Annotated in this window: 53 protein-coding genes and 2 pseudogenes (1 of these 55 cut by a window edge); 32 read left to right on the forward strand and 23 right to left on the reverse strand. The window is 68.3% G+C overall.

The genetic code is table 11. The annotated features are described in order from the left end of the window. Positions 1-63 precede the first annotated feature (63 nt). The gene (locus KQ304_RS05245; RefSeq protein WP_259736063.1) at positions 64-405 is read left to right on the forward strand and encodes a c-type cytochrome; all 342 of its coding nucleotides are present in this window, start codon (positions 64-66) and stop codon (positions 403-405) included. An 81-nt stretch (positions 406-486) separates the two neighbouring features. On the opposite strand, the gene KQ304_RS05250 is transcribed toward KQ304_RS05245, so the two are convergent. Next, a complete protein-coding gene (locus tag KQ304_RS05250) occupies positions 487-693 on the reverse strand; it encodes a hypothetical protein (RefSeq protein WP_255143209.1) in 207 nt (68 codons plus the stop codon). 36 nt (positions 694-729) lie between these two features. Here KQ304_RS05250 and KQ304_RS05255 point away from each other — a divergent pair, with 36 nt between their 5' ends. Next, complete coding sequence (locus KQ304_RS05255) at positions 730-1,074, forward strand: hypothetical protein (protein WP_259736064.1); 345 nt, start codon at positions 730-732, stop codon at positions 1,072-1,074. Positions 1,075-1,081: 7 nt separating this feature from the next. On the opposite strand, the gene KQ304_RS05260 is transcribed toward KQ304_RS05255, so the two are convergent. Continuing rightward, positions 1,082-1,555 carry a hypothetical protein gene (locus KQ304_RS05260; protein WP_259736065.1) on the reverse strand — a complete coding sequence of 158 codons (474 nt, stop codon included), beginning with the start codon at positions 1,553-1,555 and terminating at the stop codon, positions 1,082-1,084. 146 nt (positions 1,556-1,701) lie between these two features. On the opposite strand from KQ304_RS05260, the gene clpB reads away from it, so the two are divergent. Both clpB and KQ304_RS05270 read left to right on the forward strand, forming a co-directional pair. Continuing rightward, on the forward strand, positions 1,702-4,329 hold the full coding sequence (clpB, locus tag KQ304_RS05265; protein ID WP_259736066.1) for an ATP-dependent chaperone ClpB: 2,628 nt from the start codon (positions 1,702-1,704) through the stop codon (positions 4,327-4,329). Between the two features lie 11 nt (positions 4,330-4,340). Continuing rightward, positions 4,341-4,637, forward strand: coding sequence for a hypothetical protein (locus KQ304_RS05270; protein ID WP_259736067.1), 297 nt, complete (start codon positions 4,341-4,343; stop codon positions 4,635-4,637). Positions 4,638-4,645: 8 nt separating this feature from the next. Here KQ304_RS05270 and KQ304_RS05275 read toward each other — a convergent pair whose 3' ends face one another. From KQ304_RS05275 to KQ304_RS05285, 3 genes are all read right to left on the reverse strand, one after another. Next, positions 4,646-5,473 carry a hypothetical protein gene (locus KQ304_RS05275; protein WP_259736068.1) on the reverse strand — a complete coding sequence of 276 codons (828 nt, stop codon included), beginning with the start codon at positions 5,471-5,473 and terminating at the stop codon, positions 4,646-4,648. A 105-nt stretch (positions 5,474-5,578) separates the two neighbouring features. Next, entirely contained in the window at positions 5,579-6,409 is an 831-nt protein-coding gene (locus tag KQ304_RS05280; protein ID WP_259736069.1) for a hypothetical protein, read from the reverse strand. A gap of 12 nt (positions 6,410-6,421) precedes the next feature. After that, entirely contained in the window at positions 6,422-7,525 is a 1,104-nt protein-coding gene (locus tag KQ304_RS05285; protein WP_259736070.1) for a sulfotransferase, read from the reverse strand. Between the two features lie 58 nt (positions 7,526-7,583). Here KQ304_RS05285 and KQ304_RS05290 point away from each other — a divergent pair, with 58 nt between their 5' ends. Continuing rightward, complete coding sequence (locus tag KQ304_RS05290; protein WP_259736071.1) at positions 7,584-8,504, forward strand: hypothetical protein; 921 nt, start codon at positions 7,584-7,586, stop codon at positions 8,502-8,504. Here KQ304_RS05290 and KQ304_RS05295 read toward each other — a convergent pair. Beyond that, positions 8,497-9,603 (reverse strand): glycosyltransferase family 1 protein, encoded by a 1,107-nt coding sequence (locus KQ304_RS05295; RefSeq protein ID WP_259736072.1) that lies wholly within the window; start codon positions 9,601-9,603, stop codon positions 8,497-8,499. The genes KQ304_RS05290 and KQ304_RS05295 overlap by 8 nt on opposite strands. Before the next feature lie 18 nt (positions 9,604-9,621). Between KQ304_RS05295 and KQ304_RS05300 the strand changes: the two genes are divergently transcribed. The 6 genes from KQ304_RS05300 to KQ304_RS05325 all read left to right on the forward strand — a co-directional run bounded on the left by KQ304_RS05300 (position 9,622) and on the right by KQ304_RS05325 (position 16,850). Beyond that, on the forward strand, positions 9,622-10,464 hold the full coding sequence (locus KQ304_RS05300; protein ID WP_259736073.1) for a hypothetical protein: 843 nt from the start codon (positions 9,622-9,624) through the stop codon (positions 10,462-10,464). Continuing rightward, a complete protein-coding gene (locus KQ304_RS05305) occupies positions 10,464-11,327 on the forward strand; it encodes a glycosyltransferase family 2 protein (protein WP_259736074.1) in 864 nt (287 codons plus the stop codon). Before KQ304_RS05300 ends, KQ304_RS05305 begins: the two co-directional genes overlap by 1 nt. Continuing rightward, on the forward strand, positions 11,324-12,997 hold the full coding sequence (locus tag KQ304_RS05310; protein WP_259736075.1) for an ATP-binding cassette domain-containing protein: 1,674 nt from the start codon (positions 11,324-11,326) through the stop codon (positions 12,995-12,997). Before KQ304_RS05305 ends, KQ304_RS05310 begins: the two co-directional genes overlap by 4 nt. Continuing rightward, the gene (locus KQ304_RS05315; RefSeq protein ID WP_259736076.1) at positions 12,990-13,199 is read left to right on the forward strand and encodes a hypothetical protein; all 210 of its coding nucleotides are present in this window, start codon (positions 12,990-12,992) and stop codon (positions 13,197-13,199) included. Before KQ304_RS05310 ends, KQ304_RS05315 begins: the two co-directional genes overlap by 8 nt. A gap of 86 nt (positions 13,200-13,285) precedes the next feature. Beyond that, on the forward strand, positions 13,286-15,781 hold the full coding sequence (locus tag KQ304_RS05320; RefSeq protein ID WP_259736077.1) for a glycosyltransferase: 2,496 nt from the start codon (positions 13,286-13,288) through the stop codon (positions 15,779-15,781). Between the two features lie 73 nt (positions 15,782-15,854). Further along, complete coding sequence (locus tag KQ304_RS05325; RefSeq protein ID WP_259736078.1) at positions 15,855-16,850, forward strand: glycosyltransferase family 2 protein; 996 nt, start codon at positions 15,855-15,857, stop codon at positions 16,848-16,850. Here KQ304_RS05325 and KQ304_RS05330 read toward each other — a convergent pair. The 4 genes from KQ304_RS05330 to KQ304_RS05345 form a co-directional block, all read right to left on the reverse strand. Next, the gene (locus KQ304_RS05330; protein ID WP_259736079.1) at positions 16,735-17,568 is read right to left on the reverse strand and encodes a hypothetical protein; all 834 of its coding nucleotides are present in this window, start codon (positions 17,566-17,568) and stop codon (positions 16,735-16,737) included. The genes KQ304_RS05325 and KQ304_RS05330 overlap by 116 nt on opposite strands. A gap of 143 nt (positions 17,569-17,711) precedes the next feature. Further along, the gene (locus KQ304_RS05335; RefSeq protein WP_259736080.1) at positions 17,712-18,560 is read right to left on the reverse strand and encodes a calcium-binding protein; all 849 of its coding nucleotides are present in this window, start codon (positions 18,558-18,560) and stop codon (positions 17,712-17,714) included. 268 nt (positions 18,561-18,828) lie between these two features. After that, complete coding sequence (locus KQ304_RS05340) at positions 18,829-20,115, reverse strand: hypothetical protein (RefSeq protein WP_259736081.1); 1,287 nt, start codon at positions 20,113-20,115, stop codon at positions 18,829-18,831. Continuing rightward, positions 20,112-22,844: a glycosyltransferase gene (locus KQ304_RS05345; RefSeq protein ID WP_259736082.1), complete on the reverse strand. Its 2,733-nt coding sequence runs from the start codon at positions 22,842-22,844 to the stop codon at positions 20,112-20,114. The genes KQ304_RS05340 and KQ304_RS05345 overlap by 4 nt, the downstream gene beginning before the upstream one ends. A 27-nt stretch (positions 22,845-22,871) precedes the next feature. On the opposite strand from KQ304_RS05345, the gene KQ304_RS05350 reads away from it, so the two are divergent. From KQ304_RS05350 to KQ304_RS05375, 6 genes are all read left to right on the forward strand, one after another. Further along, positions 22,872-23,909: a tetratricopeptide repeat protein gene (locus KQ304_RS05350; RefSeq protein ID WP_259736083.1), complete on the forward strand. Its 1,038-nt coding sequence runs from the start codon at positions 22,872-22,874 to the stop codon at positions 23,907-23,909. Next, positions 23,906-24,727 carry a peptidylprolyl isomerase gene (locus KQ304_RS05355; protein ID WP_259736084.1) on the forward strand — a complete coding sequence of 274 codons (822 nt, stop codon included), beginning with the start codon at positions 23,906-23,908 and terminating at the stop codon, positions 24,725-24,727. The genes KQ304_RS05350 and KQ304_RS05355 overlap by 4 nt, the downstream gene beginning before the upstream one ends. Before the next feature lie 3 nt (positions 24,728-24,730). After that, positions 24,731-27,691: a peptidase domain-containing ABC transporter gene (locus KQ304_RS05360; RefSeq protein ID WP_259736085.1), complete on the forward strand. Its 2,961-nt coding sequence runs from the start codon at positions 24,731-24,733 to the stop codon at positions 27,689-27,691. 126 nt (positions 27,692-27,817) lie between these two features. Continuing rightward, positions 27,818-28,954, forward strand: coding sequence for an HlyD family secretion protein (locus tag KQ304_RS05365; protein WP_259736086.1), 1,137 nt, complete (start codon positions 27,818-27,820; stop codon positions 28,952-28,954). Positions 28,955-28,963: 9 nt separating this feature from the next. Beyond that, positions 28,964-30,199 carry a glycosyltransferase gene (locus tag KQ304_RS05370; RefSeq protein ID WP_259736087.1) on the forward strand — a complete coding sequence of 412 codons (1,236 nt, stop codon included), beginning with the start codon at positions 28,964-28,966 and terminating at the stop codon, positions 30,197-30,199. Then, the gene (locus tag KQ304_RS05375) at positions 30,196-30,873 is read left to right on the forward strand and encodes a M48 family metallopeptidase (protein ID WP_259736088.1); all 678 of its coding nucleotides are present in this window, start codon (positions 30,196-30,198) and stop codon (positions 30,871-30,873) included. The genes KQ304_RS05370 and KQ304_RS05375 overlap by 4 nt, the downstream gene beginning before the upstream one ends. On the opposite strand, the gene KQ304_RS05380 is transcribed toward KQ304_RS05375, so the two are convergent. Continuing rightward, positions 30,870-32,057 (reverse strand): glycosyltransferase, encoded by a 1,188-nt coding sequence (locus tag KQ304_RS05380; protein WP_259736089.1) that lies wholly within the window; start codon positions 32,055-32,057, stop codon positions 30,870-30,872. The two genes, KQ304_RS05375 and KQ304_RS05380, sit on opposite strands and share 4 nt — an antisense overlap. On the opposite strand from KQ304_RS05380, the gene KQ304_RS05385 reads away from it, so the two are divergent. Then, positions 32,047-33,987 (forward strand): glycosyltransferase, encoded by a 1,941-nt coding sequence (locus KQ304_RS05385; RefSeq protein WP_259736090.1) that lies wholly within the window; start codon positions 32,047-32,049, stop codon positions 33,985-33,987. The two genes, KQ304_RS05380 and KQ304_RS05385, sit on opposite strands and share 11 nt — an antisense overlap. A 20-nt stretch (positions 33,988-34,007) precedes the next feature. Here KQ304_RS05385 and KQ304_RS05390 read toward each other — a convergent pair whose 3' ends face one another. Further along, on the reverse strand, positions 34,008-34,697 hold the full coding sequence (locus KQ304_RS05390; protein ID WP_259736091.1) for a hypothetical protein: 690 nt from the start codon (positions 34,695-34,697) through the stop codon (positions 34,008-34,010). A 67-nt stretch (positions 34,698-34,764) separates the two neighbouring features. Here KQ304_RS05390 and KQ304_RS05395 point away from each other — a divergent pair, with 67 nt between their 5' ends. From KQ304_RS05395 to KQ304_RS05420, 6 genes are all read left to right on the forward strand, one after another. After that, positions 34,765-35,553: a hypothetical protein gene (locus tag KQ304_RS05395; RefSeq protein ID WP_259736092.1), complete on the forward strand. Its 789-nt coding sequence runs from the start codon at positions 34,765-34,767 to the stop codon at positions 35,551-35,553. 32 nt (positions 35,554-35,585) lie between these two features. Further along, positions 35,586-36,440, forward strand: a complete 855-nt coding sequence (locus KQ304_RS05400; RefSeq protein ID WP_259736093.1) for a hypothetical protein — start codon at positions 35,586-35,588, stop codon at positions 36,438-36,440. Positions 36,441-36,506: 66 nt separating this feature from the next. Further along, positions 36,507-37,358 carry a class I SAM-dependent methyltransferase gene (locus tag KQ304_RS05405; protein WP_259736094.1) on the forward strand — a complete coding sequence of 284 codons (852 nt, stop codon included), beginning with the start codon at positions 36,507-36,509 and terminating at the stop codon, positions 37,356-37,358. Positions 37,359-37,360: 2 nt separating this feature from the next. After that, positions 37,361-37,774: a hypothetical protein gene (locus KQ304_RS05410; RefSeq protein WP_259736095.1), complete on the forward strand. Its 414-nt coding sequence runs from the start codon at positions 37,361-37,363 to the stop codon at positions 37,772-37,774. A gap of 288 nt (positions 37,775-38,062) precedes the next feature. Continuing rightward, a complete protein-coding gene (locus tag KQ304_RS05415; RefSeq protein ID WP_259736096.1) occupies positions 38,063-40,093 on the forward strand; it encodes an FkbM family methyltransferase in 2,031 nt (676 codons plus the stop codon). A 407-nt stretch (positions 40,094-40,500) separates the two neighbouring features. Then, positions 40,501-41,718 carry a transposase gene (locus tag KQ304_RS05420; protein ID WP_259736097.1) on the forward strand — a complete coding sequence of 406 codons (1,218 nt, stop codon included), beginning with the start codon at positions 40,501-40,503 and terminating at the stop codon, positions 41,716-41,718. Between the two features lie 32 nt (positions 41,719-41,750). Here the strand turns inward: KQ304_RS05420 and KQ304_RS05425 are convergent. From KQ304_RS05425 to KQ304_RS05450, 6 genes and pseudogenes are all read right to left on the reverse strand, one after another. Further along, a pseudogene (locus tag KQ304_RS05425) lies at positions 41,751-42,632 on the reverse strand (IS1595-like element ISSysp1 family transposase); the annotation flags it as partial. Positions 42,633-43,197: 565 nt separating this feature from the next. Further along, complete coding sequence (locus tag KQ304_RS05430) at positions 43,198-44,166, reverse strand: GDP-L-fucose synthase (protein ID WP_259736098.1); 969 nt, start codon at positions 44,164-44,166, stop codon at positions 43,198-43,200. Further along, entirely contained in the window at positions 44,163-44,609 is a 447-nt protein-coding gene (locus KQ304_RS05435) for a TA system VapC family ribonuclease toxin (RefSeq protein ID WP_259736099.1), read from the reverse strand. The genes KQ304_RS05430 and KQ304_RS05435 overlap by 4 nt, the downstream gene beginning before the upstream one ends. Next, positions 44,606-44,845: a hypothetical protein gene (locus KQ304_RS05440; protein WP_259736100.1), complete on the reverse strand. Its 240-nt coding sequence runs from the start codon at positions 44,843-44,845 to the stop codon at positions 44,606-44,608. Before KQ304_RS05440 ends, KQ304_RS05435 begins: the two co-directional genes overlap by 4 nt. Positions 44,846-44,881: 36 nt before the next feature. Beyond that, a pseudogene (gene gmd, locus KQ304_RS05445) lies at positions 44,882-46,029 on the reverse strand (GDP-mannose 4,6-dehydratase). 203 nt (positions 46,030-46,232) lie between these two features. Beyond that, on the reverse strand, positions 46,233-47,462 hold the full coding sequence (locus KQ304_RS05450) for a hypothetical protein (protein WP_259736101.1): 1,230 nt from the start codon (positions 47,460-47,462) through the stop codon (positions 46,233-46,235). Between the two features lie 48 nt (positions 47,463-47,510). On the opposite strand from KQ304_RS05450, the gene KQ304_RS05455 reads away from it, so the two are divergent. The 3 genes from KQ304_RS05455 to KQ304_RS05465 are packed head-to-tail and all read left to right on the forward strand — an operon-like array spanning position 47,511 to position 49,337. Continuing rightward, positions 47,511-47,714: an AbrB/MazE/SpoVT family DNA-binding domain-containing protein gene (locus tag KQ304_RS05455; RefSeq protein ID WP_259736102.1), complete on the forward strand. Its 204-nt coding sequence runs from the start codon at positions 47,511-47,513 to the stop codon at positions 47,712-47,714. Continuing rightward, a complete protein-coding gene (locus KQ304_RS05460; RefSeq protein ID WP_259736103.1) occupies positions 47,714-48,115 on the forward strand; it encodes a type II toxin-antitoxin system VapC family toxin in 402 nt (133 codons plus the stop codon). The genes KQ304_RS05455 and KQ304_RS05460 overlap by 1 nt, the downstream gene beginning before the upstream one ends. A 40-nt stretch (positions 48,116-48,155) precedes the next feature. Then, positions 48,156-49,337 (forward strand): hypothetical protein, encoded by a 1,182-nt coding sequence (locus tag KQ304_RS05465; RefSeq protein WP_259736104.1) that lies wholly within the window; start codon positions 48,156-48,158, stop codon positions 49,335-49,337. Here KQ304_RS05465 and KQ304_RS05470 read toward each other — a convergent pair. Further along, positions 49,334-49,471: a hypothetical protein gene (locus KQ304_RS05470; RefSeq protein WP_259736105.1), complete on the reverse strand. Its 138-nt coding sequence runs from the start codon at positions 49,469-49,471 to the stop codon at positions 49,334-49,336. The two genes, KQ304_RS05465 and KQ304_RS05470, sit on opposite strands and share 4 nt — an antisense overlap. 160 nt (positions 49,472-49,631) lie before the next feature. Between KQ304_RS05470 and KQ304_RS05475 the strand changes: the two genes are divergently transcribed. Then, complete coding sequence (locus KQ304_RS05475) at positions 49,632-50,531, forward strand: methyltransferase domain-containing protein (protein ID WP_259736106.1); 900 nt, start codon at positions 49,632-49,634, stop codon at positions 50,529-50,531. Positions 50,532-51,020: 489 nt separating this feature from the next. Here the strand turns inward: KQ304_RS05475 and KQ304_RS05480 are convergent, their stop codons facing one another. The 3 genes from KQ304_RS05480 to KQ304_RS05490 form a co-directional block, all read right to left on the reverse strand. Continuing rightward, positions 51,021-51,317, reverse strand: a complete 297-nt coding sequence (locus tag KQ304_RS05480) for a hypothetical protein (protein ID WP_259736107.1) — start codon at positions 51,315-51,317, stop codon at positions 51,021-51,023. A gap of 933 nt (positions 51,318-52,250) precedes the next feature. Continuing rightward, a complete protein-coding gene (locus tag KQ304_RS05485) occupies positions 52,251-52,505 on the reverse strand; it encodes a type II toxin-antitoxin system RelE/ParE family toxin (protein ID WP_259736108.1) in 255 nt (84 codons plus the stop codon). Beyond that, a complete protein-coding gene (locus KQ304_RS05490) occupies positions 52,483-52,704 on the reverse strand; it encodes a ribbon-helix-helix protein, CopG family (protein ID WP_259736109.1) in 222 nt (73 codons plus the stop codon). The genes KQ304_RS05485 and KQ304_RS05490 overlap by 23 nt, the downstream gene beginning before the upstream one ends. A 190-nt stretch (positions 52,705-52,894) precedes the next feature. Between KQ304_RS05490 and KQ304_RS05495 the strand changes: the two genes are divergently transcribed. The 3 genes from KQ304_RS05495 (at position 52,895) to KQ304_RS05505 (ending at position 53,946) form a co-directional block, all read left to right on the forward strand. Further along, positions 52,895-53,302 carry a hypothetical protein gene (locus KQ304_RS05495; protein WP_259736110.1) on the forward strand — a complete coding sequence of 136 codons (408 nt, stop codon included), beginning with the start codon at positions 52,895-52,897 and terminating at the stop codon, positions 53,300-53,302. Between the two features lie 78 nt (positions 53,303-53,380). Continuing rightward, positions 53,381-53,605 (forward strand): AbrB/MazE/SpoVT family DNA-binding domain-containing protein, encoded by a 225-nt coding sequence (locus tag KQ304_RS05500; RefSeq protein ID WP_259736111.1) that lies wholly within the window; start codon positions 53,381-53,383, stop codon positions 53,603-53,605. Beyond that, positions 53,602-53,946: a type II toxin-antitoxin system PemK/MazF family toxin gene (locus KQ304_RS05505; RefSeq protein WP_259736112.1), complete on the forward strand. Its 345-nt coding sequence runs from the start codon at positions 53,602-53,604 to the stop codon at positions 53,944-53,946. Before KQ304_RS05500 ends, KQ304_RS05505 begins: the two co-directional genes overlap by 4 nt. A 57-nt stretch (positions 53,947-54,003) precedes the next feature. Here KQ304_RS05505 and KQ304_RS05510 read toward each other — a convergent pair whose 3' ends face one another. Beyond that, positions 54,004-54,876, reverse strand: a complete 873-nt coding sequence (locus tag KQ304_RS05510; protein ID WP_259736113.1) for a class I SAM-dependent methyltransferase — start codon at positions 54,874-54,876, stop codon at positions 54,004-54,006. Between the two features lie 47 nt (positions 54,877-54,923). Here KQ304_RS05510 and KQ304_RS05515 point away from each other — a divergent pair, with 47 nt between their 5' ends. Continuing rightward, positions 54,924-55,114, forward strand: the 5' portion of a protein-coding gene (locus tag KQ304_RS05515) for a hypothetical protein (protein ID WP_259736114.1). 61 nt of this gene lie beyond the right edge of the window; 191 of the gene's 252 nt are visible here — the first part of the coding sequence; its start codon is at positions 54,924-54,926; its stop codon lies off the right edge, out of view.

Genomic DNA, 55,114 nt, shown 5'->3' on the forward strand with positions numbered 1-55,114 from the left:
GCTCCCATCCGGCGGCGGGATTCTAGTTTTGGTGGGTTGCCTCTCCATCGCTTGCTTCCTCTGATGCGTCGCTTGCTTTCGTTTTTTGCTGGCTGCCTGGCCCTGCTGCTGGGCGCCGCCCCCAGCTTTGCCGCTGACGCCGCCCATGGCGGGCAGATCTTCTCCGCCAACTGCGCGGCCTGTCACATGGGTGGCGGCAATGTGGTGAACGCCGAGCGCACCCTCAAGGCCGATGCCCTGGCCACCTACCTGGAGAACTACAGCAGTGACCACGAGGCGGCCATCGCCATGCAGGTCACCAAAGGCAAGGCCGCCATGCCGTCGTTCCTCGGCAAGCTCACCGAAGCTGACATCGCCGATGTGGCCGCCTACGTCGAAGAAATGGCCGCCAAAGGCTGGGCCTGATCTCCAGCTCCCCATCGGGAGCTGAGTGACGCCTCTTTCCAGCACCCCCTGCCCAGGGGGTGCTTTTTTTGTGCCTGGCGCTCAGTTCAGGTCGCGGCGTCTGGAGAGCACCTCGAGGTAGAGGTCCTCGGGCACGTCGCGGATGTCGTATTCACTGGGGAGCACCCCATGGGCATGGCGGTGCACCACCAGCCAGCAGTTGCGCTCGGGATCCTTGCTGGTGCCCTCGAAATCGCGGGATTCCTGCGCCAGGCGCAGCACCAGGGATTCCCTCTCCTCGTTGCTCATTCCTACCATGGGCCCATGGCTTGACGCGCGGTCATCATGGCAATTCCACGGCTGAAGGGTTTCCTGAACGGCGGCCTGCCCCTGTTGCTGCTGCTGGCAGCGCCGCTGCTGGCCGCCCCGCTGCGCTCCCTGGCCCAGCCCCTGAACCAGCCCCAGCCCCTGGCGGTGCCGCCGATCTCCGACGCGCCGCTGCAGGAGCGGCCCGCCTGCCCCCTGCTGGTGCCGCTGCAGGACGCGGTGCTGCAGCCGCTGCAACTCAGGCCGGCCCAGGTGCCGCGCAAGAACGCCGGCGGGTGCCTCTCGGCCGCCGACGCCCTCTACAGCGCCGACGGATGCCCGCGCCAGCTCTGTCCCAGGCAGAGGGATGGCCTTGAGCTCTGAGGCCTGCTCAGCGGCAGCCCGAGACGGAGATCGTGTAGCTGAAGCCGGTGGCGTTGGCGTTGTACCCCGATCCCACCTTCACGTTCACCTGGCTCACCAGCTTGCCGGCCGGTGGAGCGAAGGGGCCGAACTGGCGGAACTGGCCGGGCAAGGCCTCGAGGGTTTCATTCACCACCTGCAGGTCGGTGCCATCGCTGAACTTCAGATAGGCCTGGATCGGGAAGGGTCCCTGCCTGGTGGAGGTGGATTTGAAGTTCACCCGGTAGCTGGTGAAGGCCTGATTCACCGTGAAATCGGTGTTGAAGTTGGTGCGGCCGAAGGGGAACACCAGCGGGCCGTTCAACTGGATCGACTTGCTGACACTGGTGCCGCCCCCCACGGCCTGCAGGGGGGTGCAGCTGGCGGCTGCCGCGCCGGGAAGCAAGCCGGCGCAGAGCAGGGAGAGGGCGGCCAGTGCGGCGAAGGGCTCGGTCCTGGGCATCGGGCAGGGGCTGGGTTGGATTTGAGTTAAGGACACCTCTGGCGGGCCGTTCGGTTGATTCGCCATTTGTTTCGGCCTGCCCATCCTGTGCTGCACCGAGGGTCGTTCATAGCCTTCGTTCAACGCCAACCGCAGAGGAGACCTCCATGCACCCCACCGCTGAAGTGTTCACGGAGAAGGCCTGGGCCGCCATCGTGGCCGCCCAGCAGCTGGCTCAGCAACGCCGGCAGCAGCAACTGGAGAGCGAGCACCTGTTCGCCAGCCTGATCAGCCAGCCGGGCCTGGCCAGCCGCATCCTCGAGAAGGCCGGCGTGGATGTGGCGGCCCTGAACCAGGCGGTGGAGGCCTTCCTCTCGCGCCAGCCCAGCCTGGGCGCCGCACCGGAGAACGTGTTTCTGGGCAAGGGCCTCAATGCCGTGCTGGATCAGGCCGAGCAGCTCAAGGCCAGCTACGGCGACAGCTTCATCTCGATCGAGCATCTGCTGCTGGCCCTGGCCATCGACGACCGCTGCGGCAAGCAGCTGCTGGCGCAGGCCGGCACCAACGCTGACAAACTCAAAGATGCCGTCCAGGCCGTGCGCGGCAACCAGAGCGTGACCGATCAGAATCCCGAAGGCACCTACGAATCGCTTGAAAAATACGGCCGCGACCTCACCCAGGCCGCCCGTGACGGCAAGCTCGATCCGGTGATCGGCCGCGACGAGGAGATCCGGCGCACGATCCAGATCCTCAGCCGCCGCACCAAGAACAACCCGGTGCTGATCGGAGAACCCGGCGTGGGCAAGACCGCGATCGTGGAGGGCCTCGCCCAGCGGATCGTCAATGGTGATGTGCCCCAGGCCCTGCAGAACCGCCAGCTGGTGTCGCTGGACATGGGCGCCCTGATCGCCGGCGCCAAGTACCGCGGTGAATTCGAGGAGCGGCTCAAGGCCGTGCTCAAGGAGGTGACCTCCAGCGAGGGGCAGATCGTGCTGTTCATCGATGAGATCCACACGGTGGTGGGGGCCGGCGCCGCCGGCGGTTCGATGGATGCCAGCAACCTGCTCAAGCCGATGCTGGCCCGCGGTGAACTGCGCTGCATCGGCGCCACCACCCTCGATGAGCACCGCCAGCACATCGAGAAGGATCCCGCCCTGGAGCGCCGCTTCCAGCAGGTGTTCGTGGATCAGCCCACCGTGGAGGACACCATTTCGATCCTGCGCGGCCTCAAGGAGCGCTATGAGGTGCACCACGGCGTGCGCATTGCCGACAACGCCCTGGTGGCCGCTGCGGTGCTCTCCAGCCGTTACATCGCCGATCGCTTTCTGCCCGACAAGGCGATCGACCTGATGGATGAATCAGCGGCGCGCCTGAAGATGGTGATCACCTCCAAGCCCGAGGCGATCGACGAACTCGACCGGCGCATCCTGCAGCTGGAGATGGAGAAGCTCTCGCTGGGCCGCGAATCCGATGCCGCCAGCAAGGACCGCCTGGAGCGGCTGCAGAAGGAACTGGCCGATCTCAGCGAGCAGCAGAGCACGCTCAATGCCCAGTGGCAGCAGGAGAAAGGCGCGATCGATCAGCTCAGCGCCATCAAGGAGGAGATCGAGCAGGTGCAGCTCCAGGTGGAGCAGGCCAAACGCCTCTACGACCTCAACAAGGCCGCTGAGCTGGAGTACGGCACCCTGGCCGACCTGCACAGGAAGCTGGCGGCCAAAGAGGCGGAGCTCAATGCCGGCGATGGCGAGAAAACGCTGCTGCGCGAGGAGGTCACCGAAGACGACATCGCCGAGGTAATCGCCAAGTGGACCGGCATTCCCGTGTCGCGGCTGGTGCAGAGCGAGATGGAGAAACTGCTGCACCTCGAGGATGAGCTGCACACCCGCGTGATCGGCCAGAGCCAGGCCGTGACCGCCGTGGCCGATGCGATCCAGCGCTCCCGCGCCGGCCTCTCCGATCCCAACCGTCCGATCGCCAGCTTCCTGTTCCTGGGCCCCACCGGCGTGGGCAAAACGGAGCTCTCCAAGGCCCTGGCTGCCCAGCTGTTCGACAGCGACAGCGCCATGGTGCGCATCGACATGAGCGAGTACATGGAGAAGCACGCCGTGAGCCGCCTGATCGGAGCGCCTCCGGGCTATGTGGGCTACGAGGAGGGCGGCCAGCTCACCGAAGCGGTGCGGCGCCGCCCCTATGCCGTGATCCTCTTCGATGAGGTGGAGAAGGCCCACCCCGATGTCTTCAACGTGATGCTGCAGATCCTCGATGACGGCCGCGTCACCGATGGGCAGGGCCGCACGGTGGATTTCACCAACACGGTGTTGATCCTCACCAGCAACATCGGCAGCAGCTCGATCCTCGATCTGGCCGGTGATCCCGCCCGCCACGGCGAGATGGAGAAGCGGGTGAACGAGGCCCTGCGCGGCCACTTCCGCCCCGAATTCCTCAACCGCCTCGATGAAACGATCATCTTCCACAGCCTGCGCCAGGAGGAACTGCGCGAGATCGTGGAACTGCAGGTGCAGCGGCTGCGCCAGCGCCTGGAGGATCGCAAGCTGGGCCTCGATCTCGACGCCGCCGCCCTCGACTGGCTGGCCGGCGAGGGCTACGACCCCGTCTACGGGGCCCGGCCACTGAAGCGGGCCATCCAGCGCCAGCTGGAAACGCCGATCGCCAAGGCGATCCTGGCCGGTCAGTTCCCCGAGGGCAGCACGATCGCGGTGGATGTGGAGGCCGGCTCGGAGCCACCGCGGCTGCGCTTTGAGCTGGCCAGGAGCCTGGAGTTGGCGGCGGTGTGAGCAACGGCGGCATGGCTGAGATCAACCTCCATCCGGAGTATCCGCAGAAGGCCCAGCTCGACAGTGCTGAGGCCTGGCTCGACTACGCCGACGCCCTGTTGCTTCAGGCTGACGCCAGCGGCCTGGAGCACGCCGTGCAGATGCAGCAGGTGGCCATGGCTCTGCTGCAGGCCCAGCGGCACGGCGCCGATGGGAGCACGGTGCGCTCCAGGCTGGTGACCCGGGCCCTGCTCGACCTGGCCACCGAGGTGCAGAGCCTCGGCCTGGAGCCCAGCGCCCTCAGCCTGCGGGAGCTGGCCGATCGCTGAAGGTCCGCTCAGGCCCTTTCGTAGATCTTCCCCCTGGAGATCAGCTCGGGCAGTTCGGGATGATCAGCTGAAACCCAGTTGATCAGTTTGGAGAAATACTTCTCCAGCAGGGTGTATCTGTTGTGGTGATGAACCACATAGGAATTTCTCAGATAGGAGAGATCTTCCACCCAGGGGAATACGTGCTGATTGAACAGATCCGGCAGGATCGACTCATGGCTGACCTGCCGACCACTGGACAACTGGGCGATGGCTGGGATCAGGCTGATCTGATCGAGGTAGGGATTTTTCTCGGGAACAGAATCCAGCTTCAAGACGAGATCGGCCATCATCGACCAGACGGCTCCCAGCTGACGGGGATGGCGGCAAGAGACGAGCCCGGCGTTCAGCCAGGGGTCGCCCACGGAGCCATTGCCTGTGACCACAGGCAGATAGCGGTAGGGCAGATTGACTGTCTTGAAGATCTCAACCCAGGGAAACTGATGGAGGCCATGCTCTGGAACAGCGGCTGGAGCCTCGCGAATGAGGTATTCGACAGGTAGAGGTCTGTTCAGAAAGACATCTGAATCCACAAACACCGCGGCTTCTTCCACCACCGATTGACGCAGGGCCGTGATTTTATTTTCGATCTTGTAGGGCTTCCCATCCAGGCTGATTTGGGGGCCATCAATCTGATAGGTGGAAGCGGCCTGAGAGTCAATGATCGCGGCCGCCAGGTCGTCGCCCATTCCACCAGGCCCGGGGATTGCAACGTGAAAGATCGCGGCAGGGCAGGTCTTTTTTGAGATCAGAATATTGATGGCCACTCCGATCGACAGCCTGGCGCCATCGGCCACTGTAATCACATTGAAGTGTGAATTCATTTTAATTCAGAATCATTGGGCGTGACCAGAACTGGTTAAGCAATTCAGAACGAGACAGCTTCTGGGGATCGAGGTTGCTCAGGTCTTGTTGCTCCAGTGACGCAGCAGAGCGAAGGACATCGGCTCACTGTTGTCCACTCTGCAGCTGTCGGTGGCGCGCAGCCGCTGTGACAGCTGAACCCAGCGCTGAACCCTCAGCAGCTGAGCCGACTCCACGGGGTGACCGCTGGCCACCAGGCGAGCGATCCCCTGCCGCAAGCGGATGTCAGCGTTGACCTGCACCCAGGTGGGTGGGCTGTCGGGGCCATCACAGAGGCGGTCCATCAGCCCCAGCAGACGCTGCTCCAGCCGCCAGGCCGCGAGCTCGTCGAGGCCCTGATCCAGGTTCAGGTGCAGGGCCAGGCTCCTGAGGGTCAGTTGCCGGTCGGCAGCGCCGAGCCATGCGGGTGTTGCCTCCGGGCCGAGTCCCTCCAGGTCGGAGAGCACCGCCTGGAGCGCCCAGAGCTGATCTGCTTCCGTGCTCCTGGCCGGCCCGGAGAGTTGATCGATCGGCAGCCGTTCTCTCCAGAACTGATGCACCAGCTCCAGTTGCAGGCTGTTCAGGCGATCCCGCTCGCCCTGGCGACGGCAGGGCAGCCGCAGTGCCTCGAGGCGATCAAAAGCCTCACGCCAGTGACCGGCCCTGGCCTCCTCGCCACAGCGCTGCAGGTCGGCGACCAGGATTCCATGGCGCAAATGCCCCTCCAGGTTGGGAGCCCGGCCGGAGCCCGGCCTGCCCTCCAGCAGGGTCAGCAGCGCCGCGTAGAGGGCCCGCTGTACCGAGGGCGCCAGCGGCAGCGCCAGCAGGTCGGCATAGGCAACTGATAGCGGCTCCTCTGCTGAGTGCAAATCCTGGGAGCCCTGCGTCATCATGAGCTGGCTTCAGCAGGCTAAGTCAGACCACAGTTCCATGGCCTCGGCCAGCACCCCATTCCTGAGCCGGCGGGCGAGGGCGGGATCGAGCGCGGCGTGGGGCTGCAATCCGCGGTTGTGAACCGGAAAGTTCAAGTTGGCGGGCAGATCGGCCGCCTCCAGTTCGAGGAAGCGCAGCACCCGCCTGAGCACTGTTTGCGGATCCGCCACCAGGTCTTCGAAGCGCAGCACCAGCAGCTGATGGGCGGGAGTCAGCGATCGCCAGCGCCGCAGCTGATCGGGGTAGAGGCTGCCCGCCAGGGCATTGGGGTGGAACCAGTCCAGCTCCTGGCGGGTCTGGGGCTCCATGGCCTCGAGGGCGGCGTTCTCCTCCAGCAGATGGCCCTCCACCGTGCCCTGCAGGCCCATGTAGGTCTGCAGATGGCCGAGCCAGCTGAGGGCGCGCGCCAGCGGTTCGCGCAGCAGCACGATCAGGCGGGCCGCCGGCAGCAGGCTGGCCACCCGCGCCGGGGCTTCGGGGTGCTGCAGGTAATTGGGGGTGGCCTCCAGCCGCAGCAGCGATCCCTGCTGGCGCAGCGGCGGGAACTGGGCCCGGTACCAGCCTTCGCCCCGATCCCAGTGGCGCTCGAAGAAGTGGAGTTCCTTCAGCGGATGCAGCCACACTCCGGGGTGGGCCGCCAGATAGGCGGCGAGGGAGGTGGTGCCGCACTTGGGCGCACCGAGCAGTAGCCCATCGGCACCGGCCCGGGCGTCCGCGCCAGGGCCGGGGTCCACGCGGAGTCGATCAGCGGGAATCCCCAGGCAGGCCGCCCGCCGAGCCAGCGCCAGGGCTTCATCCCGCTCCCCCAGCTGGTGGAGCCAGTGGGCTTCCAGGAACAGACCGAGGGCCCGGGGAGGGCGGCGGGCCAGGCAGGCCCGCAGCTGGGGCAGCAGCGCCGGCTCGGCTGCTGGACCCAGCGCTGCTGGACCCACCATGTAATAGAGGGCATGCAGAGGGCGGGGATCGCCGGGGTCGTGGCTGAGGGCTTCGAGGTAGGCGGCGGCGGCCTCATCGATGGCGCCACGGCGCCGGGCCAGTACGGCCCGCTCGATCGAAGAGGAAGGGATCTCCACGCTGGGCAGGAGGAGGCGGCGGTGGGGGTGTTCTAAGTTACCCCGACGCCGTGATGGCATGGCCTTCTCCACCCCGGTGCTGCTGCTGGCCTTCCGGCGGCCAGACACCACCAGGCCGGTGCTGGAGGCTCTGAGGCAGCTGCGTCCCAGCCAGCTGTTCGTGGCCTGCGACGGGCCCCGAGCCACGGTGGCCGATGATCAGGCGGCCTGCGCGGCCACCCGGGCTCTGATCGATGCGGCGATCGACTGGCCCTGCCGTGTGGAGCGTCTCTATCGCCACCACAACCGCGGCTGCCGCCGTGGGGTGAGCGAGGCGATCGACTGGTTTTTTGATCAGGTGCCGGAGGGGATCGTTCTGGAGGACGACGTGGTGCCCACCGCCGATTTCTTCCGGTACTGCGCCCTGCTGCTGGAGCGCTACCGCCACGACGGGCGGATCGGTGCGATCAGCGGCAACAACTTTCAGCGCGCTCGCCCCCGCGATGGCTCCAGTTATTACTTCTCGCTCTACAACCATGTCTGGGGTTGGGCCAGCTGGCGGCGCGCCTGGCGCAGCTACGACGCCGAGCTGGCCAGCTGGCCCAGCTTCCGCGACCAGGGCTGGCTGGAGCAGATCGGAGGGCGCCGCTTCAGCCGCTACTGGAGTGGTTGCATCGAGCGGGTGTGGCAGGGCGAGTGCGACACCTGGGATTACATCTGGACCTACAGCTGCTGGCGCCAGGGGCTGCTCACCTGTCTGCCGGCGGTGAACCTGGTGGAGAACGTGGGCTTCGGCCATGCCCATGCCACCCACACCCGCCATGGCCCCTCGCCCCACCGCGGCACGGCCGCCCTGGAGACGGAGCTGGTTCATCCGGCGCAGCTGCTGCGCGACCGTGCCGCCGACGACTTCACTTTCCGCAGCCAGTTCCAGCCGCCCCTGCCGCAGAGGCTGCTGCGCCGCGCCCTGCGGCCGGGGCGCTGGGGCGGCGTCAGCTGAGGCTGCGGTACAGGGCCCGGTGATCGGCCCACAACCGCTCCAGGCTGAAATGACGGCGCCGCTCCAGCAGGGCCCTGGGGCCGAGGCGCCGGGAGGGCGCGACGTGGCGGCGGCGATCGCCCAGCGCCGCTTCCCAGGCCTCCGTGTCGTCTGGATCGAGCAGGTGGCAGAAGGAGCCTCCCACCTCGCGATGCACGGCCAGATCGGAGGCGATCACGGGGGCATCGCAGGCCAGGGCCTCGATCAGCGGCAGGCTGAACCCCTCCGCCAGGCTCGGCACCAGCACAGCCCGGCAGTGGCGGTAGAGCCAGGCCAGCTGGCCATCGTTGGCCGCCTGGGCCCACACCCGCCCCTGCAGCCCCAGGCTGCGCAGGCGCTGCCGCTCCGCCGCCCGCAGCGGACCACCGCCCACCAGCAGCAGCTGGGGGGCCAGGTCACCGCCACCGAGGCGCGCGAGGGCCTCCAGCAGGCGGTCGCTGTTCTTGTAACCCTCCCGCCGGCCCACATAGAGAAAGAACGGCCGTGGCGGCAAGCCCGACACCGGGGTGGGCGGCTGCTCAGCGAAGCCCGTGGCCAGATGAATCACCCGCAGCCGATCGGCCAGGCCCGGGGCGATCTCCCTGAGGTGGGCGGCGCTGCTGGCGCTGACGCTGATGATCCGCTGGCTGGCGGCGAACCAGGCGAGCTTGGCGCCATGGGGCGAACCGCGGGGGAAGTAGTGCGGCCAGCGCTCCGGTGTCATGTCGTGGAGGCTGGACACCAGCGGACAGCCCGGCTGGCGGGGCGGGCGGCCCAGGTAGTAGGTGGCGTGCAGCAGGTCGATGCCCTCGAGCCGGGAGGGGGCGGCGGCGGGGTCGAGGCCCAGCCGCCGCAGCAGCCTGTAGCCCAGGGCCGGCAGGCGCACCAGGCCAGGGGCCTGCAGGTGCCGATTGGCGTGGCAGCGGAACAGCAGCACCGGCAGCAGGGGCCTGGGGGATCCCGCGGAGGCCGCTGCGCCAGCGGCCAGTCCGGAGATCAGATCGTTGAAGTGGCGGCTGATGCCGCCCCGGGCCATCAGGCAGAAGATCTGCCGATCGAAACCAACGCGCAGGGGCCCCATTAGGCCATGCTGACAGCCATGGGCACCCCTCTTGCACGGCTCAGTGTGGTGACCGTCTGCCGGGCTAACCCGATCGAACTGGCTGACACCTTGCGCTCGATGCTGAGCCAGGAGGCGCCGCCGGACAGCGAGGCCGGGGCCCCCTGGCTCGAATGGGTGGTGGTGGATGGCTCAGAAGACAGCCGCTGCCAGCGGCTGCTGGACCAGCAGGGGCCGCCGCTGAAGGCGCGGGGCATAGCCCTGCGCTCTCTGCGGCAGGGCGCCCGCGGGATCTACGCCGCCGTCAATGCCGGCCTGGCCGCCAGCACGGCCCCCTGGCTGCAGGTGCTGCCGGCGGGCGATGTCCATGCCGATGGCAGCAGCCTGGCGCGCCTGGAGCGACACGCCCGCGGGCTGGTGGCTCAGGGGCCTGTGCCGGCGGCGGTGTTCGGTCAGGCCTGGGTGGAGGTGCCGGGACGGGGCCTGCGCTGGTGCAGCCCGGATCCGGGTGTGCGGGCCATCGGCCGCTGGCTGCGCCACATGCTTCCCTGCCACTCCTCTCTTCTGTTTGATGGCACCTGGGCCCGCTGCCATCCCTATCGGGAGGAGAGCAGCATCTACGGCGATCGACCGGTGATGCGGGCCGCCCTGGCGGCAGGCGGACCGGAGCTGTATCTGGCCGAGCCGGTGTGCCGCTTCCGCCTGGGTGGCCTCTCCAGCGGTCCAGCCGCCCCCGCCACGCTGCTGCAGCGCTGGCGCGACCCCGACCTGGACCGCCGTGGCCAGTCCCGGGAGCTGCTGAAGGCACTGCTGTTTCCCCTGCGCGGGGTCTACCCCGATCTGATGAGAGCCCGCGCCCATTGGCTGGGCAGGCTCTGCTGATGCCCCGCGTCTCGATCATCACCCCGTTCCGCAACGCCGCCCGCTTCCTGCCCGGCTATGTGGACACCCTCCGCGGCCAGAGCTGGCGCGACTGGGAGTGCCTGGCCATCGACGATGGCTCCAGCGATGGCGGCGCCGATCTGCTGGAGAGGTGCATCGCTGGCGACGGGCGTTTCCAGGTGCTGCGCCTGCCGCCCGCCGGGGCGGAGGGCCAGGCCATCGAGCGGTTGCCGGCGCGGCCCCGCAACCACGGTTTGGCCCATGTGGGCAGTCCGCTGGTGGCCTTCCTCGACATCGATGATCTCTGGCATCCGCGCAAGCTGGAGCACCAGCTGGCCTTCCATGCGGCCGGCCGGCTGGATCTGTCGGTGACGGCCTACGGCCGCTTCCGCTGCGCCAGCGAACCGCTGCTGGCGATGCGCTGCCCCCCCGCCCAGCTCAGCGCCCCCTCACTGGCCTACCGCAATCCGATCCCGCTGCTGACGGTGCTGGTGCGGCCTGAGTTGCTGGTTGGGGGCTTCCCCACGGTTCCCCATGAGGACTATCTGCTCTGGCTGAACCTGCAGCAGCGGGAGCCGCAGCTGCGCTTCGGCACCCTGCCGGAGCTGCTGGCCTTCTACCGGCTGCACGACGCCAACCAGAGTCGGCAGCCGCTGCAGGTGGCCCGCTGGACCTATGCCCTCTACCGCCGCCATGGCCTGGGCCGAGCCAGTGCCCTCTCGCGGCTGGGCCACTGGGGCCTGGGCCACCTGCAGCAGGAGTGGCGGGAACGGCGTCAGCGCAGCGCCTTGCCCAGTGGCCGCCAGGGTGTGGAGGCTCTGCTGGCGGTGGAGCCCCAGCGGCTGGTCAGCGCGGGGCCATGAGAGGGGAGATCCTGCCGCTGCTGCGGCGCCTCGGCCGCCAGCTCCAGCCCCGCCGGCGGCGGCAGCTGCTGCTGGCCCTGGTGCTGCTCTGCCTGGCCGGTGCGCTGGAGATGCTCTCGCTGGCGGCGGTGCTGCCGCTGCTGATGGGGCTGATCCAGTGGCAGAGCGGGGCACGCAGCTGGGGTGTGGCCCTGTTCTGCCTGGTGGTGGTGCTGGCGGCGCTGGTGCGGATGGCCAACCTCTGGGTGAGCAACCGACTGGCGGCGGCGATCGGCGCCGACCTGGGCGAGACGGCGTTCCGCCGCACCCTGGCTCGGCCCTACCGGCAGCAGCTGAGCCTGGAGAGCACCCAGGTGGTGGCGGTGCTGGCCCCGCAGCTGCGCCAGCTGGTGTCGCAGGTGCTGCAGCAGGGCTGGCAGCTGCTCAGTGCCGCGCTGCTGGCCCTGGCGATCCTGACCACCCTGACGCTGCTGGCCTGGCGGCTGGCCCTGCCGCTGGTGCTGCTGATGGGCCTGGGTTATCTGGGCCTCTCCGTGGCCAGCCGTGCCCGCCTTCGCCGCCAGGGCACGGAGGCCGTGGCCCAGCAGCAGCAGCTGATCCGCCTGATCCAGGACAACCTCGCCTCGATTCGCGATGTGCACCTGCGCGGCTGGGCGGTGCCGCTGAGCCGCCGCTATGGGCTGATCGAGCGCCGCATGCGCCGGCTGGAGGCCAGCAATGCCACCCTGGCCGGCCTGCCGCGGTTCGTGCTGGAGCCGCTGGGGATGGTGGCCATCGCCCTGGCGGGACTGGGGCTGTTGCTGCAGGGTCGAGAGGTGCAGGAGGTGCTGCCGGCGCTGGGTCTGCTGGCCTTCGCTGCCCAGCGCCTGCTGCCCCTGGGTCAGCAGGTCTGGGCGGGCTGGGCGGCCCTCACCAGTGGCACCCCGCTGCTGGAGGGGCTGCTGGATCTGATCGAGCGCCCCGAGCCCGCGGCTGTTGACCAGGCGCCGGCCAGCGCTCCCCCTGCCCCTGCCCTGGCGACTTGGCGGCGGGTGGCCCTGGTGGGGGTCGACTTTGCCTATGGGCCCGAGGGGGGAGCCGTGCTGCGCGACCTGAACCTGGAGCTGGAGCGGGGCCACTGGCTGGGGATCTGGGGACCTTCGGGCTGTGGCAAGAGCACCGTGATCGACCTGCTGCTGGGGTTGCTGCCTCCGGATCAGGGGCAGCTGCAGCTCGATGGGCAGGGACTGGCGGTGGGATCACCGCAGCTGCGGCTTTGGCAGGCGCGGCTGGCCAGCGTGGGTGCCGCGGTGCCACTGGTGCCCGGCAGCGTGCGCAACAACCTGGAGCTGGCCCTGGTGGATGCTCCGGCGCCACCGCCCCAGCAGCTGGACGAGCTGCTTAGCCTGGTGGGGCTGGATGGGCTGCTGGAGCGGCCCCTGGGCGAATCGGGGCGCCAGCTCAGCGGCGGCCAGCGCCAGCGGCTCGGACTGGCCAGGGCCCTGCTGGCGGCTCCCGACCTGCTGGTGCTGGATGAAGCCACCAGTGCCCTGGATCTGGAGGGTGAACGGCGTCTGCTGACGCGGCTGCGCCAGCGGCGGCCACCGCTGACGCTGGTGATGGTGAGTCACCGACGGGCGAGCCTCGACCTCTGCGATCGTGTGCTGGAGCTGGCCAGAGCCGATGGCTGAACCGTTGGAGCGACGCCTCAGGCGTGAGCTGGCCGATCCCGGCCGTTTTCAGCAGGCTGTGCGCCTGCTGGCCCTGGTGGCCCTGTTCATGGGCACGGCGGTGCTGGTGGGCTGGTCGCTGCTGGCGCTGGTGACGGTCTATTCCCGCTCCTTTGAACCCTTGCTCAGCCCGCCGCCGATGGATCCGCCTGCCCAGCGCTAAATTTGAGTGGCATGAGCGGGATGTAGCGGGTGTGGATCGAGGTCACGGCTCGGTCACCGCGTCCGCTGTATGGCCTTTCCCCGCTGGTGCAGTTCCGCTGGGGTGATGGCCAGAGCCAGGCGCATCGCCTCAATGTCTGTGATGTGGTGGCCACGGAGCGCTTCCTCTGGTGGAGCGAGAAACGGCCCAGCTCGATCGTGGCGGCCGAGGCGGCCCAGCCCATGGTGTTCAGCCTGAGGGAGGTGAGCGCCCGTACGGCCCGGCTGTCGATGGCGCGGCAGCTCTGCGCCGACGATCCGCTCACCCTGTTCGATGATCCGCTGCAGTTGCAGGAGCAGCTGGACCAGGGCGGCCTCGATCCCGAGCAGAGCCTGGAGCGGTTCTGGCTGCGCTATCGCCGCTGGTTGGAGGAGCGACGGCGGCCCTTGTTCGCGGCCTGTCTGACCAGCAGCCGGCACTATTCGCAGCAGCTGCGGCCCGACCAGGACGGGCTGGCGACAGTGCGCTGGCTGGCCCCACTGGCCAACCGCTCCGCCCCGGCCGCTGCCCCCCTGGTGTCGCTGGTGATTCCCTGCTTCGGCCAGTTGCCGGTGACGCTGCGCTGCCTGGAGAGCGTGCTGGCCGAGCGCACCTACCAGCGGCCATCGCGCTGCCGGCTGGAGCTGCTGGTGATCGACGATGCCTCCCCCGACGGCTCCGGCGCCACCCTGGCCCAACTGGATGGACTCGGACCGATCCGGGTGCTGCGCAACGATGAGAACCTGGGTTTTCTGCGCAGCTGTAACCGCTGCGCGGCGCTGGCGGAGGGCGATTACATCGGCTTCCTCAACAACGACACCGTGGTCACCCAGGGCTGGCTGGAGGAGTTGCTGAACAGTTTCAGCCTCTTTCCCGGCACCGGCCTGGTGGGATCGATGCTGCTCTACCCCGATGGCCGTCTGCAGGAGGCCGGCGGCATTCTCTGGCGGGATGCCAGCGCCTGGAACTACGGCCGCGGCGAGCTTCCCCAATCGCCGGAGGTGAGCTTTGCCCGTGATGTGGATTATGTGTCGGGTGCGGCGATCCTGCTGCCGAATCCGCTGTTCCGCGAGCTGGGCGGCTTCGACAATCGCTATGCCCCCGCTTACTACGAAGACACGGATCTGGCCCTGCAGGTGCGCCAGAAGGGACTGCGGGTGATCTATCAGCCCGCCTCGAAGGTGATCCATTTCGAGGGGGTGAGCAGCGGCCGCGACGAGGAGGCCGGTGCCAAGCGCCACCAGGAGCGCAACCGCCAGCTGTTCCGGCGCAAGTGGCTTGAGGCCCTCAAGGGCCATGCCGAGAACGGCCATCAGCCGCTGATCGAGCGCAACCGTGGCCGCATCGGCCGCCTGCTGGTGCTGGAGATGACCACCCCCACGCCGGATCAGGACGCGGGCTCCCTGTTCATGTTCAACATCCTGCTGGCCCTGGTGCAACTGGGTTACGACGTCAGCTTCATGGCCGTCGACAACCTCAATTACATGCCGGAGTACAGCGGCGCGCTGGAGCGGCAGGGCATCCGCGTGCTGGTGCGCCCCCATGTGGGTTCGGTGGCGGAACACCTGGAGGCGGAGGGTGACCACTACGAGGGAATCCTGCTGGCTCGTCCGCAGGTGGCGGAGCGCTGCCTGGAGCCGATCAAGCGCCATGCCCCCCATGCCCGCCTGCTCTATTACACCCACGACCTGCACCACCTGCGTATGGAGCGCCAGGAGCAGACCAGTCCGGGCAGTGTGGCCGCTGAGGCGATCGCGGCGATGCGCGAGCTGGAGAAGGAGATCGTTGATGTGGTGGATGGGGTGCTCTATCTGAGTGAGACGGAGCAGGGGGAAGCGGAGCAGCGGCTGGCACCCAGGAGCCGCGGCTATGTGCTGCCGCCGGTGGTGGAGGCGCAGCCCGGCCCCAAGGGCTTTCAGGACCGCTCCGGGGTGGTGTTCATCGGCGGTTTCGGCCACCCCCCCAACCGTGATGCGGTGCTCTGGTTTGTGGCGGAGGTGATGCCGCGGCTGCGGGCAGCAGGCGACGGCATCGTGTTTCACGTGGTGGGGGCGAACCCGCCGGAGGAGGTGCAGGCCCTGGCCTGCGCGGATGTGGAAATCCATGGCTACCTGGCCGAGCTGGAGCCGTTGCTGGGTGACCGCCGTCTGGCGGTGGCGCCGCTGCGTTACGGCGCCGGCGTGAAGGGCAAGATGCTCACAGCCATGACCGCCGGCCTGCCGATGGTGGCCACCGCGCTGGCGGCTGAGGGGCTGCAGCTGCGCCACGGCGTCACCGTTCTCAGGGGCGACGATGCCGAGAGCCTGGCGGCCGGCGTGCTGGAGCTGCACCGCTGCCAACCCCTCTGGCAGGAGATGCGCGCCGCTGCTCTGGAGCATGCCCAGCGGGGCTGGGGAGGGGAAAGCTGCCGCGCCCGGCTGCGGGCGATCTGCGCGGAGGTGGGGCTGCCGGTGCCAGCCGATGGCCAGACGCTGGGGCCGGCGCTCACCTATAGGCCGGAGCTGGTGAGGCGGTTGGGGCCTGAGGAGCTGATCGGCCTGCAGAATCTGCTGCAGCGGAGCTGAGGCGGCCATCGGCGGCGCGGCAGGGGGAGCCGGAGGAACGGAGCGGGCGGCGGGGCCGGGATCTGAGCCCAGCGTGGCGATCGTGGTGTGCACCTACGGGCCGGATCTGGCCCTGCTGGGGCGGCTGCTGGCGGCGCTGGATCGCATCCTGCTGCGCAGCGCCGTTGCCGAGGTGCTGGTGGTCGACAACGGTTCGCCCCAGCCGGTGGCCCACTGCGCTCCCTGGCTCTGGTTCCAGGCCCGCCACCCCCAGGCGCGCTGCCTGCTGGAGCCCCGCCCCGGTCTTACCCGGGCCCGCTGCCGGGCGATCCGTGAGACCAGCGCTGACCTGCTGATCGGCTTCGATGACGACAACGAACCCGCTGATGACTACGTCAGCCAGCTCAAAGCCTGCGCTGCCCGCCACCCCGAGGTCGGTGTCTGGGGGCCGGGCCGCATCGCGGTGATCTTCAGCCAGGAGCCGGATCCCTGGATCCAGCGCCACCGCGCCTGCTTTCAGGAGCGGCAGCTGCCCTTCAGCCTCTCCACGGCGGGGCCTCCCCACGGCGGTCCCTGGGTCACGGGCACGGGTTTCGCGGTGCGGCGCCCTGTGCTGGAGGCCTATCGCCGCGCGGTGGAGCGGGGGGAGCTGGGCGCCAGTGATCGCACCGGCACTGGCCTGCAGAGTGGCGGCGATCTGCAGATCGTCTGGCAGGCCCTGCGGCTGGGACTGGCCCAGGGCATCAGCCCGGACCTGCGCTGCGGCCACCTGATTCCCCCCGCCCGCGCCAACTTGGCCTACATCCGCCGGCTGGAATTCGGCGCGGCCGCCAGCTACGTTCCGGCCCTCAGCGAGTGTTTCCCCAGCGTGGCGGCGGAGCTGCCCGGGCCACGGCCGCTGCTGCTGCATCTGCTGGCCCTGCTGGCGCTGCCCCTGTTGCGGCTGGTCGGGGGCCGGGAGCGGGCCCTGAAGCTCAAGATGGCCTGTGCCCGTGCCCTCGGTCACGACTGCGGGCTGCTGGCGGTGCGCCGCCCGGCTGATCTGGGTCGCTATCGCCGGCTGGCCCGCTGGAGTGGTGCCCTTCCCTGATGGCGGCCTCCAGCCGTTGCAGCCAGAGGCGCCGCTCCTCACTCCAGGGGGGGTGCTCCCTGCGGATGGGCCGCCGCAATGCCGCCTGAACGTCGACGGCGGCCAGATCGATGTCGGGCTCCAGGGCTGCCACCAGGCGCGCCAGCTGACCGGCCTGATCGCTGATGAGCTGTTCGTAGCTGAGCTCCAGCTGGGGTGGCAGGTGCCGGCAGGCCTGCTCCAGCCAGGCGCGATGGCGGTCCATTTCGGCGCAGGTCTGGGCCAGGGCCTCTGGATCGAGCAGCTGATCGAAGGCCAGGCCCTGGTGGGTGGTTTCCAGGCCGAGGTCGTAGGCGCCGGTGCAGCGGCTGAAGTGCAGGGAGGCGGTGGCGGCCTGCCAGTTGCGCCGTTGCAGCCGCACCACAACGGGTGGATCAGCTGTGATCAGACCGGCCCGGCGCAGCGGACGCTGCAGCCGCTCAAGGATTGTGCGGTAGGAGCCGCGCCGCTGGAAGGGCTGCAACTTGGTGGCGAAGAAGGGCCTGCCGCTGAACAGGGAGGTGGCGGAGCGTTCGCGCGCCAGCATCTGCAGCCAGGGGTCGCTCCCCCAGCGACCCCAGCGCCCGAGGGCACGGCGGTAGATGGGGTGGGGATTGAAGTATTCGGTGGGCTGGCCGTAACCCAGCCCCCAGAGCAGCCGGCAGAGGTGGAACGAGCCCACCCGCGGGGGGGCCAGCACAACCACAAAAGAGGCCGGCCCCACTGGAGGCCGGCCTTTGGAGGCTTGATCCGACGGCCCCAGGGCTGAGGCGTCGAACCAAGGAGAGAGCATTTCCAGCTCTCTGAGGGGATGCTGAGAGGACAGGTCGATGACCTTGATGATCAACCGATGAAGATGATGCCGTCGGTGCTTCCGGAGAAGGCGAAGTTGACACCGTCCTGGGCGGTGAGGGTGCTGGTGCTGCCGTCAATGCCGGTGAAGGTGATCTGGTTGCCACTGATCGAGTAGAGGATGCTGCTGTCCACAGCAACCAGGTCCTGGCCAGCGGTGAAGTCAGTGAGAAAGTCAGTTGCACCTGCGCCGACCTGGTCAATCGTCAAATAAAGGGTGTCCTCGCCTGCCCCGAGGAAGACTGTGTCGTTGCCGGCACCACCACGCACAAGGTCATTGCCGCCGCCCGCGTTGATGTTGTCGTTTCCGGCTCCACCGCGAATGAAATCGTTGAGACTTGAACCGACAACGATGTCGTTGCCCGTTCCAGCTGAAGCGTAATAGGCAAAGCCTCCTTCGGGAACAAGGCCACCTCCAGCACTACTGATGGATTCAGATGTGCCGATCGTATCTCCGACGACCTGTACGTCCGTATTGATTACAGCCCCGTTATAAGGAACATTGGCATTGCCAAGACTGATGACCTTGGAGGCATCCGGAACAGGCTCACCCGTGGCTGTATCAAATAACTGAACAGATTCAATAATTGTACCACCGCCAGTCACCTGGACATCGGCAGCACCGGTACCAACGTTAAGGAGATTGTTTTCGCCGGAGACAACAACTTGCGCCACCTCTCCAGGGGCAGCGCTCTGGGTTGTAAAGGCCTGATCCACGCCACCGAGCTGGACAGGCGTGGTCGTGGCATCAACCGCGCTTTGGCTGGAACCCTCAGGGGGTGCTGGTACCGATAAGGGGTCTGTAAAAACAACCGATGATCCAAGGGAGGATTCAGACATGGCTGCCGGGCCGGTAAAGATTTAATTACTGCGTTTTTATCAGATTCAGAAGCTGGTTGTCAAGTTTGATGTGTGGATTTTCAGACAAAAAACCGGTGGTTCAGTGGCGTGTGCCCAAAATTGCCCAATCATACCCGCAAATGAATACACAGGGCTGGATTCACCAAGTAGTAACCCATTTATACCAGCTGATTGGGCCAGAGGGAGTGCCCATCACTACCAATGACTGCCCCTGGCGCCGCTGGACTTTGCCCCCCTCGCTGAAGTATCAGCTGTGCAGACCGCGGAACAGCTCCCAGCCGGCCAGCCCGCCGCTGCGCCGCTGCGGCAGCTTCACCAGCCCCGTGGGGGCCAGCACCAGGGCAGGGCCCTGCAGCCAGGGGCCCAGCTGAAGCGGCAGGCGGCTGCCGCTGGGTCGCTCCAGCACCACCAGGCTGGCCTGATCCAGCTGCCAGAGGGCATGGCGCGAATGCTCCAGCGCCACGGCCAGGCCTGCGGCGCTGAGGGCTGCGGCAACCCGCAGCGGATCACGGCTGGCGATGGGAACCACCTCAAGCCCCCTGGGCAGCACTTCCATCGCCGCGAGCCAGGTGAGGGCCTCAGCGCTGCGGCCATGCACCAGCAGCACGGGTCCCTCGAGGCTGCATAACAGGCCGCGCAGGCGCAGGCGCAGATCCAGCGGTGGATCCGCCGGCCGCCGCCGGGCCAGTCCGGCACGGGCGGGGGGGCGCTGCCGGGCCAGTTCGGCCATGAACGGCTGATCAGGCGGAACGGCCTGCAGCTCCAGCAGCCGGTCGTAGGTGTACCAACCCCCCACCAGCGCAAGGGAGCGCAGACGCAGCTTCAGGCCCCAGGGATGGCCGGGGGCGAAGCGCAGGCCGGCTTCGGCGCAGTCCAGTCCCTCGTCGTGGATGCCGCCATCCACCAGCACCCGCGCCAGTTGAAACCACATCAGGGGCTGGGCCGGCTCGATGGCCAGGCTGCGGCGGCACCAGAGTTCAGCGCGGCCGGCGTCGTCGATGGCGCGATGGGTCCAGGCGAGACGGTTGCACAGGGCCGTGTCGGCTTCGCCCTGGGCCAGCAGCCGCGCCAGCAGGCTGAGGCTGGCCTGGGGCGCACCGGCCTCCAGCAGCTGATCGCAGCTCGAGAGCACCAGGGCCCGGGCCGGCAGGGGTTCCTGGTGCACGGCCCGCACCGCCGCCTCGAGGACATCCGCTGGCGCACCCTGATCCAGTTGGGTGGCGAGGGTCTGCCAGCCCGTGGGCCCTGAGCCCGGGGCGGTGCTGGAGCTGTCCGCAGCGGAAGGCAGCAGCAGGAAGGTGGCCTCTCCCAACCCCTTGAGCAGGCGATCGCGATCGGGCGGCACCAGGCTCCAGCCCTGCCAGCGGGCCGCCGGGCCGGCCTGGCCGAGGGCCAGCAGCCGCTGGGCCAGGTCTTCACAGAGCTCCAGCTCCAACTGACCGGCCAGGGCACCGGCGGCCAGCCGCTCCAGCAGGGCCTGATCGCTGAGCGGGGGCTGGGGGGAGGCGGATGCGGATGGGGAGGTGGTGGTCATGGCCAATCCAGCAGGGCTTGGAGGGCGGCGGCGGTGCGCTGGCTGTCGAGGGCGATCGGCTCGCACAGCGACCCCTCGAACACGAGCTCGCGGTAGAGCGCTGGGGTCAGGGCAGGCTGTTCGCAGGAGGCCAGCTGCAGGCCCTGGTGCTGCACGATCCCATGAAAGTAAGGGGGGGCATAGCGGGGCTGGTGCAGTTCCAGCACGCGGGTGCCGGCGCTGGCAAACACCAGGTTGGCCAGGGCACCGCCGTGGGGGGCCACCACCAGTTCAGCGGCGGCCAGGGTGGCGGCCTGCTGGGGCAGGTCCATTCCGGCCAGATCCACCCGCTCGAGCCCCATCCCCTGGCGCTTGAGGTGCTCCAGCAGGGCCGCCTCCCCCCACACCGGCCGCCGCGCTGAGGGTTGCCGGCTGAGCCAGAGCCGCCGGCGCGGCCCCAGCTGAGCCTGCTCCCGGGAGCCCGGGCTGGGCAGCAGCCGGCGGCGCAACCAGCTCTGGGCGTGGCCCGAGGGCCAGCCGAAGCGGCCTGCAAACGGCGGCACCAGCAGCTGTTCGGCGCGGATGTGGGGATGGCGGCGGGCATCGATCAGCTGGCGGGGCTCCAGCCCCAGCAGCCGCTGCAGCAGCGCCAGCCGGGCGGGATCGTCGCCGCCGTTGTGCCAGACCTTCAGGGATGCGCGCTCGCCGGGATCGAGGGCGTCGAGGGCCAGGCCAAGGCGTGGCAGCTGCTCCAGCAACCAGTGGTAGTGAATCTCAGCGGAGAGATCCACCACCGCCAAAACCTGACCCTGCAGCTCCAGGGGCGCTGAGCCGGGGGAGGGTTCCGCGGCGGCGGCCGCTGCGGGGCTGGCCAGCAGCTCCCCCAGGCGGCAGGCGGGCCAGGGCTGGGGATAGGAGCGGCAGAGCGCCGGCTGCCGCTCACCGCTGCCGGCGCTGATCACCAGCGCCGTTGTGGTGCCCCAGGGATTGGCCAGGGGGTCGCGAATCCAGGCGCAGCCGCCGGCGAGCCGTTGCAGGGGCGCGACCTGGGCGTCTGGAGCCGGAGCCGGTGCCAGGAGTGAGGGCGGTGCCGTCCAGAGCACGGTGCCGGGGGCCAGGGGCGTGGAGCCCCAGCTGGCCAGGCTGGCCAGGCCGCAGTCGTGGCATCCGGGCCCCTCGCAGCCGCGATCGGGCGGCTGGGGCCGCTGCTCCAGCAGGAATTCGGGCTCTGCGGCATCGGGTGCGCTCTGGTGCTCCAGCCGTGCGGCCAGCTGAGCCAGCGCTGCGGCGCCGGTGGGGGCGTTGTTGCGGTAGAGGCGGGCGAGGGCGCGCAGCAGGCCGGGGTGGGGGCGCAGGGCGAAGGCCTTCTCCAGGCGTGCGCTGGCCCCACGGCCGCTCTGGCCCCAGGCGAGGCCGGCCCAGGCCAGCAGCAGGTCCACCAGGCCGGTGATCAGGGTGTCGACGGCGGGCTGCTGGCCATCCCAGGCCAGCAGCTCCTCCAGCCAGCGCAGCCCCTGCACCCGCACCCGCAGCACCGGATCCTGCCCCTGCCCCCAGGCGGCCGCCAGCTCCCAGGGGGACCAGGGCCCCTGGCCGGCGAGGGTCGTCAGCTCCGCCTGCAGCTGCTGGCGCCACTGGGCCAGCCCTGCCGCCTCGAAGCCGTGCACGAGCAGATCCCAGCCGCGCTGATGCAGGGCCTCGGCAGGGCCGTCGGCGCTTGGTGGCGGCGGGCTGCCGGCCCGCCGAGGGCGGCGCAGCAGGGCGCTGAGCACGTGATCTTCCAGGTGGCGCCAGGTGGGGTGGCTCAACAGCCCCTCAGTCTGGAAGGGTCGTCCCACCCGGGCACTGGCCCGCTCGGCGCTCTGGGCCAGGTGCAACCAGGTGCGCGCCGGCCCCAGCGGGCTGGCGCCCCAGCTGGTGCGCCAGAGCTCGAGGGCCAGGGGCTGGTCGCCCTCCACCCAGGCGCTCCAGCCACTCCAGGAGCGGGCGGCGAACAGCAGTTCAGGACCCTGCTGGCGCAGGGGGTCGCCGGCGGGCAGTGAGGCCAGACGCCGGCCGAGGACCCAGAGCAGGGCCTGGCTCTGGCGGCGCAGCTGACGGCTGGCGCCGGCGGGGTTGAGGCGATAGGCGCAGAGCACCCGCGGCTGCCAGGCCCCGGCGGCGCCGGCCTGGGCCAGACGCAGCAGCAGATCCACGTCTTCGGCGTGGGCCAGGCCGGGGTCAAAGCCGCCGCAGGCCTCCAGGGCCCGGCGGCGCAGCATCCAGGCGCTGGGCAGCACCGCCTTGTGGCGAAAGGCGCTGGCGGGGTCGAAGCCGGCACCCTCCAGCCAGGGCCGCACCTCCCAGCTGCCGGGTTCGCTGGGCTGCTGGTGGAAGCGGCGCCAGCCACAGAGCACCTGATCGAGGCTGGGGTCGGCCTCCAGCTGCTGGGCCTGGGCCGCGAGGCGACCGGGCAGGCAGAGGTCGTCGGCGTCGAGGAAGGCGATCAGATCGGCCTGAGCGGCGCGCCAGCCGGCGTTGCGGGCCGCTGAAACCCCCACGCCGCTGAGCCGGAGGATGCGCAGGGGGGCAGGCGAGCCCAGCTGACGCCAGGTGAGATCCAGCAGCGCCGCCGAGCCGTCGCTGGAGCCGTCATCGACGGCCACCAGATCGAGGGCCACCTCCCGCTGGATGGCGACGGAGGCCAGACAGGCCGGCAGCCAGGGCAGCGCATTCCGGAACGGAATCACCAGCGATACCCGTGCGACCATGTGCTCCATTTCGCTCAACCGACTGCCATGTTGGGATCCGGCCCTCCTCCCCAGCGCCGCAGCCTTCGCCGAGCCCTGATCCGCTTCCTCGGTGGTGATCCTCAGCCCGCTGGAGTGGCGGGTCAGCCGGCACCAGTGGCGCGGAGCTCCACGGCCCTACCCGCCGCCCTGACCCTGGAGCAGGCCGAGCGTTGCTATGCCTTCGCCGAACAGCTGACCCAGCAGGGTGCCCTCGACCTGGCCGGCCCGCTCTACCGCCAGGCGTACCAGACGCTGCGCGGGATTGTGGGCCTGGAGGGAGCGGCCATGGGCCTGCGGCCCAGCCTGCCGCCCGCCGGCGGCACCGGAGCCAGCGGAGCCATGGGCGCCCCCCGGTCCCCAGCAGTTTCTGCAGCTCCCGCCTCAGCCCCCGCGGCAGCCACGCTGAAGCAGCGGCTGCAACCGCTCAAGGAGCAGCTCAGCGCCAGCACGGCCGAGGCCGTGCAGCAGCAGCTGCAGGGGCTGATCCAGGAGGGTCACCGCGACCCCGATCTCACCAACCTGATGGGGCTGGCCTATTTGCTGCAGAACCAGGCCGCCCAGGCTGAGCACTGGTTCCGGGACACGCTGATCCTCAACCCCAACCACTACCGCGCCATGGTGAATCTGGGTGGCATCTGCCTGGCCAGCGGGCGGCTGGAGGAGGCGAGCCAGCTGCTCACCACCGCCACTGGTCTGGTGGATCCCAACTCCAACGAGGCCCTGGCCTCCCTCACCAACCTTTCTCTGGCCCAGCAGCAGCTGGGGCGGCCGATGGAAGCGGCCCAGCTGGTGCTGCGCATCCACCGGATCAAGGCCGATCATCTGCGGCCCGAAAGCCTGGCCGCCGCCGCCCAGACGCTGGAATCGATGGGTGAGGACGAGGCTGCGATCGAACTGCTCCAGCACCTGCGCCGCCGCGGAGCCGAGAGCGGCACCATCCGCCAGCTGGCCCAGCTGCTGGAGCGCCGCGGTGATTTCCAGGAGGCGGCGATGGTTTACCGCGACCTGCTGGCCCAGCCCGGGGCCGTGGCCCAGCAGCCGTGAGCGAAGTCAGCCTGCCGCCGGCCATCAGCGAGCTCGGCAACCATCTGCCGCTGCCGGGGCCGGAGCTGCTCTCCAACCTGGCCGCCACCGAACTGCTGGACGCCTACCTGCAGCGGCGCCTGCTGGAGGCCCTTGTGGCGATGGGTTCCGGTCTGTCCGCTGCCACGGGCCCGTCTGGTGCGGAGGGGGAGGGCGAACCTGAGCTCGAGCCGGAGGAGGCCCTGCTGGCCTATGGCCGGCGGCGGGGACTGGCCGATCTCGACGCCCTCGATGTCTGGCGGCGCAGCCGGGGCCTCGACCTGGAGCAGCTGGAGCGGCTGGTGCGCTTTGAAGCGGGGCTGGGGGTGGTCACCGAGGAGCTCTGGAGCGCCCAGGTGGCCAGCCTGTTCCTGCGGGAGCGGCTCAGCTACGACCGGGTGGTGATGAGCATGGTGCGCATCAACGACCCCGACCTGGCCACCGAGCTGTTCTTCCAGCTGCAGGAGGGTGAACTGAGTTTCCCCAGCCTGGTGGAGCACTACGCCCAGGGCAACGACCGCACCAACCGCGGCGTGATCGGCCCGATCCGCCTGAAGCAGCTCAACCCGCTGCTGGCCAAGGTGGTGCGCCGCTACGCCCCCGGCGAGCTGATCCCCCCCCACGACATCAACGGCAGCGTGCACCTGATGCGGGTGGAATCCCTCGAATCAGCGCAGCTGGATGAACCGCTGCGCCAGCAGCTGCTGGGCCAGTTGCGCGGCCAGTGGCTGCTGCAACAGCTGAGCACACTGCAGCAGCGCCTGCAAGGCGATCCCCAGGACGACCCCACCACCCCCTAACCGATGAACCGTGTCGCCGACCTGCTGCGTCGATCGCCGCTGCTGCAGGACCTCTCCGAGGAACGGCTGCTGGCCCTGGCGGCTGGAGCGCGTCTGGTGCAGCTGCCCATGGGCCAGGCCCTGCAGCGGGCCGGCCAGCTGCCCGGCGGCGCCGCGCTGGTGCTGGAGGGCCGGCTGCGGCGGCTGCTGGCCAAGCCGGGCGGCTCCCCCTGGAACATGGGTTTTGCCGAGGCCGGCGAATGGCTGGGCTGGTCGGCCCTGTGGCGGGGGGAGCCGGAGCTGACTTTGACTGCCTCGCGGCCCAGCACCCTGCTGCTGGTGTCGGCGCCGGTGGCGCTGGCGGCGCTGGAGGCCGACGCCGGCCTGCGCCGGGCCCTGATGGTGCCGAGCTTCGAGGAGCTGGCGGTGCTGATGGTCGGCGAGTGGGCGCGGCAGGGAGTGTTTGTGGAGGATCAGCAGGGCCAGCTGCGCCAGCTGCAGCGAGACACCCGCGTGCTGGGTCCAGCCGATGAGCTGCCCTCCGGGCATCTGCTGCTGTTCAGCGGTCCGCGCCAACCCGGTGGGTTGCAGCCGGGCGAGCGGCTGACGACGGAATCGAATCGCTGGCGGCAGAGTGCCGGCCCGCTGCCGTCGCGGGTGCTGGCGATTCCGGAGGCGGCCCTGGTGGCGCCGGTGGCGGCGAACGACAGCAGCTCGGCCCTCACCGTGACCCGCCCCTCGGGCCTGGAGGTGAGCCTTCAGGCTGAGGCCGAGGCCGAGGCCCACGACGAGCTGCCAGCGAGCGCGATCGACGGGATGGCCCCGTTCAGCAGCCGGGGCAGCGCGATCGACCGGGTGGAGCAGGCGCTGATCTGCATCCTGCACCTGGCGGCGGCCCGGCGCCTGGCTGTTTCGGAGGATCTGCTGCGCCGCAGCCTGGAGGACATCGAGGAACGGCTGGGGGCTCTGCGCCTGCCCCAGGTGGGTCTGCAGCTGGAGGCGATCGGCTTTGAAACCCGGCCGCTGCGCGCCCGCCCCTGGGACCTGGCCCGGCTGGAGCCGCCGGTGATGCTCGACCTCGACGGTGCCTTTGTGCTGCTGCTGGCGGGCGGGGCGCGCGGCGGTGTGCTGATCGGTGATCCGCGCCACGGCCTGCGCCGCTACGGCCTGGCCCAGCTGCAGGAGCGCTTCCCCGATGGCCTCGACGTGCTGGTGATCCGGCCGGAGCGACTGGACCAGCAGGCCAGCAGCTTCGGGCTGGGCTGGTTCCTGCCGGCTTTTCTGCGCTATCCGAATCTGCTGGGGCTGATCCTGATCTCGGGCTTCGTGGGCAAGGCCCTCGCCGCCGCCTTCCCCCTGGGGGTGATGATCCTGCTCAATTCGGTGATCGGCCAGCAGAACACCTCGCTGCTGCTGCCGCTGGCGGTGGTGCTCACGGTGACCGCGATTGCCGGCAGTGTGAGCAACGGCGTGCGCACGTTCCTGAGCGCCGACCTCTCCGACCGGGTGGATGTGCGCCTGGGCTCGGCGGTGGTGGAGCACCTGCTGCGCTTGCCGCTGCCCTATTTCGAGCGGCGCCAGGTGGGCGCCATTCTCTACAACGTGAACCAGCTCTACACGATCCGCCAGTTCCTGGTGGAGCAGGTGCTGGGGGTGGGGCTGGATGTGCTCTTCAGTGGGGTGTTCCTGGTGGTGCTGTTCGCCATCAGCCCCACCCTCACCTGGCTCACGCTGGCGGTGGTGCCGGTGCTGATTGCGCTCAATCTGGTCAGCACGCCGGTGCTGCAGCGGTTGATCAAGGAGAGCAACCGCTACGCCGCCGCCTCCAGCTCCTATCTGGTGGAGATCCTCAGCGGCATGCGCACGGTCAAGAGCCAGAACTTCGAGGTGGTGGCCCGCTGGGAGTGGCTGGAGCGCTACCGCCGCTTCACGAACACGCGCTTCCGGCTCACCCAGCTGGCCAGCCTGCTGGGCGAAACCGGCAATCTGGTGCAGGCCCTGCTGGAACTGCTGGTGTTCGTGGTGGGGGCCTGGCTGGTGATCGACAACCAGCTGAATGTGGGTGCCCTGATCGCCGTGCGCCTGCTGGCCGGCCGCATGGTGGCGCCGCTGCTGCGGCTCACCTCGCTCTGGCAGGGCTACCAGGAGATGCAGCTGTCGCTGGCCTGTCTGAGTGATGTGATGCTGACGCTGCCGGAGGTGGGCGAAGAGGATCGCCAGGCCCTGCCGCTGGCGGCGGTGAAGGGGGAGCTGCGCTTCGAGCAGGTGAGTTTCCGCTACGGCGATCGCGGGGCGCTGCTGCTGGATGAACTTGACCTGTTGATTCCAGCCGGCCAGCTGGTGGGCATCGTGGGGCTGAGCGGCAGCGGCAAGAGCACGCTGGTGCAGCTGATCGACCGCCTCTACCTGCCGCGCGACGGGCACATCTACCTCGATGGCTATGCCATCGACAAGCTGCAGCTGGCGGGTCTGCGCCGCCACATCGGCTATGTGCCCCAGGACAGCCTGCTGTTCGAGGGCACCGTGCTCGACAACATCCGCCTGAACAACCCGGATGCCGACATCGAGGCGGTGACGGAGGCGGCCCGGGTGGCGGTGGCCCACGAGTTCATCATGGGCCTGGCCAATGGTTATGCCACCCGCCTGGGCGAGCGGGGGGCGGGGCTGAGCGGTGGCCAGCGGCAGCGCCTCTGCCTGGCCCGCACCGTGCTGCAGGATCCCTCGCTGCTGATCCTCGATGAGGCCACCTCCGCCCTCGATGCCGACACCGAGCGGCAGGTGTACCGCAACCTGGTGCAGCGCTTTTCCGGGTCCACAATGGTGTTCATCACCCACCGGCTGACCACGCTCACCGACACCGATCGGATTCTGTACATGGAAAGCGGACAGATCATCGAAGACGGCCACCATGCCGAACTGCTCAACAGGAAGGGGTCGTACGCAGCGCTGTGGCAGCAGCAGATCGGCAGCTCAACGCCCACTTAATCGTTTTCACGGTTCTTCGTTATGCCTCCACTTAAATCAGGCGGGATGAAACTTCCCAACACCCGCCGAACCGACGCTCTGAAGAGGGCCATCTCTCAGAACAGGGCGGCATCCAAGGGAAGTTCGATGTCGTCAGCGGCTGGCGGAGGTGCTGGACCGTCTTCCCTTCAGGCCCAGAGCCTGCGGCTGGAGAGCCGGCCCACGCCGATGGTGCCGATGCTGCTGGGGGGTGCCATTGCGGCCCTGGTGTTCACCGGGGTGGGGGTGGCGGCGCTGGTGAAGGTGGATCAGATCGTGACGGTGCCGGGGGTGCTGCGCACGATGCGCTCCACCCAGGATGTGAAACCGGATGAGCCGGGCCAGGTGAGCAGCGTGCTGGTGAAGGAGGGGGAGCTGGTGCAGGCGGGCGCGCCGCTGGTGGTGCTCAACAGCACGGTTCTGCGCGGCCGCCAGGCGGCTCTGGCCACCCAGAAGCGCGAGCTGAGCAGCAGCACGGAGGCGGAGCTGATCCGCCTGCAGGGGGCCCTGGCGGAGCTGGAGGCCAACGAAGCCGGGCTCAGGAGCCAGATCTCGATCAACCAGCAGCAGCTCTCCAGCCTGCAGGAGCTGGAAACCGAGGGGGCCGCTTCGCGCTTCCAGCTGCTGGAGTATCAGAAAACACTGGCGCAACTGGAATCCCAGCTGAACCAGAACCTCAAGCAACGGGTGAAGTTGAGGGCTGAATCGAGCCAGAAGCAGGCGGAACTGGCCCGGCAGCAGGCCGACAACAGGGCCAGCCAGGTGGAAACGCGCGAACGGCTGGAGCGGGTGGTGCTGCGGGCCCCGCTCACGGGCACGATCCTCAACCTGCAGGCCAAGCCGTCGCTGGTGGTGGGTGTGGGCGAAGTGCTGCTGCAGCTGGTGCCCTCCGACAGCCTGCGGGCCGAGGCCTTCATGGGCAACCAGGACCTGGCTTTTGTGCGGCCGGGTCAGCAGGCCGATGTGTCGGTGGTGTCGTACGACCGCAGCCGCTACGGCACGATCGAGGCCACGGTGCAGACGATCGGCACCGATGCCCTGCCCGCGGATGAAACCTTCCGCTTCGAGCGCTTCCCGGTGTTTCTGCAGCTCCAGCGCCAGGACCTGCAGCTGGGCGACCAACGCTTCCAGCTCCAGGCCGGCATGGCGATCCAGGTGGATCTGCGCCTCGACAAACGCACCCTGCTGTCGCTGCTGACCAGCTCGCTGAGCCGCGACGCCAACGCCGTGCGCACCCTCCGCTGAGCCGCGCCGATGCGGGTGCTGCTGATCCACCAGAACTTCCCGGGCCAGTTCCGCCACCTGGCCCCGGCGCTGGTGGCGGCAGGGCACGAGGTGGTGGCCATCGGCTGCCGCCACGATCAACCCGCCCTGGCGGGACTGCGCTATTGCAGGATCGCCGCCGATGCCGACCGGGAGCTGCGCCAGGCGGGGATCGAGCGGCGCACCCTGGCCCAGCTGGCCCAGGGGCGGCGGGTGGCGGAGCAGCTGCGGCGGCTGGCGGGCGAGGGCTGGCGCCCCGATGTGGTGGCGGGGCATCCCTTCTGGGGTGATCTGCTCTTTCTCGATGATGTGTTCCCCGGGGTGCCGCTGCTGGCCCTGATGGAACTGGATCTGGCGCGGCTGCCGCCGCCCCTGGGCCAGGCGCCGGGGGCGGGGCCCGCTCTGATGCAATGGACCACGCTGCAGGCGGCCCATCGCATGGCGGCCGGCCTGAGCGCCACAGCCTTCCAGCGCCAGAGCTTTCCCCCCTGGCTGCGGCCGCGCATCGCCACGATTCATGAGGGGATCGACCTGCAGCGCTGCGCTCCCCAGCCGGCGGCACCGTTGCCCTTGCCGGGTGGCGTGTGCCTGCAGAGCGCCCAGCCGCTGATCAGTTATGTGTCGAGGCACCTGGAGCCGCTGCGCGGCTTCGACACGTTGTTGCGCGCCCTGCCGGAGGTGCTGGCGCGGCACGCCGGCGTGCAGGTGGTGATCGTGGGCGATGAGGCGGCGGGCTACGGCCCAGCGGCGCCTGGCGGCGGCAGCTGGAAGCGGCAGCTGCTGGCGGAGCTGGGGGACCGCCTCGACCCGCGGCGGGTGCACTTCACGGGGCTGCTGCCCTACCAGCAGCTGCTGCAGGTGTTTCAGCTGAGCTGGGCGCATGTGTATCTCACGGAGCCCTACGTGCTGAGTTGGAGCCTGCTGGAGGCGATGGCCTGCGGTGCTTTGGTGGTGGGCTCCAGCACCGCGCCGGTGCAGGAGGTGATCGAGCACGGCCGCCAGGGTCTGCTGGTGCCAATGCACGATCCCGCCGCCCTGGCGGCCACGCTGCTGGAGGTGCTGAAGCGGCAGACGACCCTGGGCGCGTTGCGGCTGGCGGCCCGGCGCCGGGTGGTGGAGCGCTTCGATCGCCGCCGCGGTGTGGCCCGGCAGATGGCGCTGCTCGCCGATCTGGCGGCCGGCCGTGACCCCTTCGCGGCGGCGGGCTCTTGCCAGGGGGCGGCATGAGCGATTCCGGTGGCGATCCACGCCAGCTGCTCTGGCAGCAGGCCCAGGCGGCCCGGGCCGCGTGCGACTGGCCCCAGCTGGAGCGGCTGCTGACGCCGCTGCTGGAGCTGGCGCCGAACCATGCGGAGCTACTCGACCTGCTGGGCCAGGCGCTGTTGATGCAGGGCAAGGCGGCCCAGGGCTGCGTGGTGCTGCAGAAGGCGCTGCTGGCGGGCAACCGCAGCTTCTGGACGCCGCACAAGCTGGGGGATGCCCACCGGGCGCTGCAGGACCCGGTGGCGGCGGTGGAGGCGTATGAGCAGGCCCTGGCCTGGGGCAGCGACAGCCCGCTCACCAGCCGCAACCTGCTGGAGGTGCTGCATGCGGGCAGCGAGGCGGCGGCGATCGAGCGGCTGGAGCGCTTGGCCGCCGCCGAGCCGCCGCCCTGGAACTGGCAGGCCCCTGCGCCCTGGCTGGAGGGGGCCTGTGCCGCGGCGCTGCGGGTGCAGGGGCCGGCCCTGGCGGCCTGGCTGCAGGGCCACGGCTGCCCCGATCCGGCGGTGCGGGCCCTGGTGTGGCGCCACCAGCTGTTCCGCCTGGATCTGGACGGCGTGCTGGCGGTGCTGGCGGACAGCAGTGATGGGCAGGAGCGGCAGCTGGCCGAGCGGCTGGCTCGGTTGCTGGATCCCGATTAGGCCTGGCTGAGCAGGCAGCCGAGGCGCTGGCGCACCACCGCCGCCAGCCGCTCCGTGGCCAGCCGCTCCTGCACGGCGCGACGGCCGGCAAGGGCCAGGTGGCGGTGATGGTCGCCATCGCGGGCCAGGCGCCGCAGGGCGGTGGCGGCCACCTCCAGGTGGGGTTGCGCCCAGAGCTCCCCCTGGCGGTAGTCGCCCTCGCTGCGGGCGATGGGCTCCAGGGTGTAGGGCACCAGCACGGCACTGCCGGGGGGCATGAAGTCGAGGTTGCCGGAATAGCCCGTGGCCACCACCGGCAGGGCGCCGGCCATGGCCTCGGCGAGGGTGAGGCCGAAGCCTTCGGCGCGGTGCAGGCTGAGCAGCACATCGGCGCTGGCGTAGAGCGCTTCGAGCTCCGGCAGGCTCAGGTGGCGCTCCACCAGGTGGAGGCGGGCATCGCCGGCGCAGTGGGCGCGCAGGCGGGCGCGGGCCTCGGGGAACTGCTCGGCGCTGGAGAGCTTGAGCACCAGCCGCGCCGGTGGGGCAGCATCAGCGGGGAAGGCCAGGCGGAAGGCCTCGATGGCGCCGTAGGGGTTCTTGCGGCCTTCGGTGCTCCAGAAATCAAAGGCGAACAGGGCCGTGAAGGGCTGGCCGGGGCGACGCGGCGGTTGGGCCAGGCGGGTCATGGCCAGCCGATCGGCCCGATCCCAGTCGATCAGGTGCGGCAGGGCTGAAACGGGCACGGGGCTGCGCAGGGCCAGGGCCTGGGCCGTGAAGCTGGAGGGACACCAGAGCTGATCGAGGCCAGCGAAGCCCGCTTCCCAGCCCCAGGGAAAGGAGTCGAGTTCCCAGGCCCAGAAGCCGATGCGCAGGGGGGCCTGCAGGTGGAGCTGCCGGGCGAGGCCATCGCTCTGACGCAGCACATTGGGGTTGGTGTGGATCAGGTCGATGGCGGCCGGCTGGAGGGCGCCGCCCGGCGGCAGGGGCTGGTCGTTGCTGTGGGTGGCCAGGGGCAGGTCGCGCCACTGCACGCGCAGGCCCGCCGCCTCCAGCGCCCGGGCGGTGCAGCGAGCCCCTTCCCCCAGCCCGAAGCCACCGCTGAGGTGACCCCAGAGATTGACGGTGAGCGCCCGTGACGACATCTGGTGGGAGCGATCGGGCTGATCATGGCAGCGTTCGCCCGCAGCCTGATCGATGAGCGACACCGGTGAACGGGCCGGTGCGGCGCAGGCCTGGTATGGGCAGGGAGCCGCCGCGCTGAACGCCCAGCGGCCGGCGGAAGCGGAGGCGGCGCTGTGGCAGTGCCTGGCGCTGGAGCCGGAGCATGCCAGCGCCCTGCACCTGCTGGGCAAGCTGCGGGCGGAGCAGGGGCGGCCTGAGCAGGCGCTGGCCCTGCAGCGCGCCAGCCTGCGGGTTGATCCGCGCCTGGGCTGGAACGCCTTTGCGGCGGGGGAGCTGCTGGCGATGGCGGAGCGCTGGGGCGAGGCGGCCGCCGCCTTCCGGGCCGCCGCCGCCGCCCTGCCGCAGCAGGGCTGGATCGGCGTGCGGGCGCGGCAGGCCCGGGGGATGGAACTGAGCGGCCTGTTCGGTGGGCGGCGGCTGGCCGATGGCCTGCCGCCCGCGGCCTATGCGCTGTGGATCGAGCGCTTCGAGGCGGCCGGGCCGGCGGCGGCGCCCGAGCCCGGCGCTGGCCCGCCTGTGGACCTCAGCGGCTGGTGGTTCGATCTGGCCCCGGATGCCGTGCTGCGCCCCGGCGCCCAGGCCTGGCTGGCGGCCTGGCTGCAGTGCCGGCTGGCGGCGCCGCCGGATCTGCTGGTGCCCGATGAAGACCGCCTCGATGCCCAAGGCCGTCGCCACGACCCCTGGTGGAAGCCCGGCTGGGTGGCGGAGAGCTTCTGGGCCACCCCCTGGCTGGAGGGCGGCGCGATCTGGCGACGCGGCTGGCTGGAGCAGCAGGGATTGGAGCCAGCAGTGGCGGGGGAGGACCCGGAGCAGCGGCGGCTGGCGCGCTGGCGCTGGCAGCTGGCGGCGCTGGCGCGAGAGCCCCGGATCGAAAGCCTGGGGCGCATCCTGCTGCACCGGCGCCAGAACGCCGCCGACGATCCCTGCCGCAGCGAGGCCCACGGCGCTGCGCTGGCCGAGGCCCTGGCCCTGGCGGGCGAGCCGGGGGTGACGGTGACAGCGGACGCGGGCGTACGGCCAGGCCAGGCGGACCCCCCACCGGCCGGGTTCCGCCTGGCCTGGCCGCAGCCAGCCAGCCTGCGCCTGAGTGTGGTGGTGCTGAGCCGTGATCGCCCCGACCTGCTGGCCCAGTGCCTGGGCAGCGTGGAGGCCAGCCGCGGGCCGGTGCGGCTGGAGTGGCTGGTGGTGGACAACGGCTCACGGCTGGAGGCCACCGCGGCGCTGCTGCGCCACTGGCAGGAGCGGCCGGGGGCCTGCTGCCGCCGGCTGGAGATGGATGAACCGTTCCACTGGAGCCGGCTGAACAACCGCGCCGCCGCCGAGGCCCAGGGCGGGCTGCTGCTGTTCCTCAACAACGACGTGGCGGTGCCGCCGGCACTGGCGGCGGCCGGCGATGGCGGCTGGTTGAGGGCGATGGCGAGCCAGGCGCAGCGAGCGGAGATCGGCTGTGTGGGGGCGCGGCTGCTCTACCCACCGGGCAGCCCGGCGGCGGGCAGGATCCAGCACGCCGGGCTGCTGCCGGGGCTGGGGCCGGGCTGCGAGCACCCCTACCGCGGGCTGCCGGCGGCCACGGCGGTGCACCGGGGTCGGGCCGGCTGGCTGAGCGGCTGGCCGGCCGTCACCGGGGCCTGCCTGATGGTGCGGCGGCCGTTGTTCCAGGCGGTGGGCGGCTTTGAGCCGGCCCTGCCGGTGGAGGGCAATGACGTGGACTTCTGCCTGCGGCTGGGGGCCCGGGGTCTGCGCCATGTGGTGGTGCCGGAGGCCACGCTCTGGCATGCCGAGGCGGCCAGCCGTGATGCGCTGGCCAGCGGCACCTGGGCGCCGGCGATGGCCCTGCTGCGCCAGCGCTGGCCGGCGGCGATGGCGGGCAGCGGCCCCTGGTGGCCCGCCGCCTGCGCCAACGACACGACCGACGGCCGGCCGCGGGAACTGGGCGGCCTCGAGCTCCCCTGATGGAGAAGCCGAGTTTCAGTTCAGTCGCCAGCTGGCGGCTCAAGCCGATCAAGAAACAGTGAGAACTGCTCCACGCTGAGGGCCAGCTCCTCGATGGTGCTGAGCCGATCCTGGGGGCCCAGCTCGGGGCGGGCGGGCCAGAGCACCCTGGCGGCGGCGCGGCGCTCCTCGAGCTGGGCCCGATCCTCCACCGCGGCGAGGGCACGGCGGAACAGCTGCGGCGATGGGCCGCCGGGATCCTGGGCTTCGGCCAGCTGCAGGGCCCGCTGCAGGGCTTCGCGGCTGGCGGCCATCTGGTTGATCTCCAGCTGCAGCTGGCCGATCTCGAACCAGCACCAGGGGAAGGCGGGCGCCAGGGATGCGCAGCGCTGCTGGGCCAGGAGGGCCTCAACGCGGCGGCCCATGCGCGCCAGCACACGGCCGTGGATGTGGTGGCTGTAGGCGAAATCGGCCTGGATCTGGATCGCCCGGGTGACCAGCGAGAGGGCCTGGCGCAGGTCGCCCAGCTCCAGGCAGGCCTTGCCGCCGAGGTAGGCGGCCTGGGCTTCGAGCCTGGAGCCACGGGGCAGGTGGGGCAGCTGCTCCAGCACCACGCGGCGCAGCTCGCTCCAGTGGGCCTCCTGATCCAGCAGGCCGGTGAGGGCCCGGAAGAGCGAGTCGTCGCCCGGCAGGGCCCGCAGGCCTTCGAGGAGTGTCTGCTTCTGAAGCACCGACCGAGAAGACACAGGCCATCATTCTGGGGCGCATCCTCTGCATCCAGGCCCACAGGTGACCCCGATGGACTCCCCTTCAGCAGGGCTCTGGCTCTACGGGTTGCCCGGCAGCGGCCTGGGGCTGCAGCGCTCGGCCGGGGCCCCAGCGCTGGAGCAGCTGGCGGCGGGTCAGGCGGGGCTGGCCCACTGGCAGGCCTGGATTTTCTACGGGCCGCCGGATGCCGCGCTGGCGGAGCTGGTGGCCGGCAGCGGCAACGCCGCCAGTGAGCAAGACCTGCTGGATCAGTGGCAGCGGCAGATGGCCCTGGCGGTAACGCTCAAACGCCGCGACCGGCAGCGGCTGCAGCTGGTGAACCTGGCCTTGAGCACGCCGGAGCTGGAGGCCCGGCTGCGCCAGCAGCTGCCGGAACTGGAGCTGGAGGCCCGGCGGCGACGCTCGTCTGGCGGCGGGGCGCTGCCGGCGGAGGTGCTGAACCTGAGCACCCGGGCGCTGCTGCAGAGCCGCCCGGAGCTGCTCAACGGCTACCTGGATCTGGAGGGCTGGGCCGACCGCCATGGCCGCGAGGGCGACGGCCAGCAATGGCGCCGGCCGCTGGATGCACTGCAGCTGCTGAGTGTCCTGCGCCACTGGGACCACCACAGCGAGGCCCTGGGCGACCGCGATGAGCGGCTGGAGCAGCTGGTGCAAGACCTCAGCCGCGACCGGGAGGAGAGGGACCTGCTGGTGCGGCTGGTGCAGCAGCAGGAGCAGGAACTCGACCACTGGGTGGGTGAACACGAGCAACTGCAGCAGCTGCTGGCCCGGCTGAGCCACACCCTCCAGCGCGCCCAACAGCTGCTGACGCCGCCCTGAATTTATGCTGGAGGGCTACCAGCAGCTGTCCGTTGCTCGCCAACCTCCTCCACCTGCATGGGTTCAAGTGCGCGGGCACCACGTTCATCTGGTCGCTGGAGCGGGCCAGTGGCGGCAAGGTGCTCTATGTGGAATCGCCCAGTTCGGGGGCCCGGCTCGACTGGCGGCTGGTGGAGGAGCATCTGCGCGAGCAGGCGCCGCTGGCGGTCACGTCTCACTTGATCACGCTGCCGCCGCCCGGGGCGGTGGCCCGGCTGAAGGTGGCACTGCTGCGGGAGCCGATGGCGCGGATCGCCTCGGCCTATCGCTTCCAGACCGAGGTGCAGGACTCGCTTCAGCCGATGCCGTTTGCGCACTACGTTGAAGGGTTGGTGCGCTCGACGCTCTCCAATTACCAGACCCGGCACCTGTCGCCGCAGGAGGCGGTGGACTGGCAGCTGCGCAAGGGCTGGGCGGCGCGGCCGGAGCTGATCGATCTGAACCGGGAGGATCTGTTTGTGGGGCTGGTGGAGCGCTACGACGAATCGATGGTGGCGCTGGAGCACCAGCTGGAGCAGATGGGGATGCCGATGGATCTGGCTTACCCCGAAGCCAAGAACAGCACCCGCCCCGTGAGCCAGAACGGCAACGGCGATCGGCCGGAGGGTCGCCCGCAGGCGATGTTCGTGACCGAACTGGATCTCAGCCTGTATAAGCGGGCGGAGCGGCGGCTGGAGGAGCGCCTGCTGGCGGTGCCGGCTCTGGAGCAGCGCTTAGGGGCCTTCCAGCAGCGCCGCCAGGCCCTGGCCGCCAGCCCCGCCAACATCAAACTGAAGCCACAGGCGGAGTGGGTGTGCCTGCCGGTGGCGGATCTGCGCGGTGGGGAGCTGGTGAACCAGCCTGGCTGAGCCTTCGTAAGATGAGGGGACATTGGCGATCGACCGTTGGTGCAGGCCCCCGAGCGTCCACAGTTGATGCCGAGCGAAGGCGTGCTCGCCCTGCACGACAGCCAACACAGCTACGCCAACTTTGAGGCCTTCCAGCCGGTTCTGGCGGAGCTGCTGCAGCAGGGGGCCCTGCTGGGCGACTGCATCCAGGTGACCCAGGCGCTGGGGATCCTGGAGCCCTTCAGCGGCGAGCACATCCCACCGGAGGCGCTCCAGATCCAGGGGCCGAACTACCGCGAATCGATCATCGGCAATGGCCTGCTGAGCCGCAACCGGGCTGTGCTGAAAGTGCTGGAGCAGGCCTACGGCAGCCTCGAGAATCTGGCCCAGCTGGATATCTACCTGTTGGAAGCCGTCACGGGCTTTGCCCTGTGGCTGCGGCGGCAGCTGGGCGATGAACAGCTGGTATGCAGCGAATTTCTCGACGATTCAGAGCTGAATCGCAACGACATCCCCCACCAGGACCTCTGCGCCCTCACCTTCATCGATGCCAGTTTCGATCTGGTGTTGTGCAATGAACTGTTCGAGCATGTGCGCGATCTCGACCAGGCCTTCCGCGAGATCGCCCGGGTGCTCCGGCCCGGTGGCCGGCTGGTGGCCACCTGCCCGATGGCCTTTGGACAACACGACTCGATCCTCAAGGCCCGGCACAATCCCCGCAGTGGCCGAACCGAACTGCTACGTAAGGCTGAATTCCACGGAGATCCAATCCGGCCCGAAGAGGGTTCGCTGGTGTATCGCATCCCGGGCTGGGAGCTCACCGATCAACTGCAGCAGGCCGGTTTTCAGGAGGTGGTGATTCACCACCTGGCGAGCTGGAAACATGGAATCCTCGGCTCGGATCTGCCGGGCGTCTTGGTGATCGACGCCCAGCGCTAGCGATGCCCCGAGACCCGCTGGCCTGGCAACCGCTGCTGCGCCACTGGACACGCTGCCTGGGCGAAGGCGATGCCGCCGTGGCCGAACTTGGCGACCTGTCAGCGATCGAGGGGCTGGATCTGGCGGGGCTCCTGCCGGGAGGGCCTGGCTGGGCGGATGTACAGCGCTGCCTGCGGCACGACCCGGAGGGGGCGTTTCGGCTGCTGTACTACGGCCTGGCGCTGCGGGGCCTGGTGGCGATGGCCAATGGCACGCGCTTTGAGGTGATCGTCCATCCATATTTCAGGCAGGGCTTTGTGATTCAACGGAGAAGGTCGCTCCAAAGGCGTCTACATTGGGCACCCCGGTGGCAGCCCCGCCTGCCCGATCGTGCCAGCGTTCGAAAGAGCTTCAGCCCAGACTTGGACACGGAATGAATCAGTGTGTTTTCGGGCCCATACGATTTCCCACCTCTACAAGGCCTGCCATGGGGCGGACCAGGAGCTCTCCGGGGGGAACGTGATGGCAGAGAGAGACGCTGAATTCCAGGGGAATGGATCCCCTGCAGATGGCGGGAACCACCACCAAGGGCAGAGCCCTCCCGTAAGAGGCACCCTTCACATCCTCGGAGATCAGTCAGAATTTTGCTTTGGATCTCGATGCGATAGCCGTGACCTGGCACGTCCGCGACCAGATTGAGCAAACCTGCTGTGGCTGCTGAAGAGATGAACGACGCTGCGGTGATGCTGCCCCTGGAGGAGCTCCAGAAGCTGGCAGCCGCATTGCCGGTACTGGAGCGCTGTGACTTCTGGAGGCGGACTCTGGAGCGAGCCGCTCCTCCGGAGGCCGGCGGAGTTCAGAGCCGTGCCTGGGATGGCTGCCTGCGCTCCCTGATCGAAGAACAGTCCAAGGAATTGAAGGCCCTGCTGCAGAGCCCGACTGGAATGTCCGGGAGCAGCGCCGAGGACGATCACGCAGGCCGTGCCGTGGGGCATGAGCCCTTCCAAGTCGTTGGTGCTGCCGTGGCCCTGCTGCGCAGCTGCGAGAGCTGGACCCGCAACCTGGCGGATGAGACGCGCAGGACAGCCCTGCAGCAGTGCCTGGCCAAGCAGATGGTGCAGGTGGTGGGCCGGCTGCACCACTGGCTCGTGATCGAGGAGGCGGAGGGAGGGGAGCGCGGGGAATGGTTCTGGTGGGGCTGGGAGCTGCTGCAGTGGCGCCAGGCGATGGCTGAGCCGCTACCGGACTGGTGGCCGCCGGTGCGCGAACAACTGGTGCGGTTGGGGGCGCTGGCCTGGAAGGAGCGCAGCTTTGCCACGGATCCCAGCAACCAGGAAGGGCAGCGGGCGATCACCAGGGGGCTGACCCAGCTGCAGGCTTTGGTGACGCTGCATGATCCGCTGCCGATCTGGATCCCGCAGGGGCAGCGTAAGCTGGCCGAGCGGGGATTGGCGGCGATCTTGCGAAGCGACCCCCTGAGCGATGCACAGCTGCAGCAGGGTCTGGAGTGGTTAGGGCTGATGACCTCCTCGGAGAAAGCGGCCACGACGGCAGTGGAGCGGGACGCCGATCAGAAAGCCGAAGAAGGATCTCCCCTGCAACAGCTGTTTGAGGGACTCCAGCGGCTGGGGCTGGAGCATCTGCTGCCGGCCGCCATCAGGCGACAGCTGGAGCAGTCAGACCAAGCCCCCCCAGCTCTCCTGCCACCAGAAGATCCAGCTCTTTGTTCAGAGGCACTGGGAGAGCGGCTCCCCGATGGCATCGCCGAGAGTGTGCTGAAAAAGGCGGAAACCTTGCTGCTCAGCAATCAACGGCAGAAAGCCTTGGATCTGCTGGCGAACCATCTGCCTCCCTGGGTGAGCGAAACCCAACGCGCCGCCACGGCTCGGCTGGTGGCGACCATGCAACTCAGCCGTTGCGGAGCCTGGAAAGAGGCGGAGAGCCTGCACAGCGAAGCTGTACGGGCTGTCGCCGCTGGCCAGCTCTCCCCAGAAGCCCTGGCTGCCGAACTGGCCATCCTGCGGACGGAAGGAGAGCTGCTCTCCCATGAGCTGAGCCTGGCCTTGAGCCATGGATCGTTGGCTTCCGCAACAAGCCCAGCGCCGACGGAAGCCCAGGGGGACGACTCGCCGCGCTGGCAGAGTCTGAGCCGCTCCCAACTGGAGCAGGATTTGTGGGTGCTGGAGCAGCTGGATTGGAAACGGGGCGGTTTTTTTGTGGAATTCGGTGCCACCGATGGGGTGCTGCTCAGCAATACCTGGCTCCTGGAGAAGCACTTCAACTGGCGGGGAATCTGCGCCGAACCGAATCCCAAGTTGTTTGCGCGCCTTCAGATGAATCGCTCCTGCCACCTCAGTCCAGCTTGCGTCTATCGCAGCAGCGGTGAACGGATGCGATTTGTACTCGCCGACGCCTACGGCGGACTTGAAGATCTTGGGCGGAACGATCAGCACGCGGAGAAGCGCAATGCCTATGCAGCTGTAGGCGAGGTGATCGAGGTCACCACCACGTCGCTGATGGATCTGTTGGATCAGCAGGAGGCGCCAGCGGTGATTGATTATCTGAGCATCGATACCGAAGGCAGCGAGCTGGCGATTCTGGAAGGAATGGACTGGTGCCGCTATCAGTTCCGCTGCATCACGGTGGAGCACAACTTCACCGAGCAGCGGCAGGGGATCCAGCAGCTCCTCGAGGCCCAGGGCTATCAGCGCCGCGAAGCTCAGTGGGACGACTGGTATTGGAAGGAGATTGGCTAGTGCCTAGAGCGAAGCTATTGATTTTGGTGCACACCTGTTCAGCCTATGAGCAGCCGAGGTGGGGGCAGATTCAGGAAACCTGGGCCTCGCAATCTGTAGATGGTGTTGATATCAGTTTTGTTACCGACAATCCTTCTTGCGATCTACCGGGGGCAATCGATATGGGGCCGTATTCGCCCGGTGCCACCTACCATCCCGAGACACTTGTGAAGACTTGATTAGGTAGCAAACTCCGCGCTCCTCAGGAGGTGCTCCGGCCGTGCGGTGCAGCTGCAGATGGCATGAACCACCCGCTCGGCTGACTGACCGACACAAGTCCGAGAAGCCTTGCAACAGCATGGGTCTCAGGTCATTGGGTGGGCGGGGAGCCATGAGACGTTGGGGTTGTCAGACCAAACCAACACCCAGTGGTTTCCCACGCCCGGCTCCATGCTGAGCTGATCGGCCTCCTGCGTCAACACAGCTCGTTCTGCGACCAGCGTCATCTGGTGCTGCTGGCCTGGATGGTCGCCGGGCTCCTGCTCAGCCAGACAGTCTGTTTCGACCGCTGGAAGACTGTGTTGCCTCTGGGCCATTGCCTGGCCGCCAGCTGGCAGCGGCGCTGTCAGAGGTGGCTATGCAACACCCGCATCGATGTGGAGGCGCTCTACGGCCCGCTGGTGCTCTGGGCGCTGCAGCACTGGCAAAAGCCAGGCCAGGCCTTGCATCTGGCGCTGGACACCACGATGCTCTGGAACCGCTGCTGCGTGGTGGTTCTCTCCGTGGTTTGTCACGGCAGGGCCATCCCGCTGTTGTGGCAGACGCTGGAGCATCCCAGTGCCAGCGTCAGCGCCTCGGTTTCGATCGCTCTGCTGGAGAAGGCCGATCGGCTCCTGGCTGCGTTCGGCGCCATCACGCTTTTGGCGGATCGAGCTTTCCCCAGTGAGGAGCTGCTCAGCTGGTTTGACGGTAAAGCACGCTGGAGCTACGTGATGCGCCTCCGCTCTGATACGTGGATCCACGGCACCGCGGCGCCGATGGGCTGTGAGGTGCGCCGGCTGCGCCTGCCCCGTGGACACTGCCGTGGGTTCCGGGACGTTCAGCTCTGGGCCGATGGTTCCCAAAAGGCCAACCTGTTACTGGCCCACCCCAGCGACATCGCCATCGACGAACCCTGGTACCTGGTCAGCAACGCAGATCCCACGCTGGATCTGGTCTGGAGCTACGGCCAGCGGTTCTGCTGTGAGCAGCTGTTCCGCGACCAGAAATCAGGCCTCTTCCAGCTGGAGAGCAGTGGTCTGCGAGATCCCGGGCGCATCGATCGCCTGCTCCTGGTGGTGGCGATCGCGGTGCTGGTGAGCAGCCTCCAGGGTTATGCGGTCAGTCTCGATGGCCTGCGCCATCAGGTGGATCCCCACTGGCAGCGCGGCATGAGCTTTGTGCGGATCGGCCTGAAGTGGCTGCAACAAGCCGTGGCCAATGCCGGCAGGTCCTTACGGACCTGGATGCCGATCCCACTGCGCGAGCTGGAGCCCTGCATCCCCAGTCGTGGCGTGCAGCGCCGCCAGCAGCAGCCCTGGTTCACGCGGATTGAGCTGCCTCCAAGGCCACGACCTCAGCAAGCGCAGCAGCCGGCTGTTGCATGACGGTCTCGCCTGAGATGTGTCGGTCAGTCAGCCCGCTCGGTCATCTCTCCCAAGTTGAAGCGCCGGTTGAAACGGTAATTGAAGGCGCCCAGGTAGCGGTCTGCATATTTATCGAATCGCAGAGCATGAAATGTTCCGCTGAAGCTGGTTTTCAAGTTACTGAGTACCGTGTTGATCCAGCGGAATTCAGGCAGTTCGTTGGGATGGCGCCCCTTTACGACCACAGCTTGATGAAAGCAACCGACTTCTGCCACGGCACGGAAGCAGGCAAGTCCGTCAGAGATCACCTCACATCCAATCGCCAGTGCATCTTGAGCCCAGTCAGCGATGGCGGCAAAGGAGAACGTGGCCACGGTGGCAAGCTTCACGTGCCGGGGGTGGCCCGCATCATCGAGAGAGACGGCCGCCACAATCGGCACCTTGTTCTCCGATCCCCGTCCTGCCTTGCCACCACAGCGTTCTCCGCCAAGGTAGGCATCATCCACCTGCACCTTTCCCCGCAGGACATAGGCCTCCTCCCGCTCGCTCATCGCCTGCATGATCTTGTTGTGAACCAGCCACGCTGTTCGGTAGTTCACCCCGAGATGGCGCATCAGGGCGAGGGAAGAAATGCCAGTCTTGGCCTGGCCCACCAGATAGAAAGCCAGGAACCAGGTGGTCAGCGGCAACTTGGTCGCCTCCAGGATGGTTCCGGCCGTGAGGGTGGTTTGATGGCGGCAGCTCCGGCACTGATAGCGCTTGTGGCGACGGCCACCGATGAGCCCATACTCCTTGCCCTCACAACGGGGGCATCTGAAGCCGTCGGGCCAGCGCGCCTGCTCCAGGGCGGCCTCGCAATTCTCCTCGGCGCCGTAGAGCTCGATGAACTTGGGCAGCGACAGGCTGGCCTGGAACTGAATCCGATTCATAGCCATGCCAATCACCCCTGGTACACACGTACCAGCTTATGCGACAAAGCCGGCTGACGGAGCTTGCTACCTAATCAAGTGATGCTTTCGGCAGCTTGCTCTATGACTTGCTTATTGATTGCGACATAATATCTTGGATAAATCTTAAACTTATCAAAGCCAAGGTAAATTTTGTTGAGCCCAATGATATGCTCTTTTCTTATCCTTTTGAAGTCGACATTATTTAGTGATGGTCCATTGCATAATACAATTGCGCGCTCACCCCTGTGCCTGTTCCTGAACCGCTCCAGGCGATTTGCGATCCCTAGCCAATCAAGATCTGCCGGTGTCATCATTTGCTGAAGCCTCCCATGTATTGAACCGTATAATGACTGCCGTTTTCTATCCCTTTAATTTTAATCGTTATGGTGGTGGAATCGGGAGTGCCATCTGAGGCAATAAAACATTCTGAGAACATTAAATGTGGAGGCCAAGGCAATTCTGTATCGGCACGCACGCATTTACCAATTTCAAGCTGCCGCTCGGGGGGTCGGCTGCGGTAGGTCTGGCTGTAAGCAATTAGGTCCATGCTCTAAAGCCTCGTGCTTCCTTGAGCTACAAAATCAGTCACCGTGCTGGCCAATCCTTCCGCCAGTGGGATCCGCGCCGTCCAGCCCAGCGCCGCCAGCCGGCTCACATCCAGCTGCTTCTTGGGGGTGCCGTCGGGCTTACTGGTATCCCAACGGATCTCGCCCTGGTAGCCCGTAGCGGCCGCCACCGCTTCGGCGAGCTCACGGATCGTCAGATCCACGCCCGTGCCCACATTCAGAAACTGCAACTCCTCCGGCCCTGGCTGCCACTGCTCCAGCCCAAACACGCAGGCCTCGCCGAGATCATCCACATGCAGGAATTCCCGCAGCGGCGATCCCGTGCCCCAGCAGGTCACGCTCGCAGCCTTGGCCTGGGCTGCTTCGTGGAAGCGGCGGATCAGCGCCGGAAGCACATGGCTGTTGGTGGGGTGGTAGTTGTCGCCCGGTCCATACAAATTGGTGGGCATCAGGCTGATCGCATCAAAGCCGTGCTGCAGCCGCAGCGCCTGGCACAGCTTGATCCCGGCGATCTTGGCAATCGCATACCACTCGTTGGTGGGCTCCAGCGGCCCGGTGAGCAGCGCTTCCTCGCGGATTGGCTGCGCCGCCAGACGCGGGTAGATGCAGCTGCTGCCCAGAAACAGCAGCCGCCGCACGCCGCTGCGCCAGGCACTTTCGATCACATGCGTTTGAATCTTGAGGTTGTCGAGCAGGAAATCCGCTGGGTAGGTGTTGTTGAAGTGGATGCCACCCACCTTGGCGGCGGCCAGCACCACCACATCCGGCCGCATCGTTTCAAACCAGCCCTGCACCGCCTCCGGGTTCTCCAGATTGAGCTGCTCTCGCGTGGCCGTGAGCAGGTTGGTGTAGCCGGCCCGCTGCAGGGCACGGCAGATGGCGCTGCCCGCCATGCCGCAGTGGCCCGCCACGAAGATCCGGTCGGTTGGGGTGATCAATGGTTGATCGCTCATGCCTGCACTCCTGGCAGCGCCAACCGCGCCAGGCCCTGAAACCGCTCAAAATCGCGATCGAAACTCACCAGCCGCCAGCCATTGGCGATGGCCACGGCGGCCAGGTAGGCATCGCTGCAGAGACGGGCCGGCAGCTCACCGCTGCGCAACAGCTGGTGAAACACATCCCAGCCCCCCTGCTCTGCCATCGCCATGCTCACGCCCGGCTGCAAGCAGAAGGCCTCCAGCAGAGCGGAAGCTTCTCCGGCGGTCTTAACCGCCGCGCCCATCAGCTTCGGCTGGCACACGAGCCGCACCAGCCCGAGCGCGGTGACTGTGCAGAACAGCACCTGTTCAGCGGCCTGATGCCCCCAGTAGCGCACGGCCTGGCGGTGATGGCTGTGGTCAGGGCAGGCCAGCGCCAGCCAAACATTCAGATCCGGCAGGTCGGCTGCGGTGTTCACGCGTCGAGCAGGTCGAACAGCGTGGCATTGCTCAGGTGCTCGCCAGAGATGGCCAAGGGCCCCTCCACGCGCGGCAGCGTGTGCGCCGAACGCTGCGAACCTGAGCCCGCGGGCGCGGCGTTCAGGCCCAGCTCCACGTAGCTGCGCAGCAGCTGCTTCAGGGTGAGGTGCTCGCTTGCTGCGCGGGCCTTCAGGCGCGCAAACAACGGATCCGGCAGCTCCAGGGTGATGCGCACCACAATCAAGCAGCGATGTGCGCATCTTAGTGCGCATCAGCCCTTGCCACCAGCGGCGGCCACGGCCGAGGGGTTGGTGGGCGGGTTTTCCATCGACCCCACCACCTTGAAGCCCTTCAGGCGCAGGAGCGCCTCCTTGCGGGCCTCCTCCCGGTCGGCCGCCACCATCTCGGCCACCAGTTCCTCCAGGGTGGTGGTGGGCGTCCAGCCCAGCTTGGTGTGGGCTTTGCTGGGATCACCGAGCAGGGTTTCCACCTCCGCCGGGCGGAAATAGCGCGGGTCGATCCGCACCACCACTTCACCCGTGCTGCGCCGGCCCACCTCCTCGGTGCCCGTGCCCTGCCATTCCAAGGCGCCCCAGCCCAGCTCCAGCGCCGCCAGCTCAATGAAACGCCGCACCGATTCCTGCCGGCCCGTGGCGATCACGAAATCTTCCGGGGGGCCCTCCTGCTGCAGCATCCGCCACTGCATCTCCACATAATCCCGGGCGTGGCCCCAATCCCGCAGCGAATCGAGGTTGCCCATGTAGAGGCAATCCTCCAGGCCCTCGTTGATCCGCGCCAGGCCGCGGGTGATCTTGCGGGTTACAAACGTTTCGCCCCGCCGCGGGGATTCGTGGTTAAACAAAATGCCGTTACAGGCGTACATCCCATAGGCCTCGCGGTAATTCACCGTGATCCAGTAGGCATACAGTTGGCCACGCCATAGGGGCTGCGCGGATAGAAGGGCGTGGTTTCCTTCTGGGGGATCTCCTGCACCAGGCCGTAGAGCTCGGAGGTGCTGGCCTGGTAGATGCGGGTTTTGGCGCTGAGCCCCAGCATGCGCACCGCCTCGAGGATCCGCAGGGTGCCCAAGGCATCGCTGTTGGCGGTGTATTCCGGCGCCTCAAAGCTCACCGCCACATGGCTCTGGGCGCCGAGGTTGTAGATCTCATCGGGCTGCACCTGCTGGATGATCCGGATCAGATTGGTGCTGTCGGTGAGATCGCCGTAGTGCAGGCTGAGCCGCGGATCACTTTCGTGGGGATCCTGGTAGAGGTGATCAATCCGCGCCGTGTTGAAGCTGCTGGCGCGGCGCTTGATGCCATGCACGCGATAGCCCTTCTCCAGCAGCAGCTCAGCCAGGTAGGAACCGTCCTGGCCGGTGATGCCAGTGATCAGTGCGGTTTTGCCCGACGCTGGCATCTACATAATCTCGCTGATTCTTCCAACCTAGCCCGGTGCGCAGGGGCCCCAATGGCCGTCGTTGCAACCGAAACACCGGGCCCCGTTGGCTTCTGGCTCGGTGATGCGATTTCCGCATTGTTGCGGTGCTGCTCCCCGCTTCTGGCCAGCCATCGCTTGTTGCAGCACAACGACCCGGAACTTCGAGCGATTCAGGCGCTGGATCAGGAGTGGCTGGGGCCTCCACCATGGGCCAACTGCGCGCACCAGACCCCGAAGCTCCCCTCCCCCAGCACCTGCTGGCCATAGCTGTTCAGGGGCGTGTGGCTAGGGAGCTCCGCCGCCGCCGCCGCGATCGCCTCCAGCCAGTTGCCCCCCTTCGGGCTGTGCCAGCCCAGCCCCAGGGCCTGGGCCTCCGCCGCCAGCCAGCCGCTGCCGTGCCCCACCGCCGCCAGCGGCCATTGCAGCGCCGCCCGGCTGGCCGCCCACTGCCACAGCAGGCCGCTGCTGCGCTCGGCGTAGCGCTGGGGGTCGTAGGCCAGCAGCGCAATCGGGCAGCGCGCCAGCCACGCGCCCATCGCCGCGCTTTCCACCTCCCCCTGCAGCCACACCAGCCCCAGCCCGGCCGCCTCGGCCTGGGCCAGCAGCGCCCGTTCCGGCTCCGGCAGGGGGGTGGCGCTGTGCTGCTGAAACAGCCAGCCCCAGCCCTGCAGCGGCGCCGGCACGCCCTCCGCCACCAGCGCCTGCAGCACCGCCAGCGCTTCCGCCCGGCCCTTGCCCTGCTTCTGGTCGCCCCAGTGCAGCAGCACCAGCGGCGGCGCCTCGGCCAGGGGCGCTTGTGGTGTGGCGCCCGCCCCCACCACCGCCGGATGCACACCGGCGCTGCCCAGGCCGGTGGCCGCCAGCAAGGGGGCGTAGAGCGCCTCCTGCTGGCGGGAGGGGAAGGCCAGGGTGAGCCGGTGGCCCTGCTGGCTGCAGGCCCGCGCCAGGGCCGCCAGGGCCACCCGCGCCGTGGCCGCCGCCTGGGAGTCGCCCGCCGGCCCCTGCAGGGTTTCCCCCGGCGCAAACATCAAGCTGAGCAGCACCGCCGCCGCCGGTGCCCGGCTCAGGTGCCGTGCCAGCCCCAGCAGCTGGAAGGGCAGCAGGCTGTGGGCCAGCCAGGCCGCCACCACATCGCCGCTGCTGGCCGCCAGGGCCAGCTGCTGCTCCAGCCGCCGCGCCAGCACCAGCGCCCCGCCCAGCTCCCGCCACTGCTGCGGATCGCCATAGCCGCAGCCGCTGAACACGCCGCGCACCGCCGCCGGCCGGCCCGGTTCCCCCTCCAGGGCCAGGTCGGTCCAGAGTTCAGCGCTCCAGCCCGCCGCGCCCAGGGCCGCCAGCAGCGGCCGGTTCACCTCGCCGTGGTGGCCCACCGTGCTGGCGTAGGCCGGCTCCACGATCACCAAGCGGGGCATGGGCAGAGCAGGCTAGGATCGATCCATCGTTTGTGTGATGGCATCTCGATGGATCGAGTCACTGTATCCCCTAAGTATCAGGTGGTGATCCCCAGGCGGGTGCGCGAGCAGTTCGGCCTCAGCCCTGGCCAGACTCTGCAGGTGATCGCCTTGCCCGGGCGTATCGAGCTGGTGCCCAGCCAGCCTCCAGCCGCTCTACGCGGGTTTCTGCAGGGCAAGAACACCTTCCAGCGAGAGGTGGATCGCCTGTGATGCCCGCACCGGTGGTGGTGGATTCCTCCGGCTGGATCGAGGTGTTCACCAATGGCGCTCAGGCCGACCATTTCCTCACATTGTTGGCCGACGACACCTCCCTGGTGGTGCCCGCCATCAGCCTCTTTGAGGTGTTCAAGTGGGTGCTGCGCGAACACGGTGAGGCCCAGGCCGTTCAGGCGGCGGCGGTGATGCAGCGTGGCCAGGTGGTGGATCTCGACGACCGGCTGGCTTTGGCGGCGGCGCAGCTGAGCCATGCCCTGCAATTGCCGATGGCAGGCAGCATCATCCTGGCCACAGCCCGTGATCATCAGGCCCGGCTGCACACCATGGACAGTGACTTCCGCGGACTTGCCGACGTGCAGTGGATCGATCCAGCCGGTGCAGCACCGACCGCCTGATCTGGCGCGCCACAATGGCTCAGGCTGTTGCTGATGCCCCATGTCCGCCACCCACCTGCTGGAGCTGGGGCGCCGTAGCCAGGCCGCCGAGCTGGCCCGGCAGGCTGAGCAGGCCCGGGCCGCCCCGGGCTGGGATGCCGCCGCCGCCCTGGAGCTGGCCGCCGCCTGGCTGCTGGCCGGTGATCCGCGCCAGGCCGACCTCGCCCTGCTGGAGGCCCACCAGCTCGCCCCCGCCCTCGCCCTGGTGCCCGACCCCTGGGGTCTCTGGCCAGCGCCGGCGCCCCCGGCCCCAGCGGAGCCCGCCCTGCTGGCCCTGGCGGAGCGCTGGCGGGGCTGGCGTCAGCCCGAGTGCCAGGGCCCCTGGCAGCAGCTCCTGCCCCAGCTGCAGGCCGACTGGCGCTCGGCCCTTGAGCCGCCCCTGCTCGATGCGCTGCTGATCCTCGGCCGGGCCAGCGCCCTGCCGGGAGCGCCGCCGTTGCAGCCGCCCCTGGAGGATGCCCTGGTGGGGCTGGTGAGCGATGCCGAGATCGCCGCCGAGCCCGCCGCCAGCAACCGCTTCTGGCAGCTGCTCGCCACCATCCGCCCCCACTGGGCCCTGGCCCGCATCCGCGCCGCTGACCTGGCCCTGGCCCGCGGCGAGCTGGAGGCCAGCGGCCGCTGGCTGGTCGATCCCCCCGCCGAGGCCCTCGCCAATCCCTGGTTCCACGATGTGGCCGCCCGCCAGGCCGTGGCCCGTGGTGATGTGGCCGCCGCCCTCGACGCCTGGGCCCAGGCCATCCGCGTTGCCCAGGCCGATCCAAGCAGCGCCCCGGCCGAGATCTTTGAACAGCGCCGCCGCGAGGCCCGCCGCGGCCCCGGCGTGCTGCAGGTGCGCAGCCTGGCCAACCGCGGCGAACCGGCCGCTGCCCTTGCCCTGCTGGAGCGCCTCCTGGTCGACGACCCCCAGTGGCAGCCGTTGCGCAGCCTGCGCGAGCAGCTCCAGCAGCCCCAGTCCCAGCCGGGGCCGGCCACGGTGCACGCCGCCTCGCCGCAGGCGCCCCCCGCCGCCGCTGGCTTCGCAGCGCTGCTGGAGCAGGCCGAAGCCCGCTTGCAGGCGCTCGGGGATTCCCTCCCCCAACCGGCCAGCTCCGCAGAGCCAGCCGATCTGGATGCCCTCGCCGCCGAACTCAGCGGTCTGGAGCGTCGTCTCAGCGACTACGAGGCCCGCTTCGCCCTGGCCTAACCCAGCCGCTCCAGCAGGGCCTGGATCAGCCCTTCCGCCCGTTGCAGCTGCTGCTGCTGGCTCTGCAACAGCTGCTCCTGCTGCTGGTGCGCCAGGAAATAAAACTCCAGCTCCTCCTGCGCCTGTTGCAGCATCAGCAAGTTGAGCTCCGCCTCATCGCGCGCTTCCTCCAGCTGGCTCTGCAGGCTGGAAACCTCACCCTGCAGCTGCTGGGGGTCGCTGTGGGCACTGGTGGCGGTGATGGTGCCCTTGCTCTCAATCGCGATACTTTAATCCAATTAAGCCAATCATCCAGTGGTTGCAGCTGTTGTTCAGCCTCTCCACTTCGCGCCCACGGCCCAGGCGCCCCATGTGGAGCACCAGGTGTTCACGGGCTTCCCGGCCTTTCAGGCCCACATGCAGCGCAGCCTGCCCCAGTGGAGTGCCCAGGTGCAGCAGGCCCTGCGCCTGATCGCCCTCAACGGCATCCGTGATCCGATCACCCAGGCGCCGGTGCCGGCAACGACCCTCAGCGTGTCCGGTGGCAACTATCGCGAAAGCCTGGTGCACAACGGCTGCCTCTCCCGCCACCGCGCCGTGCTGCTGGTGCTGCAGGCGCTGCTCGATGCTGGCCAGATCCCCCCCGCCGAGCAGCTGGAGCTCTACTGCCCCGAGGCGATCACCCGCTTCGCGGCCCTGCTGCGCCAGCTGTTCCCCCACGTGCTCGGCAGTGAGTACCTGCCCGATCTCGCCGACCCCCAGCGCCAGCACTTCCCCCATCAAGACCTCTGCGATCTCACCCTTCCCGATGGCAGCGTGGATGTGGTGCTCTGCAACGAGCTGTTCGAGCACCTCTACGACCTGCCCGCCGCCCTCGCTGAGATCAGCCGCATCCTGCGGCCGGGCGGTTGGCTGGTGTCCACCTGCCCGTTTGCTTACAACCGCGCCGACACGATCGTGAAGGCCCGCCATCGCCCCGGCGCCACCCCCGGCGTGGCGGCCGAGGCCGAGCTGCTGATGGAACCCGAGTTCCACGGCGATCCCGTGCACCCCGAGCAGGGCAGCCTGGTGTACCAAATCCCCGCCTGGGACCTGCTCGATCAGGCCCGCAGCGCCGGCCTCAGCGATCCCGCCATCCACTGGATCGCCGCCCCCAGCTACGGCGTGCTGGGCCAGGAGATTCCCGCCGTGATGGTGCTGGTGGCCCGGCGCTGAGCGGTGCTCGCGGCAGTTGGGGCCATTCAGCTGCAGGGCATCAGCGAAGTCCATGCCTTCACGGTGGACCTCCAGAGCGTGCCTCACCAGACAGCGCCGGATCCATCGCTGGTGATCAGGATTTTCATGCGAACACCTCCCCGGCGTGCTGATTAGCCTTGTCGTAATTTTTTTGATCCAACCGAGGCTGCGCCTGTGAGCACCTACACCGCTGTTGTGAAGCAGGACGGCGACTGGTGGATAGGCTGGGTGAGGTGTTCGATGCGTTCGGGGCTGCAGCCGCAGTTGCCGTTGATGGGAAGACTGCCGAAGCGATCATCTGCGCTGGCAACGGTCGGGAGTAGTGGACCGTTGCAAATCTGCTCAAGGCCCGATCTGTGAGCGCCTCACGAACTGCAGTCCAGCTCATGCCTTTCGTAGCCGCAGAGGCCGGCCTGCCGATTGCTCAGCTCGCCTGAGCACTTTGCGGTGGCCCGGCCAGTTCGTTGGCTATGTAGGCGAGGAATCGCCTGTGGAGTGGGTTTGGTTCGAGGAGGAAAAGAGCTCCTGCTCGAAGCGCGCGATTCTGGCGTTGCTCTCTTGCAGCAGCTTCAAGCGCTTCTCGCTTTCGAGCATCTGCTTCTCGCTTTCGAGCGATTCGATCCTCAATCTCTCGGTTTCTTGCTCGATGTCGTAGACGGGTCGCCAGTTGAGCGTCGCCAACAAGCGCCGCCAGGGCGGCAAGGTGGAGACCCATTCCGACCTTGTGAGCGGCCTGGAGGTTGCCGAAGTGGAGAAGGTTGTCATCGCCGTAGTTCGTGGTGAACGAAATCAGGAGCAGAAGGGCGCCAGCGCTAAGGGTTGACCAACCCTGGCGATCCAGCAACCGGGGCCGCGGGACAGGAGCAGGCAGCCCCGGAAGGCTTTCAACATCTCTCATGACCGTAGCGAACCCGACCAGCGCCGATCACCACATAGTGCGTCCGTACTGATGCGCGAGGCCTCCGTGGTTTTGCGGGTTTTGCGGCCGAGCGCCTGTGGAGAGTGAGACCTTGCACCCCCATCCCCTCCCGGCGGGCACCATCACACCATGGCGGGAGCCACTGAAGCCATCGACGTGTTGGACCGATGGGACCTTCACGAACTGCCGCCTGCCGATTGCTCAGCTCGCCTGCTCGCCTTGCGGCGGGCCTGCCAGTTCGTTGGCTATGTAGGCGAGGAATCGCCTGTGGAGTGGGTTTGGTTCGAGGAGGAAAAGAGCTCCTGCTCGAAGCGCGCGTTATCCCGACCTTGCCGTCATTTGTGGTGGCAGCCAGAGCCAGGTCATGCTTGGTGTTCCGGGCCCAAGAATTGGCACTGGGCTACTGGGTTGGCTGGTTCAGTGTGGTGCCGCTTACCCTTGCCAGATCTCCAGCAGATCGATCTGCAGACCGGGAAAGAGGGAGCTTGCATCGAGGCTGGCGGGCCACACCTCCACCGCCTGTTGTTCGGGAATCAGCAGCCAGCCCAGATGCGCGAACGGCCAAGCCCAGCAGGATCAGCAAGGTGCTGTTGCGAGCGCCTGTCCTTCAGCCGTTGTGCTCGGCTGGGCCACTGAAATCAAGCAGCGCTACTCCTTCGCTTCGAGAAGGCTCCGCTTACGGCCAGGGCCTCCAGCTGCTCCAACGGCAGGGCCTGGATGCTGAGGGTGGTGGCCACGATCCAGAAGGATCAGTTCTTGGTGCTGGTGGTGCGGATCGCTCAGCGATAGACATCCCGGCGATGGCCAATGCGCACCACCAGGATCACCAACTCGGTGCGCTGCCATTCATAGACCACGCGGAAGTGCCCCACGCGCAACCGTCGCAGGCCTTCGAATTCACCCTTCAGGGCAGAGCCGGCGGCAGGGGTATCGCAGAGCATGTCGATCGCCTCAACCACCCGCAGCCGATCCGCCTTGGGTAGCGCGCTCAGCGCCTTGGCCGCTGAGCGCTTAATCCGCAGCGAGTAGCGCATGGCGCACCTCAGCCCAGTCGAGCACGGGGTCGGCAGGGTCTTTCAGGGCCGCCACCCCGCAACGCAGATCCTCGATGTCATCGAGGTAATACTCAATCGCCTGGCGAATAATGTCTGCCCGGCAACGCTTGAGATGCTGGGCTGCCGCATCGAGTTCTGCGCCAAGGGCATCAGGCAGCCGCGCTGTGACCTGAACCATGGTTGACTGCGTGAGATCACGGAGATGTCGTTGACATTATCCTAAACATCTTTCCGCCCTCCTGACGAGGATGGAAGAGCCCGTACTGCCGCGTGAGGCCTCCGTTGCCCCCAGCCCCCTGAGCTGATGCCCCGCGACCCGCTGGCCTGGCTGAGCCTTCGTATGGTGAGGGTCAATTGGCGATCAACCGTTGGTGCAGGCCCCCGAGCGTCCACAGTTGATGCCGAGCGAGGGCGTGCTCGCCCTGCATGACAGCCACCACAGCTACGCAAGTTTTGAGGCCTTCCAGCCGGTTCTGGCGGAACTGCTGCAACAGGGGGCCCTGCTGGACGGCTGCATCCAGATAACCCAGGCGCTGGGAATCCTGGAGCCCTTCACCGGCGAGCACATCCCACCGGAGGCGCTCCAGATCCAGGGGGCGAACTACCGCGAATCGATCGTCGGCAATGGCCTGCTGAGCCGCAACCGGGCTGTGCTGAAGGTGCTGGAGCAGAGCTACGGGTCCCTGGAGGAACTGGCCCAGCTGGAAGCACGGGGTGCTGGGTTCAGACCTGCCTGGCGTGCTTGTGATCGAAGCCCAGCGCTGAGGAGGGGCTGATACCTGGTCATCCGGTAAGGACGCCTTACTGGAAGACCATTTTCGCCGTAGCATGAGCCCATCACCGTGACGCTCGTGATGGATGTCGCCACGCTCACCGCCAAGGGTCAGGTCACCGTGCCCAAGGCAGTGCGGGATGCCCTGGGCCTGCGGCAGGGCGATCAGCTCAGCTGGGAGCTGGAGGATGGCTCAGTGCGGGTGCGGGCCATGGCTCCGCTGGATGTGGCCTATCTGCAGGGGCTGGAGGGCACGCTGAGCGAGTGGAGCAGCCCGGCCGATGACCAGGCGTTTGCCGATCTATGAGCGCCTTCGACCGGTATGCGGTGGTGCGGGTGCCGTTTCCGTTCACTGATCGCCAGGCCCAGAAGCGGCGGCCTGCGCTGGTACTCTCCCAGCCTGGCTTCCAGCAGGTCTGCGGCCACCTGCTGCTGGCGATGATCACCTCGGCGCGTCAATCCGCCTGGCCCCTGGATTGGCCGATTGAGGATCTGCAGGCTGCGGGCCTGCCCAAGCCCTGTGTGGTACGCCTCAAGCTGTTCACCCTGGATGAGCGCCTGGTGCTCGGCAGGTTGGGTGCGCTGGCTGCGGCTGATCGCACCGCTGTGGCCGTCCAGCTGGCCAAGCTCTTACCCCCAGGGAGCTGACCGATGCCCCGCGACCCACTGGTCTGGCTGCCGCTGCGGCTGCCGCTGGTCTGAGCCTCAGGGCCGCCGCGCCACCAGCACCAGGATCTCGGGAATGTCGGCACTCACCACGCCGTAGCCGCTGGAGTGGACGGCGTGTAGGGCGGGATCACGGAATCCGATCGCCTCGAGCTGGTCGAGCAGCTCCCAGCCGGGGATCTGATAAACGAGGCTGCCCCCATCTTCGTCGATCGGGTTGCCGTGGATTTCGGCGATGCCGATCACCTCAGGATCGAGGCCATCACCGCGGTGATGGGCCTTGATCACGCTCTGCTGCTGGCCATAGGCGAAGGGAAGGGTGCCCACGAAAGCACCGCCGGGTGCCAGCACCCGCAGGCACTGGCTCAGGGCGGCCTGGAGGTCGTAGACGTGCTCGAGGATCTCGTTGCAGACCACCAGATCGACGCTGGCGTCGGGCAGGCTGAGGGCGCAGATGTCTTCGTGGTGGATCTGCTCGCGGCGGGGATCGGCGGGATCGGGCAGGTATTCGCTGCATGTGAACTGGGGGAAGCGCTCGCGCAGCAGCTCGGCGAAGGCGGTGACAGCTTCCGGGCAGTAGACGCGCAGGCCGGCGGGCTCGGGCAGCTCGCGATCGATCAGGAGCTGGCGGATCACCAGCAGCACCGCCCGCTGGCGCGACACCAACCCGCCATGGCTGAGGCTTTCGCGCAGGTTGGGGGGCACCACCGAGAGAGCTTCGGGGGCGATGGGCGCGTCGCTGAGGGGATCGAGGATGCCGTGCAGGGCCATCAGCCGCAGGCTGTCCTGGATGCGCCTGGCGTGCTGGGGGCGCTGCTGGAGATGGGCCAGGAAAGGCCCGAGCTGGCGAAAAGACTGGAGCTCCAGCTGCGGTTGCAGGGGGCTCTGGAGGGGCGACGGGCCGGCGGGCACGGAATCGCTGGCGGCGGCGCTTAACCTACGGCCAAAATCTGCGGTCCATGGCAGCGGAAGGCACCGGGCAGGTCGACATCCAGCAGCCGAGTGAGGCGGCGCTGCGGGAGGAGCTGGAGGAAGCGCGCGACGAGGCGGAGCTGAATCTGCTGCAGCTGCAGCAGGTGCAGGAGGAGCTGGAGTTCTACTTTCTGGCCCATCAGCAGCAGCAGGGCTTGCTGGAGCGCTACGGACAGGA

Origin of the sequence: Synechococcus sp. CS-1329 (genome assembly GCF_025128055.1) — a bacterium.
GTDB lineage: Bacteria > Cyanobacteriota > Cyanobacteriia > PCC-6307 > Cyanobiaceae > Regnicoccus_A.

Coding starts and splice junctions, on each gene's coding strand:
- KQ304_RS05505 (WP_259736112.1), top strand. CDS start 53,602: ATGAGCGCCTTCGACCGGTATGCGGTGGTGCGGGTGCCGTTTCCGTTC.
- KQ304_RS05430 (WP_259736098.1), bottom strand. CDS start 44,166: ATGAGCGATCAACCATTGATCACCCCAACCGACCGGATCTTCGTGGCG.
- KQ304_RS05490 (WP_259736109.1), bottom strand. CDS start 52,704: ATGGTTCAGGTCACAGCGCGGCTGCCTGATGCCCTTGGCGCAGAACTC.
- KQ304_RS05370 (WP_259736087.1), top strand. CDS start 28,964: ATGCGGGTGCTGCTGATCCACCAGAACTTCCCGGGCCAGTTCCGCCAC.
- KQ304_RS05300 (WP_259736073.1), top strand. CDS start 9,622: ATGGGCACCCCTCTTGCACGGCTCAGTGTGGTGACCGTCTGCCGGGCT.
- KQ304_RS05385 (WP_259736090.1), top strand. CDS start 32,047: ATGAGCGACACCGGTGAACGGGCCGGTGCGGCGCAGGCCTGGTATGGG.
- KQ304_RS05350 (WP_259736083.1), top strand. CDS start 22,872: ATGTTGGGATCCGGCCCTCCTCCCCAGCGCCGCAGCCTTCGCCGAGCC.
- KQ304_RS05250 (WP_255143209.1), bottom strand. CDS start 693: ATGAGCAACGAGGAGAGGGAATCCCTGGTGCTGCGCCTGGCGCAGGAA.
- KQ304_RS05340 (WP_259736081.1), bottom strand. CDS start 20,115: ATGACCACCACCTCCCCATCCGCATCCGCCTCCCCCCAGCCCCCGCTC.
- KQ304_RS05345 (WP_259736082.1), bottom strand. CDS start 22,844: ATGGTCGCACGGGTATCGCTGGTGATTCCGTTCCGGAATGCGCTGCCC.
- KQ304_RS05500 (WP_259736111.1), top strand. CDS start 53,381: ATGGATGTCGCCACGCTCACCGCCAAGGGTCAGGTCACCGTGCCCAAG.
- KQ304_RS05290 (WP_259736071.1), top strand. CDS start 7,584: ATGGCCTTCTCCACCCCGGTGCTGCTGCTGGCCTTCCGGCGGCCAGAC.
- KQ304_RS05455 (WP_259736102.1), top strand. CDS start 47,511: ATGGATCGAGTCACTGTATCCCCTAAGTATCAGGTGGTGATCCCCAGG.
- KQ304_RS05360 (WP_259736085.1), top strand. CDS start 24,731: ATGAACCGTGTCGCCGACCTGCTGCGTCGATCGCCGCTGCTGCAGGAC.
- KQ304_RS05245 (WP_259736063.1), top strand. CDS start 64: ATGCGTCGCTTGCTTTCGTTTTTTGCTGGCTGCCTGGCCCTGCTGCTG.
- KQ304_RS05415 (WP_259736096.1), top strand. CDS start 38,063: ATGAACGACGCTGCGGTGATGCTGCCCCTGGAGGAGCTCCAGAAGCTG.
- clpB (WP_259736066.1), top strand. CDS start 1,702: ATGCACCCCACCGCTGAAGTGTTCACGGAGAAGGCCTGGGCCGCCATC.
- KQ304_RS05480 (WP_259736107.1), bottom strand. CDS start 51,317: ATGACAACCTTCTCCACTTCGGCAACCTCCAGGCCGCTCACAAGGTCG.
- KQ304_RS05260 (WP_259736065.1), bottom strand. CDS start 1,555: ATGCCCAGGACCGAGCCCTTCGCCGCACTGGCCGCCCTCTCCCTGCTC.
- KQ304_RS05305 (WP_259736074.1), top strand. CDS start 10,464: ATGCCCCGCGTCTCGATCATCACCCCGTTCCGCAACGCCGCCCGCTTC.
- KQ304_RS05280 (WP_259736069.1), bottom strand. CDS start 6,409: ATGACGCAGGGCTCCCAGGATTTGCACTCAGCAGAGGAGCCGCTATCA.
- KQ304_RS05365 (WP_259736086.1), top strand. CDS start 27,818: ATGTCGTCAGCGGCTGGCGGAGGTGCTGGACCGTCTTCCCTTCAGGCC.
- KQ304_RS05295 (WP_259736072.1), bottom strand. CDS start 9,603: ATGGGGCCCCTGCGCGTTGGTTTCGATCGGCAGATCTTCTGCCTGATG.
- KQ304_RS05335 (WP_259736080.1), bottom strand. CDS start 18,560: ATGTCTGAATCCTCCCTTGGATCATCGGTTGTTTTTACAGACCCCTTA.
- KQ304_RS05255 (WP_259736064.1), top strand. CDS start 730: ATGGCAATTCCACGGCTGAAGGGTTTCCTGAACGGCGGCCTGCCCCTG.
- KQ304_RS05375 (WP_259736088.1), top strand. CDS start 30,196: ATGAGCGATTCCGGTGGCGATCCACGCCAGCTGCTCTGGCAGCAGGCC.
- KQ304_RS05315 (WP_259736076.1), top strand. CDS start 12,990: ATGGCTGAACCGTTGGAGCGACGCCTCAGGCGTGAGCTGGCCGATCCC.
- KQ304_RS05270 (WP_259736067.1), top strand. CDS start 4,341: ATGGCTGAGATCAACCTCCATCCGGAGTATCCGCAGAAGGCCCAGCTC.
- KQ304_RS05410 (WP_259736095.1), top strand. CDS start 37,361: ATGCCCCGAGACCCGCTGGCCTGGCAACCGCTGCTGCGCCACTGGACA.
- KQ304_RS05460 (WP_259736103.1), top strand. CDS start 47,714: ATGCCCGCACCGGTGGTGGTGGATTCCTCCGGCTGGATCGAGGTGTTC.
- KQ304_RS05405 (WP_259736094.1), top strand. CDS start 36,507: ATGCCGAGCGAAGGCGTGCTCGCCCTGCACGACAGCCAACACAGCTAC.
- KQ304_RS05395 (WP_259736092.1), top strand. CDS start 34,765: ATGGACTCCCCTTCAGCAGGGCTCTGGCTCTACGGGTTGCCCGGCAGC.
- KQ304_RS05470 (WP_259736105.1), bottom strand. CDS start 49,471: ATGCTGCAACAGGCGCAGGAGGAGCTGGAGTTTTATTTCCTGGCGCAC.
- KQ304_RS05450 (WP_259736101.1), bottom strand. CDS start 47,462: ATGCCCCGCTTGGTGATCGTGGAGCCGGCCTACGCCAGCACGGTGGGC.
- KQ304_RS05485 (WP_259736108.1), bottom strand. CDS start 52,505: ATGCGCTACTCGCTGCGGATTAAGCGCTCAGCGGCCAAGGCGCTGAGC.
- KQ304_RS05310 (WP_259736075.1), top strand. CDS start 11,324: ATGAGAGGGGAGATCCTGCCGCTGCTGCGGCGCCTCGGCCGCCAGCTC.
- KQ304_RS05465 (WP_259736104.1), top strand. CDS start 48,156: ATGTCCGCCACCCACCTGCTGGAGCTGGGGCGCCGTAGCCAGGCCGCC.